Origin of the sequence: Saccharopolyspora sp. NPDC050642, from assembly GCF_040654735.1 — a bacterium.
Classification (GTDB): Bacteria; Actinomycetota; Actinomycetes; order Mycobacteriales; family Pseudonocardiaceae; genus Saccharopolyspora; species Saccharopolyspora elongata.
This window is the reverse complement of sequence record NZ_JBFAIN010000056.1, coordinates 1-43,790: the sequence shown is the minus strand read 5'-3', so window position 1 is coordinate 43,790 and position 43,790 is coordinate 1. Positions and strand designations below refer to the sequence as shown.

40 protein-coding genes, 1 rRNA gene and 1 pseudogene are annotated in these 43,790 nt (G+C 71.6%); 10 read left to right on the top strand and 32 right to left on the bottom strand.

The annotated features are described in order from the left end of the window. The 3 genes from AB0H93_RS41395 to AB0H93_RS41385 form a co-directional block, all read left to right on the top strand. On the top strand, positions 1–1,311 hold a 1,311-nt coding region (locus AB0H93_RS41395), incomplete at its 5' end, for a DUF222 domain-containing protein (protein ID WP_358581743.1). Between the two features lie 211 nt (positions 1,312–1,522). Continuing rightward, positions 1,523–1,996 (top strand): carboxymuconolactone decarboxylase family protein, encoded by a 474-nt coding sequence (locus AB0H93_RS41390; protein ID WP_358581741.1) that lies wholly within the window; start codon positions 1,523–1,525, stop codon positions 1,994–1,996. A 29-nt stretch (positions 1,997–2,025) separates the two neighbouring features. Beyond that, on the top strand, positions 2,026–2,949 hold the full coding sequence (locus tag AB0H93_RS41385) for an RNA polymerase sigma-70 factor (RefSeq protein ID WP_358581739.1): 924 nt from the start codon (positions 2,026–2,028) through the stop codon (positions 2,947–2,949). 49 nt (positions 2,950–2,998) lie between these two features. Here the strand turns inward: AB0H93_RS41385 and AB0H93_RS41380 are convergent, their stop codons facing one another. The 6 genes from AB0H93_RS41380 to AB0H93_RS41355 are packed head-to-tail and all read right to left on the bottom strand — an operon-like array spanning position 2,999 to position 9,200. Then, entirely contained in the window at positions 2,999–3,640 is a 642-nt protein-coding gene (locus tag AB0H93_RS41380; protein ID WP_358581737.1) for a class II aldolase/adducin family protein, read from the bottom strand. A gap of 12 nt (positions 3,641–3,652) precedes the next feature. Next, on the bottom strand, positions 3,653–4,144 hold the full coding sequence (locus AB0H93_RS41375; protein WP_358581735.1) for a ribose-5-phosphate isomerase: 492 nt from the start codon (positions 4,142–4,144) through the stop codon (positions 3,653–3,655). Beyond that, the gene (locus AB0H93_RS41370) at positions 4,141–5,904 is read right to left on the bottom strand and encodes a dihydroxyacetone kinase family protein (RefSeq protein WP_358581732.1); all 1,764 of its coding nucleotides are present in this window, start codon (positions 5,902–5,904) and stop codon (positions 4,141–4,143) included. The genes AB0H93_RS41375 and AB0H93_RS41370 overlap by 4 nt, the downstream gene beginning before the upstream one ends. A gap of 30 nt (positions 5,905–5,934) precedes the next feature. Further along, the gene (locus AB0H93_RS41365) at positions 5,935–7,398 is read right to left on the bottom strand and encodes an FGGY-family carbohydrate kinase (RefSeq protein ID WP_358581730.1); all 1,464 of its coding nucleotides are present in this window, start codon (positions 7,396–7,398) and stop codon (positions 5,935–5,937) included. Further along, positions 7,395–8,453, bottom strand: a complete 1,059-nt coding sequence (locus AB0H93_RS41360; protein WP_358581728.1) for a 2-hydroxyacid dehydrogenase — start codon at positions 8,451–8,453, stop codon at positions 7,395–7,397. The genes AB0H93_RS41365 and AB0H93_RS41360 overlap by 4 nt, the downstream gene beginning before the upstream one ends. Before the next feature lie 48 nt (positions 8,454–8,501). Further along, on the bottom strand, positions 8,502–9,200 hold the full coding sequence (locus tag AB0H93_RS41355; protein ID WP_358581726.1) for an HAD family phosphatase: 699 nt from the start codon (positions 9,198–9,200) through the stop codon (positions 8,502–8,504). A gap of 132 nt (positions 9,201–9,332) precedes the next feature. Between AB0H93_RS41355 and AB0H93_RS41350 the strand changes: the two genes are divergently transcribed. The 3 genes from AB0H93_RS41350 to AB0H93_RS41340 all read left to right on the top strand — a co-directional run bounded on the left by AB0H93_RS41350 (position 9,333) and on the right by AB0H93_RS41340 (position 12,422). Beyond that, entirely contained in the window at positions 9,333–10,121 is a 789-nt protein-coding gene (locus AB0H93_RS41350; RefSeq protein ID WP_358581723.1) for a DeoR/GlpR family DNA-binding transcription regulator, read from the top strand. A 156-nt stretch (positions 10,122–10,277) separates the two neighbouring features. Further along, complete coding sequence (locus AB0H93_RS41345) at positions 10,278–11,642, top strand: MFS transporter (protein WP_358581721.1); 1,365 nt, start codon at positions 10,278–10,280, stop codon at positions 11,640–11,642. 48 nt (positions 11,643–11,690) lie between these two features. After that, a complete protein-coding gene (locus tag AB0H93_RS41340) occupies positions 11,691–12,422 on the top strand; it encodes a hypothetical protein (protein WP_358581718.1) in 732 nt (243 codons plus the stop codon). A gap of 291 nt (positions 12,423–12,713) precedes the next feature. Here AB0H93_RS41340 and AB0H93_RS41335 read toward each other — a convergent pair. From AB0H93_RS41335 to AB0H93_RS41325, 3 genes and pseudogenes are all read right to left on the bottom strand, one after another. Then, positions 12,714–13,373: pseudogene (locus AB0H93_RS41335) on the bottom strand (PIG-L family deacetylase); the annotation flags it as partial. Then, positions 13,370–15,853 carry a GtrA family protein gene (locus AB0H93_RS41330; RefSeq protein ID WP_358581716.1) on the bottom strand — a complete coding sequence of 828 codons (2,484 nt, stop codon included), beginning with the start codon at positions 15,851–15,853 and terminating at the stop codon, positions 13,370–13,372. The pseudogene AB0H93_RS41335 and the gene AB0H93_RS41330, both read right to left, overlap by 4 nt. After that, entirely contained in the window at positions 15,853–16,836 is a 984-nt protein-coding gene (locus AB0H93_RS41325) for a glycosyltransferase family 2 protein (RefSeq protein ID WP_358581714.1), read from the bottom strand. The genes AB0H93_RS41330 and AB0H93_RS41325 overlap by 1 nt, the downstream gene beginning before the upstream one ends. 199 nt (positions 16,837–17,035) lie before the next feature. Between AB0H93_RS41325 and AB0H93_RS41320 the strand changes: the two genes are divergently transcribed. Beyond that, positions 17,036–19,099, top strand: coding sequence for a prolyl oligopeptidase family serine peptidase (locus AB0H93_RS41320; RefSeq protein WP_358581711.1), 2,064 nt, complete (start codon positions 17,036–17,038; stop codon positions 19,097–19,099). On the opposite strand, the gene AB0H93_RS41315 is transcribed toward AB0H93_RS41320, so the two are convergent. The 6 genes from AB0H93_RS41315 to cmk form a co-directional block, all read right to left on the bottom strand. Next, complete coding sequence (locus tag AB0H93_RS41315) at positions 19,096–19,929, bottom strand: aldo/keto reductase (protein ID WP_358581709.1); 834 nt, start codon at positions 19,927–19,929, stop codon at positions 19,096–19,098. The two genes, AB0H93_RS41320 and AB0H93_RS41315, sit on opposite strands and share 4 nt — an antisense overlap. 55 nt (positions 19,930–19,984) lie before the next feature. Further along, entirely contained in the window at positions 19,985–21,073 is a 1,089-nt protein-coding gene (locus tag AB0H93_RS41310; RefSeq protein ID WP_358581706.1) for a histidine kinase, read from the bottom strand. Then, positions 21,070–21,741 carry a response regulator transcription factor gene (locus AB0H93_RS41305; RefSeq protein WP_358581750.1) on the bottom strand — a complete coding sequence of 224 codons (672 nt, stop codon included), beginning with the start codon at positions 21,739–21,741 and terminating at the stop codon, positions 21,070–21,072. Before AB0H93_RS41305 ends, AB0H93_RS41310 begins: the two co-directional genes overlap by 4 nt. An 89-nt stretch (positions 21,742–21,830) precedes the next feature. After that, the gene (der, locus tag AB0H93_RS41300) at positions 21,831–23,261 is read right to left on the bottom strand and encodes a ribosome biogenesis GTPase Der (protein WP_358581703.1); all 1,431 of its coding nucleotides are present in this window, start codon (positions 23,259–23,261) and stop codon (positions 21,831–21,833) included. Continuing rightward, complete coding sequence (locus tag AB0H93_RS41295; RefSeq protein ID WP_358581701.1) at positions 23,258–23,932, bottom strand: lysophospholipid acyltransferase family protein; 675 nt, start codon at positions 23,930–23,932, stop codon at positions 23,258–23,260. The genes der and AB0H93_RS41295 overlap by 4 nt, the downstream gene beginning before the upstream one ends. Further along, the gene (cmk, locus tag AB0H93_RS41290; RefSeq protein ID WP_358581698.1) at positions 23,929–24,660 is read right to left on the bottom strand and encodes a (d)CMP kinase; all 732 of its coding nucleotides are present in this window, start codon (positions 24,658–24,660) and stop codon (positions 23,929–23,931) included. Before cmk ends, AB0H93_RS41295 begins: the two co-directional genes overlap by 4 nt. 146 nt (positions 24,661–24,806) lie before the next feature. Between cmk and AB0H93_RS41285 the strand changes: the two genes are divergently transcribed. Both AB0H93_RS41285 and AB0H93_RS41280 read left to right on the top strand, forming a co-directional pair. Continuing rightward, on the top strand, positions 24,807–25,289 hold the full coding sequence (locus tag AB0H93_RS41285) for a TrkA C-terminal domain-containing protein (protein ID WP_132493366.1): 483 nt from the start codon (positions 24,807–24,809) through the stop codon (positions 25,287–25,289). Between the two features lie 120 nt (positions 25,290–25,409). Further along, positions 25,410–26,585 (top strand): cation:proton antiporter, encoded by a 1,176-nt coding sequence (locus tag AB0H93_RS41280; RefSeq protein WP_132493367.1) that lies wholly within the window; start codon positions 25,410–25,412, stop codon positions 26,583–26,585. Between the two features lie 140 nt (positions 26,586–26,725). Here AB0H93_RS41280 and AB0H93_RS41275 read toward each other — a convergent pair whose 3' ends face one another. From AB0H93_RS41275 to AB0H93_RS41200, 16 genes are all read right to left on the bottom strand, one after another. Further along, positions 26,726–27,490, bottom strand: a complete 765-nt coding sequence (locus AB0H93_RS41275; protein WP_358581694.1) for a pseudouridine synthase — start codon at positions 27,488–27,490, stop codon at positions 26,726–26,728. Then, entirely contained in the window at positions 27,480–28,046 is a 567-nt protein-coding gene (scpB, locus tag AB0H93_RS41270; RefSeq protein ID WP_358581748.1) for an SMC-Scp complex subunit ScpB, read from the bottom strand. The genes AB0H93_RS41275 and scpB overlap by 11 nt, the downstream gene beginning before the upstream one ends. 50 nt (positions 28,047–28,096) lie before the next feature. Next, positions 28,097–28,948: a segregation/condensation protein A gene (locus tag AB0H93_RS41265; RefSeq protein ID WP_358581692.1), complete on the bottom strand. Its 852-nt coding sequence runs from the start codon at positions 28,946–28,948 to the stop codon at positions 28,097–28,099. Continuing rightward, positions 28,945–29,283: a hypothetical protein gene (locus AB0H93_RS41260; protein ID WP_358581690.1), complete on the bottom strand. Its 339-nt coding sequence runs from the start codon at positions 29,281–29,283 to the stop codon at positions 28,945–28,947. The genes AB0H93_RS41265 and AB0H93_RS41260 overlap by 4 nt, the downstream gene beginning before the upstream one ends. Next, positions 29,280–30,221, bottom strand: a complete 942-nt coding sequence (locus tag AB0H93_RS41255) for a ParA family protein (protein ID WP_093277037.1) — start codon at positions 30,219–30,221, stop codon at positions 29,280–29,282. The genes AB0H93_RS41260 and AB0H93_RS41255 overlap by 4 nt, the downstream gene beginning before the upstream one ends. Positions 30,222–30,384: 163 nt before the next feature. After that, positions 30,385–31,332 carry a site-specific tyrosine recombinase XerD gene (locus AB0H93_RS41250; RefSeq protein ID WP_132493371.1) on the bottom strand — a complete coding sequence of 316 codons (948 nt, stop codon included), beginning with the start codon at positions 31,330–31,332 and terminating at the stop codon, positions 30,385–30,387. Continuing rightward, entirely contained in the window at positions 31,329–31,976 is a 648-nt protein-coding gene (locus tag AB0H93_RS41245; RefSeq protein ID WP_358581687.1) for an NUDIX hydrolase, read from the bottom strand. The genes AB0H93_RS41250 and AB0H93_RS41245 overlap by 4 nt, the downstream gene beginning before the upstream one ends. Positions 31,977–32,001: 25 nt before the next feature. Continuing rightward, positions 32,002–33,708 carry a CTP synthase gene (locus AB0H93_RS41240; protein WP_358581684.1) on the bottom strand — a complete coding sequence of 569 codons (1,707 nt, stop codon included), beginning with the start codon at positions 33,706–33,708 and terminating at the stop codon, positions 32,002–32,004. A gap of 229 nt (positions 33,709–33,937) precedes the next feature. Then, positions 33,938–34,876, bottom strand: coding sequence for a copper transporter (locus AB0H93_RS41235; RefSeq protein WP_358581681.1), 939 nt, complete (start codon positions 34,874–34,876; stop codon positions 33,938–33,940). Next, positions 34,873–36,057, bottom strand: coding sequence for a putative cytokinetic ring protein SteA (gene steA / locus AB0H93_RS41230; protein ID WP_358581678.1), 1,185 nt, complete (start codon positions 36,055–36,057; stop codon positions 34,873–34,875). Before steA ends, AB0H93_RS41235 begins: the two co-directional genes overlap by 4 nt. A 67-nt stretch (positions 36,058–36,124) precedes the next feature. Beyond that, positions 36,125–37,936, bottom strand: coding sequence for a DNA repair protein RecN (gene recN / locus AB0H93_RS41225; RefSeq protein WP_358581746.1), 1,812 nt, complete (start codon positions 37,934–37,936; stop codon positions 36,125–36,127). A gap of 107 nt (positions 37,937–38,043) precedes the next feature. Continuing rightward, positions 38,044–38,946: an NAD kinase gene (locus AB0H93_RS41220; RefSeq protein WP_358581675.1), complete on the bottom strand. Its 903-nt coding sequence runs from the start codon at positions 38,944–38,946 to the stop codon at positions 38,044–38,046. Positions 38,947–38,950: 4 nt separating this feature from the next. Further along, positions 38,951–39,790, bottom strand: a complete 840-nt coding sequence (locus AB0H93_RS41215) for a TlyA family RNA methyltransferase (RefSeq protein WP_358581672.1) — start codon at positions 39,788–39,790, stop codon at positions 38,951–38,953. 5 nt (positions 39,791–39,795) lie between these two features. Further along, entirely contained in the window at positions 39,796–40,026 is a 231-nt protein-coding gene (locus tag AB0H93_RS41210) for a hypothetical protein (protein ID WP_207954763.1), read from the bottom strand. Between the two features lie 96 nt (positions 40,027–40,122). After that, complete coding sequence (locus tag AB0H93_RS41205; RefSeq protein ID WP_358581668.1) at positions 40,123–41,133, bottom strand: HAD-IIA family hydrolase; 1,011 nt, start codon at positions 41,131–41,133, stop codon at positions 40,123–40,125. Then, positions 41,130–41,867, bottom strand: a complete 738-nt coding sequence (locus AB0H93_RS41200; protein WP_358581665.1) for a hypothetical protein — start codon at positions 41,865–41,867, stop codon at positions 41,130–41,132. The genes AB0H93_RS41205 and AB0H93_RS41200 overlap by 4 nt, the downstream gene beginning before the upstream one ends. A 93-nt stretch (positions 41,868–41,960) precedes the next feature. Here AB0H93_RS41200 and AB0H93_RS41195 point away from each other — a divergent pair, with 93 nt between their 5' ends. Next, on the top strand, positions 41,961–43,502 hold the full coding sequence (locus AB0H93_RS41195; RefSeq protein ID WP_358581662.1) for a hypothetical protein: 1,542 nt from the start codon (positions 41,961–41,963) through the stop codon (positions 43,500–43,502). A gap of 201 nt (positions 43,503–43,703) precedes the next feature. On the opposite strand, the gene rrf is transcribed toward AB0H93_RS41195, so the two are convergent. Beyond that, positions 43,704–43,790, bottom strand: a 5S ribosomal RNA gene (rrf, locus tag AB0H93_RS41190); the annotation flags it as partial.

Here is a 43,790-nt window from a genome sequence, read left to right as displayed (position 1 = left end):
CTCGTTGGTCCGTGGTCGGCGGTGTCCTGCACCGACACCGAACTCGCCACCCGCATCCAAGAACTGGAGGCCGAGATGCGGGTGCTGATGTGGGAACAGCTGCAATACATCGCCGAAGCCGACCACCGCGCCATCCACACCGACACCACCGCCCGATCACTGCAAGTCTGGCTACAGGGGCTGCTCAACATCGACCCGCGTGACGCGAAAACCCGTGTCACAGTCGCCCGCAATGTCGAGGACCGGCAAACCTTCCACGGTGAGCTCATGCCTCCTGACCTGCCCGACACGGCAGCCGCTTTGGCTGAGGGTGCGATCGGGCTGGACCACGCGCGTGTCATCGTCAACGGAATCCGACGCCTGCCCGACTACGCCCGCTGCCACCAGGTCGCCGAGGTCGAATCAACTCTCGCCGGGTATGCGCGCACGATGCCGCCGAGGGAGTTGGAGAAACTCGCCGAACGCATCCGCTACCTCCTCGACCAAGACGGCGCCTACCGCGACGAAGAAACCCAACACGAAGCACGCGAGTTGTACTACGCGACCACCCGGGACGGGATGACCGTCATCAAAGCGAAGCTGGACCGTGAAACCGGGGCGAAGTTCGCCGCGCTCATGCAACCCCTCGCCGCGCACCGACCCGAGATCGACGGAGAGAAGGACCCGCGCACGGTGGGGCAGCGGAACGCGGACGGGTTCGCCGCATTGCTGGATCTGGCGCTGGACCACGACGGAATGCCGTGCACCGGTGGACAGCGGCCGCAGATGACCATCGCCATCGACTTCGAGGACCTCAAGCGGGGCTTGGAGGTCATCGGCGAGGACGGCATGCCCGGCACACTGAACACCGAACGCGCCATCACCGCCCAGAACGCACGCCGCATCGCCTGCGACGCCGAAATCCTGCCGATCGTCCTCGACGGTGACAGTCTCCCGTTGGATGTGGGCAGGGCTAAGCGAACCGCACCCACGCACATTCGCGCCGCGTTGCTCCGGCGCGATGGAGTGTGCGCGTTCCCGGGATGCGACCGGCCGCCGGGAACTTCCGAAGCGCACCACGTCCAACACTGGGTCGACGGCGGTGCCACCGACCTGGACAACATGGTCATGCTCTGCGCGCACCACCACCGCACACTCCACAACCAACGCTGGGACATCGCCATGCACGACGGGCGGCCCAAGTTCATCCCACCATCCACAGTGGACCCCAGGCGAATACCACGACCAGGCGGCAGAGCGCTACCCGCCCAACACCGCGAGTACCTCCGGGAGCTCATCCCCGCACCACGGGGCCCGGCGGGCGATTCGTGACGCCCGGATGTGGAGCTGCCCTTGTCGGAGTAGTTCGGCCTGCAGTCGCTCCACGTGCAGCACCGAACCAGGTGTCGACCGGACAGGCCGAGGCCTGGGAAGCACACGCGCCAGCAGAGAAGAGACGCAGGTCACATTCGGCGATGTCACAGGGAGTCGAGTCACCTCGTCTCGGGAGGTGTAGCCACTGACGACCACGGAGGAGCACACCATGGACGCGCGACTGAACTACCTCGCCAGCACGACCGCCGCCAAGGCCAGCAAGTACATCATGTCGGCGGGCAAGGCCCTCAAGGAAGCTCCGCTGCCCGCCGCGACGCAGGAGTTGGTGGCGCTGCGCGTGAGCCAGATCAACGGGTGCGCCGCCTGCATCGACATGCACACGAAGGATGCCGCCGTTGCCGGTGAGACCTCGGTGCGCCTGAATCTGGTCGCGGCGTGGCGGGAGGCCACGGTCTTCACCGAGGCCGAGCGCGCTGCTCTGGAGCTGGCTGAGGAGGGCACCCGGGTCGCGGATGCGGCCACCGGCGTCAGCGACGACGTGTGGGCGCGCGCCGCCAAGCACTACGACGAGGAGCAGCTCACCGCCCTGGTGATCATGGTTTCCTTCATGAACATGGTGAACCGGCTGAACATCATCACCCAGCAACCGGCCGGCGACTACGTGCCCGGGCAGTTCCACTGAACGTCAGCTTCAACGGGAGGAGAGTCGGCGTGAGCAAGGTCGAGGAGTTCGAAGAGCTGCGGCCGCTGCTGTTCTCGATCGCCTATCGGATTCTGAGCAGTGTCGGTGAGGCCGAGGACGCGGTGCAGGAGACGTGGCTGCGCTTCGACCGCTCCTCGACCCTGCCCACGTCGACCAAGGCCTTCCTGTCCGCCACGGTGACGCGGATCGCGATCGACGTGCTGCGTTCCGCGCGGGTGCGGCGCGAGGAGTACGTCGGCCCTTGGTTTCCCGAGCCGTTGCTCAGCGATCCCTACCAGGATCCGGGCCGGGCGGCTGAGCTGGCCGACTCGGTGTCGATGGCGGCGCTTCTGCTGTTGGAGCGGCTCAGCCCGCTGGAGCGGGCGGTGTTCGTGCTTCGGGACGTGTTCGCCTTCGGATTCGACGACATCGCTGCGGCGGTGGGGCGCTCGGAGTCGGCGTGCCGGCAGCTGCTGGTGCGGGCGCGACGTCATATGGAGGCCGGGCGGCCACGGTTCGCGGCCGATCGGCAGGAGCGGCAGGAGTTGGCGACGCGGTTCTTCGACGCGTTGAAGGACGGCGATGTGGGCTCGCTGCAGAGCCTGCTGGCCGCCGACGTGCATTTGGTCGGGGACGGCGGCGGGAAGGCCCCGCAGCTGGCCCGGGCCGTTGTCGGTGCCGAGAACGTGGCCCGGGTGCTGGGCACCGTCTTCCCCTGGCTGATCCAGATCGACGTGATGTTCGAGCCGCGCGAGGTCAACGGCCAGCCCGGCGCCATCTTCCGCGACCGGGACGGCAAGATCCTGCACGCCATGGTCCTCGATGTGCTCGACGGGCAGATCCAGGCCATCCGCAGCGTGATCAACCCCGACAAGCTCGGCCACATCGGGCCGGTCGGCGACGCCTGGGCCGTCGACCGCGAGGTGAAGCAGGTCCGTCGGGGCCGGAAATGACGATGTCGCGGGCCGCGCCGGTGCGCGGCCCGCGACATCGAACTCCGTGCTACTTCTGGCCGTAGCCCGCGAACAGTTCCGCGCAGCGCGCGAGTTCCGCGTCGCTGAGCAGGCTCGGTTCGCCCGCTCGGCTCGCGGTCAGCCAGAGTTCGCACAGCCACTCCAGCTGCCGCGCCCTGTTGTAAGCCTGCGACAGGCTCGCACCGATGGTGATCGTTCCGTGGTTCCGGAGGATGCACCCGGCGCGTCCTTCCAGCGCCTTGGACATCGTCTCGGCCAGCTGGTCGCTGCCGAACGTGGCGTACTCCGCCACCTGCACGGTGCCGCCGAAGTCCGCGAGCTGGTAGTGCACCGCCGGAACGTCGTTGCGCAGCAACGACAACGCCGTCGCGTTCAGCGAATGCGTGTGCACCACTGCCCCGGCGTCGTGCCGCTGATATGCCGCGAGGTGCATCGGCAGTTCCGACGTCGGCTTGAGGTCTCCCTCCACCACCTCGCCGGTGAGGTCCACCAGCGGGATGTCGGCCACCGTCAGCTTGTCGTAGTCGACGCCGGACGGTGTCACCGCCACCAGATCGCCGCTGCGGACCGACACGTTCCCGGACGTGCCGACCACCAGCCGGTCCGACGTCATCCGCCGGGCGATCTCGATGACCTCGCGCCGTTGCTCGGCCAAACGCGAACTGCTCACTTCATCCCTCGTTCAGCAGGTGGCGCCGGACGATTCCGACGCCGACTCGTAGCCCTTGATCGCGGCGACCTTCTCCGCCGACGGCGAAGACTCGTCGAACCGGTGCTCCAGCCACTCCGACGCCAGCTTCCGGGCCAGCTCCAAGCCGACCACGCGCTGGCCGAAGCACAGCACCTGGGCATTGTTGCTGAGCACCGACCGCTCCACCGAGTAGCTGTCGTGCGCGGTGACGGCCCGGATGCCCGGCACCTTGTTCGCGCTGATCGCCACGCCGAGCCCGGTGCCGCACACCAGCAGCGCCCGGTCCGCTTCGCCCTCGGCGACCAGCCGTGCCGCGTTGACCGCCACGTGCGGGTAGGCGGTGTGCTCGTCCGAGCCGACGCCCACGTCCACCACGCCGGCCACCCGGGGATCGCTCTCCAGGTCCTTCTTCAGCGCTTCCTTGTACTGCAGCCCCGCGTCGTCGGAGCCGACCACGATGCGCAGCGGCGCCTGCTCAGTCACTTCTCGCCATCCTTCCCGTTCCCGGCGAGCCCAGCACCGCCGGCGAGTACCGTCCCGATCCGGGTGAGCGCGAGCGCCAGCGACGTCGCGCCCGGGTCCGGGGTTCCGACGCTGCGCTCGGCCAGCGGCCTCGCGCGCCCGGTGCGGGGCCGAAGCTCCGCGGTGCTCTCGGCTGCCTTCGTCGCCGCCTTCGCGGCCTGCTGCCACGCCTCGGTGCCGGTCGCACCCGCCTCGACGGCTGCGCGCAGCTCCTCCACGAACGGCACCAGCGCGTCCACCAGCGTCTTGTCGCCGAGCTCCGCCCGGCCCAGGCGCTGCACCGCCGCGAGAGCCGCCGAGGCGCCCGCGGTCAGGTCGTTGGCCATGGCCGCGCGGTGATCCGGCAGCAGGTCGCCGAACGACCGCAGTGCCGCGCCCCACAGCACGCCCGACGTGCCGCCGGCCTTCGCCGCCCACGCGTCGCCCGCCGCAACCAGCGCCGCGGCCGGGCCGACGCCCTTCGCCACGGCCTCGTCCGCGGCCGCCACTGCTGCCGCGCTGCCGCGCGTCATGCCGCGGCCGTGGTCGCCGTCGCCCGCGATCGCGTCGAGGCGGCCGAGCTCTTCTTCCTTGTCGTGCAGCAGGTCCGCCACCTCGTGCAGGGCCTTCGCCACGACCGCCGCCGTCGCCTGGCCCTCCGGCGGAGCCACCACCGTCACCTTCTCCGGTGCCGCCGGCAGCTCTTCGTCCACATCGGACTCTTCTGCTTCGGCGAACGCGACGTTCCCCTTGCGGTAGGCGGGGGTGTCGGCCGGCGCCTGCCACAGCCGCTCCAGCTCCGGGTCCAGCCAGGTCAGGGTCAGCGAGCAACCGGCCATGTCCAGGCTGGTCACCAGCTCGCCCACCTCGGGCGCGACGACCTCCACGCCCGCCTCTGCCAGCAGCCGGGACACGGTGCCCCAGACCACGAACAGTTCCTCGTACTTGGTGGCGCCGAGCCCGTTGAGGATCGCCGTCACCCTCGGCTTCGCCGCACCGGTCTCCGGGGCCTCCGCGAGCAGGCCGTCGACGAGGATCTTCGCCAGCTCCGACGCCGAAGGCAGGTCGCGCTCGGAAACGCCGGGCTCGCCGTGGATGCCGAGCCCGAGCCCCATCCGGCCCTCGGGCACCTCGAACAGCGGCTGGTCCTGGCCCGGCAGCGTGCAGCCGTCGAAGGCCACGCCGAGGCTGCGGGTGCGCGCGTTCGCATGCTCGGCGACCCGCACCACCTCGTCGAAGGAGTAGCCCTCCTCGGCCGCCGCCGAGGCGACCTTGAACACCACGAAGTCGCCGACCACGCCGCGGCGCTTGGTCTGCTCCGACGCCGGGGCGCTGGCCACGTCGTCGGTCACCACCACGTTGTGCGCGCGGATCCCGTCGCGTTCCAGGCGTTCCACCGCCAGCCCGAAGTTCATGTTGTCGCCGGCGTAGTTGCCGAACGAGAACACCACCCCGGCACCGCGGTCGACCGCACGGCCCACCGAGTAGGCGTCGTCGGCCGACGGCGAGGTGAAGATGTTGCCGATGACCGAGCCGTCGGCGAAGCCCGGGCCGACCACCCCGCAGAACGCCGGGTAGTGCCCGGAGCCGCCGCCGGTGACCACGGCGACCTTGCCCTGCCGCGCGCGTTTCGCCCGCACCACGCCACCCGGCACCTGCCGGACGTAATCGGGGTGCGCCGCCACGAAACCGGTCACCATGTCCTCGGTGAACGACGCGGGATCGTCGTACAAGCGCGTCATCTGCTGCTCCTCAGCGCCATGTCTTGCAGGTCAGGAGGTCGCGCCCCACAACGGGCGGGCGCGGTCGATCGATTCCAGGTACTCGCGGTAGCCGCGCTCGTAGAACTCCACGGCGTTCGGGTGCGGCACCACGGTGCGCCGCGCCGCGGCCCACTTAGCCCGGTCCACCGGCTCACCTAGCGAGTCCCACGCGGTCATCGCCGCGCCGCGCGCGCCGACACCTTCCTCGTAGGGCACGTGCAGCGGCCGGCCCAGCACGTCGGCGAAGATCTGGCTCCACGCCGCCGATCGCGCGCCGCCACCGCACGCCGAGACCTCGCCGGTCAGGCCCGCGGTCTCCAGGTTGTGCCGCGCCGCGTAGGCCACCGCCTCGCACATCGCGCGCACCAGGTCGGACTGCGTGGTTTCCAGCGACAGCCCGGTGAACTGGCCGCGGGCGTACGGCTCGACGAACGGGGCGCGTTCGCCGGAGCTGGACAGGAACGACAGCGCCGACACGCCGCCGGCACCGGGTTTGCTGTTGCCCAGCAACGTTTCCAGCTGGTCCACGCCGGCGCCGACCATGCCCAGCACCCAGTCCAGGTTGGCGGTGCCGACCATCGCGGGCATCACCCGCAGGTACCGGTCCGGCAGCGGCGTCGCCAGCCACATGCCCGCGACCTCGCCGTCCGGGTCGATGACGACCTCGTCGCGCAGCACCTGGCAGCCCAGCGTCGTGCCGATCACCAGACTGCCGTCGCCGACATTGCTGACGCCGGAGCCGAACGCGCAGGCGGGCAGGTCGAACGGGCCCGCCGACACCGGCAGCCCGGCGGGCAGCCCCAGGTCCTTGGCGCTCTTGCCGTCCAGCGCGAACAGCTTGTTCGGCGGGGCCGGTTCGGCCAGCAGCCGCCGGTACTCCTCAATGCCGCAGGCCTGCAGCGCTTCCTGCGAGTAGCTGCGGTTCGGCACCTCCAGGAACGGCAGCGACGCGTCGGAGGCGTCCACCGTGATCTCGCCGGTGAAGCGCTGCACGATCGCGTCCACGCAGTAGCCGGCGACCGCGGCGCGCTCCAGCCGCTCCGGGGCGTGTTCGGCCAGGTGCGCCAGCAGCGGACCGGCCGAGCCGGGGAACATCCCCGACCCGGTCAGCCCGTACACCTTCCGCTGCACGCCGGAGGATTCCCAGCGGTCCAGCACGTCCGCGGCGCGGGCGTCCAGCCACGAGATGGCCGGGCCGACCTGCTGCCCCTGGTGGTCGCGCAGCCACAGCCCGTCGCCCTGGCCGGTGATGGCCAGCGCCTCGATCGGCTCGCCGACCTGCTCGGCCGCCGCGGCGACCTCGCGCACCACCTGGACGACCGAGCCGATGACCTCTTCGAGGTCCTGCTCGACCCGGCCACCGGACTGCCGGTGCAGCGTGCTGCGCTTGCTGTGCGTGACCAGCGCCGTGCCGTCGCGGTTGATCAGCGACGCCTTGGTCACCGACGTGCCGACGTCCACCCCGATGATCATGGCCGCAGGCCTTCGAACTTGGCCAGCACGTCCGGGTTGGCGACGAAGCGCGGCCGCTCTCCGCCCAGGAAGCGGGCGACCTCGCCGGCGACGATCTCGGCGGCGCGGTGCGCGGTCTGGCGGGTCGCCCCGGCCAGGTGCGGCGTGGTGATGACGTTCGGCGCGTCGAACAGCGGCCAGTCGCGCGGCGGCGGTTCGATGTCGTAGACGTCCACCGCCAGGGCGCCGAGGCGGCCGGACTTCAGCAGCTCCGGCAGCGGCGCGTAGTCGAGCAGCCCGCCGCGCGCGGAGTTGATCAGCACCGCGCCTTCCGGCAGCAGCTTGAGGTTGTCGGCGTTGAGCAGGTTCTTGGTCTCCGGGGTGAGCCGCGCGTGCAGGCTGACCACGGAGCTGCGCCGCAGCAGCGCCTCCAGCTCGACGAGCTCGACGCCGTCGTTGGCGGCGTCCTCGGCCTTGACGAACGGGTCGGACACCAGCACGTGCGCGCCGAAGGCCTTCAGCACCCGGGCCACGATCTTGCCGATCGCGCCGTAACCGACCAGGCCGACGGTGGAGCCTTCCAACTCGATGCCGGCGTTCTCGTAGGCGTAGTAGTCGCCGCGCCACTTGCCCGCCTTGAGCTCGGCGTCGGAGCCGGGGATGCGGCGCAGCGCGGCGAGGGTCAGGCCGACCGCGAACTCGGCGGCCGCGGCGGCGTTGCGGCCGGGCGCGTAGCTGACGATCACGCCGTTGTCGGTGGCGGCCTGCAGGTCCACGTTCACCGGGCCGCCGCGGCAGACGCCGACGAACTTCAGCTGCGGGCTGTTGGCCAGCACGTCCGCGGTGAACGGCGCCATCTGGGTGGCGACGATCTCCACGCCGCCGAGCGCGTCGAGCAGCTGCTGCTCGGTGCCGCTGGCCTCGTGGACGTTGCCGACCGGGCCGAACGGCTCGATGGGCCACGGCAGCTTCAGGGTGCTGAACTGCAGGTCGTGCGCGCCGGCGCTGTTGCGCAGGGCGTCGACGAACACCTCGGGAGCGACGAAGTGGTCACCTGCGGCCAGAACGCTGGTCATGAGGACTCCTTTGTCTCTTGCTTTCGGTGAGCTCGGCTGCCGCGGTCGTCAGCTGCCGACCGGTTCGGGCAGTCCGCTCACCAGGCGCGCCCGGACGTCGTCCAGGTCGGTGGCGATGTAGCTGGCCCCGGCCAGGGCGTCTTCGGCCGGCGGGTAGTCGGAGTTGGGAATGGCCACCACAGTCATCCCCGCTGCGGCCGCGGCGCGCAACCCGTTGCTGGAGTCCTCGACCGCCAGGCAGTGCCGCGAGTCCTGGCCGAGCTTCTCCGCGGCGGAGAGGTACACGTCGGGGCTGGGCTTGCCCTTGGGCACCTCGGCGCTGGAGACCGTCGCCGTGAAGTGCTTGATCAGGCCGTGGCGGTCCAGGACCGCGTCGATGAGCCGGCGCGGCGCGGACGAGGCGAGCGCGATCGGGGCGCGCGCGGCGACCTCGGTGACCATCTTCTCGGCGCCGGGCAGCAGCTCGATCTCACCGCCGTCGAGCGCGGCGATCATGTCGTCGACGACGATGCGCTCGGTCTCCACCGCGGACTCGGGGGCCGCGCTGAAGTCGGCCAGGAAGGCCGACCACTCGGGGGCGCTCATGCCCTGCACCTGCCGGGTCTGCTCCACCGTCCAGGTCTTGCCGCGAGCGGCGGCGAACTTCGCCCACATCCGCTCCCACAGGTGCTCGCTCTCGACCAGGACGCCGTCCATGTCGAACACGACCGCGCGGTGGGTGCCGTTCGGCCCTTCGGGCTGGGTCATCTTTACCTCCCGCCAAACACTGACACGGTCAAATTAACATGATTGACGTTAAGTGTCACCCTCAGAGTGATACTTCCGCGAGTCCGTGACGTCCGGCGGCACGTGCTCCGCACCACGGGGCAAGATGGCCGCATGTCGTCCGCACCGAAGAAGCAGTCCGCCCGGCTCCTGCGGCAGCAGAAGATCATCGACCACGTGGTCGGGCAGGGGTTCGCCAGCGCCGCGGAACTGTCCGAGCTGACCGGCGTCAGCCTGATGACGGTGCACCGCGACCTCGACGACCTGGTCACCCGGGGCCTGCTGCGCAAGTACCACGGCGGCGTCTCCGCCCAGCCGTCCACGGTGTTCGAGAGCAGCTCGGACTTCCGGCTGCACACCCACACCGTCGAGAAGGAAGCGCTGGCCAAGGACGCGCTGCAGTTCATCACGCCCGGCATGTCGGTGATGCTGGACGACTCGACCACCGCGCTCGCGCTGGCCAGGCTGCTGCCCGAGGTCGGCCCGCTGACCGTGGTCAGCAACTACCGCCAGGTCCAGGAGGCGCTGCGCGACGTGCCGGACATCCGGCTGATCGGCCTGGGCGGCGAGTACTCCCGCACCCACGACTCCTACCTCGGCCTGCCCTGCCAGGAGATGATCAGCACCTTCTCGGTGGACATCGTGTTCCTGTCCACCTCGGCGATGAACGCGCGGCTGACCTACCACCAGGAGCAGGAGATCGTGCTGGTCAAGCGGGCGATGCTGGCCAGCGCGACGACCAAGGTGCTGATGATGGACGCCAGCAAGGTGGCCCGCTCGGCGCTGCACCAGTTCGCGCCGGTGCGCGCCTTCGACCACGTGCTGCTGGCGGGCGAACTGGACTCGGCGCTGGTCGAGGAGATGCGCGAGGAGACCGACGTCCGGCTGTCGCCGGTGGAGTGAGCGGACCAGCGACGCTGTTGATCTTCACACTAGATTGCAAATGAATTAACGTCTTGCGCGTTAAACTGAACAAGGTGCATGATAGCCAGCACCCGTCGACCGGGGGCGCGTCCTAGCCGCGCACCACCGGGAAGTTCCGATTCCTTGGAGACAGTGATGTCCCAACAGACCTCTGCGGATGCCGAGTCGTTGCGGCCGGCCAGCAGACTCGACCGCATCGGTATCCCCAAACAGCTCTTCTGGGGCTTCATCGCCGTGCTGATCTTCATGATCGGCGACGGCGTGGAGACCACCTTCCTGTCGGACTACCTGCAGCAACCCGAGGGCGGCGGACTGCCCGGCGCTACCGCGGCGTTCGCCACGGTCACGCTCTACGGCGTCGCGGCCATGATCGCCGCGTGGTTCTCCGGGACGCTCTCCTCCATCTGGGGCCCGCGCCGGGTCATGTGGCTCGGTGGCGCCTGGTGGGTCGTGTTCGAGGCCCTGTTCCTGTTCGTGGCGCTGCCCTCGCAGAACCCGACGTTCATCGTCGCCACCTACGGCATCCGCGGCTTCGCCTACCCGCTGTTCGCGTTCGCGTTCCTGGTGTGGGCGCAGATCGCCAGCCCCACCAAGATGCGCGGTTCGGTCGCCGGGTGGTTCTGGTTCGCCTTCACCGGTGGTCTGCCGACCCTGGGCGCGGCGGTGGCCGCGGTCTCCATCGGCGTGTTCGGCCTGAGCCAGCACGGCACTCTGGTGCTGTCGCTGGTGGTGGTCCTGATCGGTGTGCTCATCGGTAGCTTCGCGGTCCGCGAGGAGCACGGCCTCAAGCCGATCGCCGACGAGACGGTCGCCAACCCGCGCAGCCTCAAGCGGCTGGGCGAGGGCGTGGACATCCTCTGGCGCGACCGCCGCACCCTGGCCGGTGGCCTGATCCGCATCGTCAACACCGCGCCGCAGTACGGCTTCTTCGCGATGTTCCCGTTCGTGCTCGGCCCGGCCACGCCGGGCGGTGGCTTCCTCACCGCGCCGCAGCTGGCCACGCTCGCGTCGATCAGCTACGGCGCGAACATCGCCGCGAACCTGTTCTTCGGCGTGTTCGGCGACCGCTTCGGCTGGCGCCGCACGATCACCTGGTTCGGCTGCGTGGGCTGCGCCATCGCGACCCCGCTGTGGTACTTCACCGCCGTGTCCACCCAGAGCTTCGCGGTGACCGCCACCTTCGGCGTCGTCTACGGCATCCTGCTGGCCGGGTTCGTCCCGCTGTCGGCGCTGATGCCGTCGATGGTCTCGCCCAAGGACAAGGGTTCGGCCCTGGCGATCCTGAACTTCGGTGCCGGCGGCGCGGCGTTCGTCGGCCCGGTCGTGGTCACGATCCTGTTCCCGCTGGTCGGCGGCGGCGGGGTGGCCATCGCGTTCAGCGTGCTCTACATCCTGGTGGCGTTCCTGAGCCTGAAGGTCAAGGACGGCTGCGACCCCGGCGAGCAGAAGCTGGCGCAGCGAGCTGCGCAGCACGTCGCGACGGCCCGGTCCTCCGCGTAAGGTCCGCCGTCGTCGTCGTGAGCCCGCGTCCCGAGGACGCGGGCTCACGTGCATTCGGCCGTCGTCGCTGAGCGCGACCAGGTGGCGACCGCCCGGGGTGAACGCGAGCGGCCCGGCGATCCGGCCGGGGAGGACGGTCGTGGTGGTGCCGAGCACCGCGATCCGGCCTTCGGCGTCGCGGGCCGCGACGATCGGGATGTCGCCGTCCAGCACGGCGAGCGCGGGATCGGACGTGGCGGCGGCGTCGATCGACGCTACCGGCGACCATCCCGTGTGTTCGCCGAGCACGACCAGCCGCCCGGTCGCGGCCTCGCGGAACGCCGCGAACGACTGGCGGCCGCGCGCAACGGCAACGGACCCGGCCGGTCGGTGCGCTTCCGGCGGCGCGACGAGCCGGCCGCCGGAGCCGTCGAGCCGCCAGTGCAGCAGCCCGGCTCGCGCGGTGGCGAAGACGTGCACCTCCTCGGTTCCGGTCAGCAGCACCGAAACGGTGTCGACGACTCCGGTGCCGCCGAGGTCCGTCCAGGCCGCCTGATCGGCGAACCGCGTGCTCACGCCGCCGCGCGCGTTGCGGACCGCGACCAGGGTCCTGCCCTCCGGGGTTGTGACGGCCGCCGGTGGCCCGGCCGACGGGGCGCCGAGGTCCTTCCAGCGGTTCGGCCCGTTGCGAAGCAGGATCTTGCCGGTGCGGTCCTGGATCACGAACGTATCCGGATCCGCGAACCCCACCGACCCCTCTCGCGGCACGAAACCCGACGTGTCCACAACAGACTCACCTGATTCGTTGCCTTCGAGGAGAATCCCACCTCGCACGTAGGCGTACGAGAGCCCGCCATCCCGGCCGGTCGTGGCCCAGTTCGCGCTCCACGGCCAGCGGGGACGCATGCTTCGCAGCCACGTCGCATAGGGCTCCGCCATGCTCACCTCGGCGTCGTGCTCCGCGTAGCGCGCGAAGATCGCACGCTTGTCGTCGACGATCTCCCCGGGCAGGTTCGGCGGCGCATCCGCGATGTTGTAGTCGCGGTAGTGGACCAGGTGCGCCGATCCGGCGGATCGCATCGCGAGCTCGGCGAATCGCGCGGTCATCACGTGGTCCGGATGATCGTGGTGGCTTCCCCACTGCGGCTGGTACCGGGCGTCCGGCTCGGGATCGTGGGTCCGCACGATGCCGGGAGCGAACCGCCGATGGAGCCGAGCCAGCGCATCGAGCACCGAGGCGCGGTCGTAGAAGCTGGTTCCCGCCAGCACCGAACCTTCCGGTCGCAGCGTCTCGACCCTGGCCGTCGAGTCGTGCCAGAGCCGGGTCAGCGCGTGCTTTCCTCCCGTGGCGTGCGGATCGTTGTCGTCGGGCAGGTTCAAGAACACCAGCCGCACCCGCGGCCGATCGCGCAAGGTCTGCACCTCGGCCTGACGGCCGCCGGGCAGCGTCAGCCCGGCATGGTCCCAGGCGTCGGGAGCTCCGGCCATCGCCGCGAACGCCGCCCGCGCCCCGGCCTGCCGCTGCGCGGCATACCGCGCGGCGGGCCGCACATCGCTCTCCCCCGCCGTCAGGAACACCGTCGTCACGGTCGCGCCGGAGCGGATCGAGATGGCCAGGTCCGGGTTCATGAACAGGATGTCGTCGTCGGGGTGCGCCACCACCTGCAGGTGGGAACGCGCCTGCGCGGCAGCGGCGGGATCGACGAGCAGCGCTATCAGCAGCACCGCGATCGCGGCGGCAAGTCCTCTCATCGCGGCTGCCTCCTCGCGCTCAGCGGGACGACGGTCAGCACCATCGCGAGCAGCGCTCCCGCGCACGCCAGCAGGAGGTGCAGGGCGAATCCGGGTGAGCTCCAGGACAGCGCGAGCGTGCCGCCGGGCAGACCGGGTGGCAGGCGCACCACGAGCAGCCCCGCTTCGGTGCCCTCAACCGGCACGCGGCGTCCGTCCACTGTGGCCTGATATCCGGGCCAGGCCAGGCGCGCGAAGACCAGCTCCGCCCGATCACCGGTGCGGCCGAACCGCACGGTCTCGCTGCGCTGCCCGTGCTGCAGGTCGTCGAGGACCTCCACGCCGCGGCTGGCGCTCAACCGCCCGCGCGGCCAGGGCAGGGCCGATTCCCGTTCCAGCACAACGACATCGCTGTTCCGCCGGGCGATCCGCCAGCCCGCCGGTGCTTCGGTCACCTCGCGGAGGCGGCGCTGCACCACGACGTGCGTCGCCTTGAGCCGGTCGGCCAGCCCATCCCACAACCGGTCGTAGGCCTGCGGGCAGGTGGCCCCGTAGTAGCTCAGGCAGAGCCGGCGGTGCAGGGCGTCGTGGCCGATTCCGGTGTAGGACACCAGGCTCGCGACCCCGGCGGCCGCGTGCATGTTGCCGAACAGCAGGTGCCGCCACGCGCTCCGGGAGGCGACGTCGTCGGGCGGGATCAGGTCGCGGTCGGCGATCTGCACCAGCGTGCCGCTGCGGAATTCCGCGTAGCGGGACCGGAGTTCGGCGACGGAGGTCGGGAAGTTGTAGACGGCGACATCCCGGTTCGCCGGGAACCAGGCCATCTGCAGCGCAAGCGCGCAGACCGTGCCGAGGTGCAGTACCGCGGCGACCAACCGCTTGCGGTGCACCACGACGGCGAGCAGCACGACGATCACGCCCAGCGACACGAGGTGCTTCGGTGCCAGCGAGGGCCACGCCGCGAACGCGAGATAGCCGCCCAGCAGAACAGATCCCGCGGAACACGCCAGCCGCACCTTGAAGTGGTCGGTGCGCAAACCCCGCGACAGCGCCACGGCGAGCAGCACCGCCAACGCCAGGTGCAGCACCGCAACGTGCCGCAGCGGCCACCGGAACAGCCACACGTTGGACGGCCCCAGGCACAGCAGGAAGTAGCAGCCCGCCACCACCACCGCGCACCGGCAGCGGCGCCACAGCGCTCCGGCGGACCGCCAGTCCAGCCAGGCCAGCAGCGGGACGGCGAACCACGCGAAGTAGGTGGCGGGCACCGACATCCGGAAGGTGCCGAAGGACAGGATCTGCGGCACGAACGAGGGCATGCTCGCGGTCAGCAGATCACCGATGCCCGGCACCAGTCGGCCGATGTTGAACAGCTCGTGCCCGGACCGCCACCCCACCGCCGATGCCGCCAGCACCGGCAAGAACACCAGCGGCAGGCTCGCCGCGACGGCCACTCCCACCAGCACCAATCGCCGGACGCGCGGCCGGTCCCGGCCGGTTTCGGCCAGCAGCCCGGCGAAGATCACGCCCAACGCCAGCACACCGTAGGGATCACCGGCGGACACGCACAGGTAGCACAGCAGCCACGCCCCGAAAGCAGGCCTCCGCCGCCGCAACGCCCACCACGCCCACGGCAGCCACGCGAAGCCCATGAGCCCGCCCGCCCAGGTCGCGGCCTGGAAGTACAGCACGAACCCGGACACCGGCAGCGCCACCGCGAGCACCGACGCGATCCCGCGCGTCGCCCCGTAACCGCGGCAGAGCAGGAACGTCCCGACGCCGAGCGTGACGAGGAACTGCGTCTTCACCACCGCCGCACCGACCGCGAGATCGCCGATCCACACCACCAGCAGGAAATCCAGCAGGTGCACCGGATTCCAGATCCCGAACAGCGCCTCAGCGGCCAGGTTCCCGCCCATCCACGAGTCGACGTCCAGCCCCAGCGGCCAGTCCCCGGCCAGCAGCCGCTCGCCCAGCCGGTGCCACATCGGGAGGAACTGCGCCGCGCTGTCGTCCCAGAAGTAGAACGACGGGTTCACCAGCACCGGGACCTGGCCCAGCACCGCGACGGCCGCCCCGACACCGACCGCACCCCGCCAGTCGACACGCCGTTCGCGGCGACGCGGTCCGCTGGTGAGCGCCGCCCTGCTCAGCAGGAACGTCACGGGCACCACGACCAGACCCGCCGCGACCGGAGCGAACCTCGAATCGACGCCGAACACCCCCACCGAAACCACGACAACGGCGGTGCTCAACCCGATCACGGCCAGGTTGGACAGCGGGAACAGCAGCAGGCTCCGCCGGTTCGGCACCACCCCGAAGGTGAACCGGCAGTTGAGCAGGTACGAGCACAGCGTCGCCACCGCCGTCGCGACCAGATGCGCCACCAGGTACGGAACCAGCAGCAACAACGCCAGGTAGGCGGTGCAATGCACGGCCGTGTTCACGCCGCCGACGAGCGCGAACCGCGCGAACTCCGATCTGCTTGCCTCGCGCCACATCACTCCCCCTGCAACGCCAGATCGGCGGCCGGGCGCAACCGGTGCGCACGCGCCCGCGGGTGGAACTCCGGGCTCGACTCCTTGACGAGGTAGTGCGGCCGCCGCTTGGCCTCGAAGTAGCTCTTGCCCAGGTACTCCCCGAGCACCCCGAGGAACAGCAGCTGCAACCCGCCCAGCCCGAGCACACCGGCGAGCAACGTCGCGTAACCGGGCACGTGCACACCGTCCACAATGGTGTTCGCCACGACGAAGAGCACGTAGCCGCCGGCCAGCAGCGCCACCAGCACGCCCAGGTAGATCGACAGCCGGAGCGGCCTGCTGTTGAACGAGGTCAGCCCGTCGATGCCGTAGTTCACCAGCGCGCCGAAGGTCCACCTCGAACCGCCGCCGCCCCGCGGCACGTTCCGGAACGACACGTACGCCGTGTCGAAACCGATCCAGGCGAACAACCCCTTGGAGAACCGGTGGTACTCCGGCAACGACAGCACCGCGTCCACGGCCCGCCGCGACAGCACCCGGAAATCCCCGACACCGTCCTGCAATCGCACGTCCACGAGCCGCCGGCACGCCCAGTAGTACATCTTGGACAGTGCCGACCGGACGCGGTTCTCACCGTCGCGGCCGCGGCGGGCGACGACCTGGTCGTAGCCGGAATCCAGCAGCGCCAGCATCCGCCGCAGCAGCCGCGGCGGATGCTGCAGATCGGCGTCCAGCAGCGCCACCCGGCCGCCCCGCGCATGCCGCAAACCGCACAGCATCGCCGCTTCCTTCCCGAAGTTGCGGCTCAGCGACACGTAGCGGAAGCGCGGGTTCAGCGCCGCCAGCCGGCGCGCTTCGCGCAGCGTCTGGTCGGTGCTGCCGTCGTCGACCAGGATCACCTCGTAATCCCGGACGCGCCCGGACAGCGCCGCGACCAGCGCGTCGTGCAACCGTTGCAGGCCGTGCTCCTCGTTGAAGCACGGCACCACCATCGAGAGGTACATGGCAGGTCTCATCCCAGGTCGATCGACTCCCGCAGGAACCGGGAAGCCGCTGTGGGCCAAACGAATCGGCGCCGACCGTAGGGTCCGGGGCGCGCCGCGCCCCCTACCGACACACCGGCGAATAATCCGCCCGGGGCGGCTTTTCGCCACATGGCCACCCGATCGCGCAATCACGCGCCGGAAATGGCAGGCTGGCCGCATGGCCTCGTTTCCCCGCCGCAGCGCCCGCACCCAGGGCTTCACCCTCGGCGCGCCGCGGAACTTCACCGCCGGTGCCACCGTGCTGTTCCTGCGATCCGCAGGCGGCACCGAACGCAGCAACGCCCTCTGGGCGCTGGACACCAGAACCGGCCGGGAGCGGATGCTCGCCGACCCGGCCGCGCTGCGGGTGGCCGACGAGGTCTCGCCCGAAGAGCAGGCCCGCCGCGAACGAGCGCGCGAACGCGCCCTGGGCATCACCGGCTACGCCACCGACGGCGACGGGAACCTGGCCGCCTTCACCATCTCCGGCCGGCTGTTCGTCGTCGACGTCGCGACCGGCGACGCCCGCGAGCTGCCCGCCCGCCAGCCGGTCGCCGACCCCCGGCCCGACCGCGACGGGCGCCGGATCGCCTACCTCTCCGGCGGTCAGCTGCGGATGATCGATGTGGACGGTTCCGGTGACCGCGCGCTCGCCGAACCCGACGGCGCTGACATCACCTGGGGCGCCGCGGAGTTCATCGCCGCCGAGGAGATGGACCGCCACCGCGGCTACTGGTGGTCGCCCGACGGTTCCCGGCTGCTGGCGGCCCGCGTCGACGAATCCCCGGTCCAGCACCTGTACCTCGGCGACCCGTCCGCCCCGCTGAGCGAGCCGACCGCCATGCGCTACCCGGCGGCCGGCACCGCCAACGCCGACGTGTCGCTGGCCGTCCTCGACCTCGACGGCAACCGGGTGGACGTCGAATGGGACCGCCAGGCCTTCCCGTACCTCGTCACCGCGCACTGGTCCGGGCACGGCGCCCCGCTGATCTCGGTGCAGACCCGCGACCAGCGCACCCAGCTCGTGCTGGCCGTCGACCCGGCCACCGGGTGCACCACCGAGGTGCACCGCGACACCGACCCGCACTGGGTGGACATCAAGCCCGGCTGGCCCGCCTGGACCCCGGACGGCCGGCTGGTGCGCATCAGCCCGGGCGACGGCGCGTACCGCCTGGTGGTCGGCGACCAGCCGTGGACCGCCGCGCCCCTGCAGGTGCGGGGCATCCTCGACGTCGGCGACGACGACGTCCTGATCTCCGCCTCGGAGCAGGACCCGACCCAGGTGCACCTCTACCGCGTCACCGCCGACGGCGCCGAGCGGATCACCGAGCAGCCCGGCGTCCACACCGGAACTCGTTGCGGCGACGTGCTCGTCGTCGCAACGTCCACAATGGACGAACCGCGCACCCGGGTGCGGGTGCACCTCGACGGGCGCGAGATCGCCGAGATCGAGAACCTGGCCGAAGACCCCGCCGTCGACCTCAACGTCACGCTCCTCCGCCTCGGCGATCGCGAGCTGTGCAGCGCCCTGCTGCTGCCCACCGGCTACGACCCGGCCGACGGCCCCCTGCCGGTGCTGCTCGATCCCTACGGCGGCCCGCACGCGCAGCGCGTGCTCTCCCGCCGCCAGGGCTACCTGACCTCGCAGTGGTTCGCCGACCAGGGCTTCGCGGTGCTGGTCACCGACGGCCGGGGCATGGCCGGCCGCGGCCCCGACTGGGACCGCGCGATCGCCGGCGACCTCGCCGGCCCGACCCTGCAGGACCAGGTCGACGCTCTGCACGCGGCCGCCGCGCAGCACCCCGAGCTCGACCTCGACCGGGTCGCCATCCGCGGCTGGTCCTTCGGCGGCTACCTCGCCGCGCTGGCCGTGCTGCGCCGCCCGGACGTCTTCCACGCCGCCGTGGTGGGTGCCGGAGTCGTCGACTGGCGGCTGTACGACACCCACTACACCGAGCGCTACCTGGGCGACCCCAACGAGGTTCCCAAGGCGTACGTGGAGAACTCGCTGCTGGCCGACGCGGGCAACCTCGAACGCCCGATGCTGATCGTGCACGGCACCGTGGACGACAACGTCATCCTGGCCCACGCACTCCGGCTCTCGGCCGCGTTGACCGCGTCGGCCCGCCCGCACAACGTGCTACCGCTGGCGGGCGTCAGCCACATGCCCACCGAGGAGACCACCAGCGAGAACCTGCTGCTGCTCCAGGTGGACTTCCTGCGCAAATCGCTGGCGCGCTAGAGGATTTCCAGCGGAACCGGATGCGGTGGCGCTGGGAAGCCCGCGTCGAGCTCGGCGAGATCGGCCGCCGACAACTCGATGTCCAGCGCCGCCCGGTTCTGCTCCACGTGCGCCACGGTGGCCGCCTTCGGGATCGCGCACACGCCGTCCTGCGCCAGCACCCAGGCGATCGCGATCTGCGCCGGAGTCACCGAATGCCGCTCGGCGACCCGCCGCAACGCCGGCTCGCCCAGCAGCCGCCCCTGCTCGATCGGCGAGTACGCCATCACCGGCAACCCCTGCTCCCGGCACCACGGCAGCAGGTCGAGCTCGATGCCGCGCCGGGTGAGGTTGTAGAGCACCTGGTTCGTGGCGGACCGCCGGCCGAGTTCGCCCTCGAACAGCTCCGACATGTCCCCGGGACCGAAATTGCTCACCCCGAAATGCCGGACCTTGCCGTCGGCGCGCAGCTGCTCGAACGCGTCCAGCGTCTCCGCCAACGGCGTGCTGCCGCGCCAGTGCAGCAGGTACAGATCCAGGTGATCGGTGCCCAGCCGCCGCAGGCTGCGCTCGCACGCGGCGACGGCGTCGCGACGCCCCGCGTTGTGCGGATACACCTTGCTGACCAGGAAAACCTCGTCGCGGCGCCCCGCGATCGCGGCACCGACGACCTCCTCTGCGCCGCCGCTGCCGTACATCTCGGCGGTATCGATCAGCCCCAGGCCGAGGTCCAGGCCGCGCCGCAGCGCAGCCACCTCCGCCGCGCGTTGCGCGCGCCGCTCGCCCATGCCCCAGGTGCCCTGCCCCAGCACCGGCAGCTCCTGCCCGCCGGGCAGTCGTAGGCCTCGCATGCACACTCCGTTCCAGGTGGTGGATCAAAGCCGGGCGTGCGGCCAAGAATACGGATCAGCGCTGCTGCGGCAGCACGGCCACCAGCTCGAAGCCGCCGTCCGCGGACGGCCCGGCGTCCAGCCGCCCACCCGCCATCTGCACCCGCTCCGACAAACCCGCCAGCCCGGACCCGCTGCTACCGGCCTCGACGGCCGGTAGCGCACGATCAGGAGCACCGTTGCTGACGGCGATGTGCAACGAACCCCCGCGGCACAGCAGGCTCACCTTGATCCCGGCGCCCGGCGCGTGCTTGGAGGCATTCGTCAGCGCCTCCTGAACCACCCGGTACGCGGCCCGCTCCACCGCCGCCGGCACCCCGTGCGGCTCGCTGAGCTGGGAAGACAACTCCACGTCCACACCGGCGGCGCGCGCCCGCACCACCAGGTCCGGGATCTTGTCCAACCCGACCTGCTGCCCCGCCGTGCCCAGCCCCAGCGTCGCGCGCATCTCGTCCAGCGCCTGCTTCGCCAACCCGCGCAACCGGCCCGCGGTCTCCTGCGCGGCGGGGTCACCAGTGGTCGCCGCCAACGCGGCCGACTCCACCGCGATCAGGGTGACGTGATGCCCGACCGCGTCGTGGATCTCCCGCGCGATCCGGGCCCGCTCCTCCGCACGCGCCGTCTCGTCCTTCGCCCGCAGCTCCGCCGCAGTAGCCGCCTCCAGACGCCGCAGGCTGTCGGCCAGCTGCTGCCGCAGCGACACCAACATCCCCAACGCGGTCGGCGCACCAGCGGCCGCCAGCACGAAAGCAAAGGTCAGGACGATCGAACCCGCCCCGAGCGACTGCGTGATCAGCACCGGGGTCACCGCGACCACCGTGGCCAGCAGAACCCCCGCGACCAACGTCGACACCCGAGGCCGCGCACGCCCCAACGCGTACAGAGCCACGACCGTCGCCGGCCACCCCAGGCCACCGGCCAACGCGGGCATGCACAACAACACCGAGACCCACGGCGACCACAGCCGCAACGGCAACAACGCGGCAGCCACCAACCCGGACACCACCGCGTACCCGAACGGATCCGGCGCGGCCAGCACCGCAGCCGCCGGAATCCCGACGGCCAAAGCCTCGGCACCGAGCCGCAGCCAGCGCCCCGAACTCACCGGAAGTCGCCCGCCACGCGCTGCGCGATCAACGCGGCCTGCACCCGGTTCTGCGCACCGAGCTTGCTCAACACCGTCGACACGTAGCTCTTCACCGTCGCCTCGGTCAGCCCGAGCCGAACCCCGATGTCGGCGTTCGACCGGCCATCGGCCAACAGCTGGAGCACCTGCCGCTCCCGCCCGGACAACCCCCGCACCAGCTGCATCTCGTGCGCGTTGTCGGTCGCACTGCGGAACCTCGGCAGCAGCCGCGCCGTGATCCGCGGATCCAGCACCGCCCCGCCCGCCGCCAAGTCGTGCACCGCCCGAGCCAGCATCGCCGGCTCGGCGTCCTTGAGCAGGAACCCGCGCGCCCCGAACCGCAGGGCATCGGCCACGTAGTCGTCCAGGTCGAACGTCGTCAACACCGCCGCCGCCGGCGGGTCCGCCAACGCCGTCAACGTCCGCAACGCCGTCAACCCGTCCTTGCCGGGCATCTGCACGTCGATCAGCGCGACGTCCACCCGGTGCGCGCGCACCGCCGCCAGCAACTCATCGCCGTTGCCCGCCTCGGCGACCACCCGGATCGTGCCGTCGGCCTCCAACAACACCCGCAGGCCACGCCGCAGCATGGCCTCGTCATCGGCCAGCACGACGCGGATCGGCCCCCCGCCGTCCTCAGCCCGCACCACTCGGTCACCTCCCCTGCTCCGAGCGCCGCCAGCAGATTATCGGGACAGCGTGAACGCAGCGCGCACGCCACCCGAGCGCACGATGATCAGCGACGACCGCCCTTGGCCTTGCGCTCCCGCACCCGCACCGAGATCCGCACCGGACTGCCCACGAACCCGAACGTCTCGCGGAACTTGCGCTCCAGGAACCGCCGGTACCCGGCCTCCAGGAACCCGGTGGTGAACAGCACGATCGTCGGCGGCCGCGACTGCGCCTGCGTGGCGAACAGGATCTTGGGCTGCCGGCCGCCGCGCACCGGCGGCGGGTTGGCCGCGACCAGCTCCGAAAGCCAGCCGTTCAACCGGCCGGTCGAGATCCGGGTGTCCCACGACTCCAGCGCGGTGCGCAGCGTCGGCGCCAGCTTCGCCACCGCCCGGCCGGTCTTGGCCGACACGTTGACCCGCTCGGCCCACCGCACCCGCACCAGCTCGCGGTCGATCTCCTTCTCCAGCTGGTGGCGGCGGTCCTCGTCGACCAGGTCCCACTTGTTGTAGGCGATCACCAGCGCCCGCCCGGCCTCCACGACCATGGTGAGCACCCGCAGGTCCTGCTCGCTCAACGGCTCCGAAGCATCGATGAGCATGATCGCCACCTCGGCCGCCTCGATGGCCGCCTTGGTGCGCAGCGACGCGTAGTACTCGGTGCCGCTGGCGGTCTTCACGCGCTTGCGCAGCCCCGCGGTGTCGACGAACCGCCACACCTCGCCGTCGAGCTCCACCAGCGAGTCCACCGGGTCCACGGTGGTGCCCGCGACGTCGTGCACCACCGACCGCTCTTCCCCGGTCAGCTTGTTGAGCAGGCTCGACTTGCCCACGTTCGGCTTGCCGACCAACGCGACCCGCCGCGGCCCGCCCGTCGCGCCGTAGATCTCGCGCGGCGTCTCCGGGAACGCGTCCAGCACGGCGTCCAGCAGGTCACCGGAACCGCTCCCGTGCAGCGCGCTGACCGGCCTCGGCTCGCCCAGCCCCAGCGACCACAGCGAATGCACGTCGGAGACGCCGCGCTGGTCGTCGACCTTGTTCGCGGCCAGCAGCACCGGCCGCTTGGACCGGCGCAGCACCCGCGCCACGGCCTCTTCCGTCTCGGTCGCGCCGACCCGGGCATCCACCACCAGCAGCACCGCGTCCGCGGTGTGCATGGCCAGCTCCGCCTGCGCCGCCACCGACGCCTGCAGGCCCTTGGCGTCCGGCTCCCACCCACCGGTGTCGACCAGCGTGAAGCGGCGCCCGTTCCACAGCGCGTCGTAGGCCACCCGGTCCCGGGTCACGCCCGGGACGTCCTGCACGACGGCTTCCCGGCGGCCCAGCAGCCGGTTCACCAGCGTCGACTTGCCCACGTTCGGGCGGCCGACCACGGCCAGCACCGGCTGCGGCTTCGGCGGCGCCTCGCCCTCGGGCGCTTCGACCTCGTCGAACTCAGCCCACTCGGCCTCGTCGGACCACGTGCCGTCCAGGCCTTCCACCGACTCGTCGGTCACGCTCGTTTCCCTCTCGAATAGTCTTGGTCCTGGTCCGCGACCAGCCGATCCAACTCGGCGATCAGCTCGACCAGTTCGGTGCGCACCGCCTCGGTCGCCACGACCAGCCCGGTGCGGCCCTTGCCCGCCGGCAGCGTGATCGGCTCCCCGAACAACACGTCGATCCTGGGTAGCAGCCTACGGCCCGCGCCCTCCGGACGACGCGTGCCCCGGCAGGCCACCGGCAGGACCTGCGCCTCCGACGCCCGCGCCAACCACGCCGCCCCGTGCTGCGCGTTCGCGACGTCGCCATCGCCGCGGGTGCCCTCCGGGAACACCCCGACCAGCCCGCCGGCCCGCAGCACCCGCACCGCCGCCAGCAGCGGCGTGCGGTCGGGTTCGCCGCGGCGCACCCCGATCTGCCCGATGCGGCGCAGGAACCAGCCCAGCGGCCCGCGGAACATCTCCTGCTTGATCAGGAACACCGCGTTGCGCGGGATCATTCCGAACAGCAGCGGCCCGTCCGCCATCGAACTGTGGTTGGCCACCAGCACGACCGGCCCGGTGCGCGGAATCCGCTCCGCACCGTGGATCCGCACCCGGTACGGCAACCGCACGATCCGCCGCGAAATCCACTGGCCGAACCGGTGCAAGCCGCCGGTCGCGCCCTCGGGCAGGGTCTCGTCGCTCATGGTGTCGTCCGCTCCGCCCCGGCCAGCAGGCCGCGGCTCTCCACGTGCTTGTGCAGCTGCTCGAGCACCTCCACCACGCCCAGATCCGTGGTGTCCAGCTCCACCGCGTCGTCGGCCTTCCGCAGCGGCGCGACCTTCCGCCCGGAGTCCAGCGCGTCCCGGCGCTGCACGTCGGCGTGCGTGCGGTCCAGGTCGCCGGCACGCCCCTCGGACACGTCCTGCGCCGTGCGGCGCTGCGCGCGGGCGTGCGCGGAAGCCGTCAGGTAGACCTTCAGACCCGCATCCGGCACCACCACGGTGCCGATGTCCCGGCCCTCCACGACCATGCCGCCCGGCGACTCCAACGCCTCGCCGATCAGCCGCCGCTGCTGGGCGACCAGCTGCTCGCGAACCTCGGCGACCGCCGACACCGCCGACACCGCACCGGTCACCTCCGGGCCGCGGATCTCCTGCCCCACGTCCGCGCCGTCCAGCGACACCGACGGCTGCTCCGGGTCGGTGCCCACGATCAGCGCCGCCGCCCGCACCACCCGCGCCACCTCGGCCGAATCCGACGGCTCGACCTCCGCGCGCAGCACGGCCAGCGTCGCGGCCCGGTACATCGCGCCGGTGTCGAGGTAGGTCGCCCCCAACGCGGACGCCAACTTCCGGGACACCGTCGACTTGCCGGTGCCCGAAGGGCCGTCGAGCGCCACCACACCGCGGAGCCTGGCGTGTGCCACGTGCATGTCCTTCCCGAGCCGGAACCGATCGGCCCGGCACCGGCCGGACCAACCGTCCATTCTGCCTGGTCCGCCGCCGCGCATCCCAATCGCGTCCAGATCCATCCGGACCGCGGGACAAATGCGAAAGATCTCCTAATACAGTCTTGGACGTGGACGTAACAGTGACCCCCTTGCCGGGGCTCGGCACGCAGCAGGACTTCACGACCCGCTCCGGCCACCGCATCGGCGTGATCACCTACCGCGACGGCCGGTTCGAGCTGATCGTCTCCGACCACGAGGACCCGGACAAGGTGGCCGCCTCGGTCGCGCTGACCACCACCGAGACCAGCACGCTGGCCAACCTGCTGGGCGCCCCGCAGCTGGTCGCGCAGCTCAACGAGCAGCAGAGCGAGGTCGCCGGGATCACCACCTGGCAGCTGTCCGTCGCCCAGGGCTCCCCGTACGACGGCCGGACCCTCGGCGACACCGAGATGCGCACCCGCACCTCGGTGTCGATCGTCGCCGTCGTCCGGGACGGCACCGTGCATCCCTCGCCGCGACCGGACTTCGTGTTCGCCGCCGGCGACCTGGTGGTCGTCGTGGGCACCTCGAAGGGGCTGCGCGCAGCCAGCGAAATCCTGGAAAAGGGCTGATCCAGCCCGCTCCGCACACTTTCCCGGCCACCGGACCGGGACACGCGTCACCAACGGCGGTCCAACGCGTGCCGAACCCCTAACAACTCCATACGCAGGGAACACGCGAGAGGAAACACGGTGCACGACACGGCGATCTCCCTAATAGAGCTGGGTGCGGTTTTCTTCGGTCTGGGCATCCTCGGGAGACTCGCATGGAAAATCGGGGTGTCACCGATCCCGCTCTACCTGCTGGGTGGGCTGGCCTTCGGCACAGGCGGCCTCGTCCCGCTTCACGGCATCGAGCCGTTCACCCACCTGGCATCCGAGATCGGCGTGGTCCTGCTGCTGTTGCTGCTGGGCCTGGAGTACTCCGCGGGTGAGCTCGTCACCGGCTTACGCCGCTCCTGGCTGGCCGGCATCGTCGACATCGTGCTGAACGCGGTGCCCGGCGCGCTGGTGGCGCTGCTGCTGGGCTGGGGCCCGCTCGGGGCGCTCACCATGGCCGGTGTCACCTACATCTCCTCCTCCGGCATCGTCGCGAAGGTGCTCGGCGACCTGGGCCGGCTCGGCAACCGGGAAACGCCGGTGATCCTGTCGATCCTGGTCTTCGAAGACCTGGCGATGGCCGTCTACCTGCCGATCCTGACCGCCGTGCTGGCCGGCGTCAGCTTCCTCGGCGGCCTCACCGCGGTCGGGGTCTCGCTGGTCGTGATCACCCTGGTGCTGGTCGTCGCGCTGAAGTTCGGCAAGTACGTCTCGGCCCTGATCGACAGCCCCGATCCGGAGGTCTTCCTGCTGCGCCTGCTGGGTTCGGCGCTGCTGGTCGCGGGCATCGCCTCGGAGCTGCAGGTCTCAGCGGCGGTCGGCTCGTTCCTGCTGGGCATCGCGATCTCCGGGTCCACGGCGGCGAACGCGACCCGGATGCTGGAGCCGCTCCGCGACCTGTTCGCCGCGCTGTTCTTCGTCGTGTTCGGCCTGAACACCGACCCCAGCCAGATCCCGCCGGTGCTGCCGATCGCGCTGCTGCTGGCGGTGGCGACCGTGGCGACGAAGGTGATCACCGGCTGGTTCGCCGCCCGGATGCAGGGCGTGGGCAAGATGGGCCGCTTGCGGGCCGGCGCCGCGCTGGTCGCCCGCGGCGAGTTCTCCATCGTCATCGCCGGCCTGGCGGTCGCCTCCGGCGCGGTGCCGGGCGAGCTCGCGGCGCTGGCCACGGCCTACGTGCTGCTGATGGCGATCCTCGGACCGGTGGCGGCCCGGGTCGTCGAGCCGGTGGCCCGGCTCTTCCTCCCCCGCCAGGTCAAGAAGGCCTGAACGAAGAGCCTTCGGCCGGTCCCGAGCGGGTCGGCCGAAGGCTCTCGTCCGGACGTTTAATTTCATTCAGTACTGAAGTCATTAACGCTGTAGACACGCCGGATCCGGTCCCGCCGACGCGAGACAGGATCCGAGGAACGTCAGAGGCCGACGGCCCGGTACAGCGAGCCGATCTCCTGCCGGTTCAGCGGCCGGATCGCGCCCGGGCGCTCGCTGGTCAGCCGCACGTCGCCGATCCGCGTCCGCACCAGGCGCTGCACCGGGAGGCCGACGTGCTTGAGCAGCCGCCGCACGATCCGGTTCCGGCCCTCGTGCAGCACGATCTCCACCAGGGACCGGTTCTGGTTCGTGTCGACCAGCTTGAACCGGTCCACCTTCACCGGGCCGTCCTCCAGCTCCACGCCGTCGCGCAGCCGCTGCCCCAGGTCCTTCGGGACCGACCCGAGCACCTCGGCCAGGTAGGTCTTGCGCACCTTGTACTTCGGGTGCATCAGCCGGTTCGCCAGCTCCCCGTCGTTGGTGATCAGCAGCAGGCCCTCGGTGTCCTGGTCCAGCCGGCCCACGTGGAACAGCTTGCCCTGGCGTTCCCGCAGGTAGTCACCGATGCACGGGCGCCCCTTGTCGTCCGACATGGTGCACAGGATGCCGGTCGGCTTGTTCAGCAGCAGGTGCGTCAGGTCGTCGTTGACCATCACCCGGTTGCCGTCCACGTGGATCACCGCGGTCGCCGGGTTGACGCGCCGTCCCAGCTCGGTGACGAGCTCGCCGTCGACCTCGATCCGACCCTCGACGATCATCTCCTCGGCCGCGCGCCGCGACGCCACCCCGGCCTGGGACAACACTTTCTGCAGCCGCACGCCTTCGGAATCGGCTTTGCTGGACGGGGAACGGTGCTCAGACGTCATCAATCGAATCCACTTCGGGCAACAAGGGGGCGAGCGGCGGCAACTCCTTCAGCGACGACAGCCCCAGCCGCTCCAGGAACAGCTCGGTCGTGCAGTACAGGATGCCGCCCGTCTCCGGGTCGGTTCCGGCCTCTTCGATAAGGCCGCGCCCCACCAGGGTACGGATGACGCCATCGACGTTCACACCCCGTACTGCCGCGACCCGCGAACGCGTCACGGGCTGCCGGTAGGAGATCACCGCGAGCGTCTCCAGCGCGGCGCGCGTCAGCTTCGAGCGCTGCCCGTCCAGCAGGTACCGCTCCACGTACGGCGCGTACGCATCCCGCGTGTAGAACCGCCAACCGTCCCCGACTCGCCGCAGGTCAATGCCCCGCTCGGCATCGGCGTAACCGTCGGAGAGCCGCCGCAGCGCAACCCGGATCCGGGCCACCGGCTGCTCCAGCGTGTCGGCCAGCAGCTCCTCGCCCGCCGGCACGTCCACCACGAGCAGCAGCGCCTCCAACGCGGCATCCAGCGCGCTGTCGGAGGTCAGGTCCGGCACACCCGCCGTCTCCACCGCCTCGGCCTCTGCCGCGGGCGCCTCGGGGCTCTCGTCGTTCACTGCCGTCACCCGTACTCCTCTTCCTCCTGGCTGGCGCGCTGCGCATCGGCTTCGACCTGCGCCTCCGCCACGCTGCCGCCCACCCAGCGCACGAGCAGCTCGCCCAGCGGGCTCTCCTGCTCGAACTGCAAGACCTTCTCCCGGTAGAGCTCCAGCAGGGCCAGGAACCGGGCCACCACCTCGACGGTGTGCCCGCAGTCCGACACGAGCTCCCCGAACGTCGCACTGCCCTTCTCCGCCAGCCGCACCCGCAGCAGCGCCGCGTGCTCGCGCACCGAAACGCCGTGCTGGTGGATGTGGTCCAGCGAAACGGTCGGCGGCGGCTTCGGCCGGAACACCGCGGCCGCGACCTCGGCGAACCGCTGCGGCGAGACCCCGATCTGCACCTCCGGCAGCAGGTTCGCGAACCGCTCCTCCACCGACACCGAGCGCGGGTAGCGCCGCAACGCCCCGGCCTCCAACTCGCCGAACAACGCGGCGACCTGCTTGTAGGCGCGGTACTGCAGCAGCCGGGCGAAGAGCAGGTCGCGGGCCTCCAGCAGCGCCAGGTCGGCCTCGTCCTCCACCTCCGCGGAGGGCAGCAGCCGCGCCGCCTTCAGGTCCAGCAGGGTCGCGGCGATCACCAGGAATTCGGTGGTCTCGTCCAGGTCCCACTGCTCGCCGAGCGCCTTGGTGTAGGCGATGAACTCGTCGGTGACCTTGTGCAGCGCCACCTCGGTGACGTCCAGCTGGTGCTGCGAGATCAGCTGCAGCAGCAGGTCGAAGGGGCCTTCGAAGTTCTCCAGCCGCACCGTGAACCGGCCGCTCGCGCCGGAGTCCTCGCTGGACCGTTCCTCCGGTACCGCGGGGTCTGTCACTCGCCGGGCTCCTGGAGGCGCCGGACCAGCACCGAGTCCGCGCCGTTGCGGTCGAGGTCGGCGAGCACCACCGCAACCGCCTCCCGCACCACCCGGCCCCGGTCCACGGCGATGCCGTGGTCGGCCCGCAATGCCAGCCGCGCCTGCTCCAAGCCCAGCAACTCCTCGTCGGACACGTACACGGTGATCTTCGAATCGTGCTTGCGCCGACCCGTACCGGACCGCCCAGCCGCGGGCTGCGCTGGCGCCGGCTCCGGCGGCTCCGCCTGATCCGTCCGAGGAACAGTAGTACGGAAGAGTTCGGCCGCGCCGGGCAGGGCGACCCGCCGCGTCATCGGGCGATCACCTCGCGCGCCAGCTCCCGGTACGCCTGCGCGCCGGCCGAGCGGGGCGCCCAACGGGTGATCGGCTCGCCGGCCACGGTGGTCTCCGGGAACCGCACCGTCCGGTTGATCACGGCGTCGAAGACGATGTCGCCGAACGCCTCCACGACGCGCGCCATCACCTCGCGGGAGTGCAGCGTGCGCGGGTCGAACATGGTCGCCAGGATGCCGCTGATCTCCAGCTTCGGGTTCAGCCGCTCCCGGACCTTCTCGATGGTGTCGATCAGCAGCGCCACGCCGCGCAGGCTGAAGAACTCGCACTCCAACGGGATTATCACGCCGTCCGCCGCGGCCAGCGCGTTCACCGTCAGCAGGCCCAGCGACGGCTGGCAGTCCACCAGCACGTAGTCGTACTCCCCCAGCGCCGGCTGCAGCACCCGGTGCAGGGTCTGCTCCCGGCCCACCTCGGCGACCAGCTGCACCTCGGCCGCGGAGAGGTCGATGTTGCTGGGCAGCAGGTCCATGCCCTCGACGCTGGTCTGCCGCACCACGTCCTGGACGGAGACCGGGCGCTCCATGATCACGTTGTAGATGGTCTGGTCGAGCTGGTGCGGCTGGACCCCGAGGCCGACCGAGAGCGCGCCCTGCGGATCGAAATCCACCAGCAGCACCCGGCGCCCGTACTCCGCCAGCGCTGCGCCGAGGTTGATCGTCGACGTGGTCTTCCCGACGCCGCCCTTCTGGTTGCACATCGCGAGCACCGACGCGGGACCGTGCCGGTCCAGCAGCGGCGGCTCCGGGATGTGCCGACGTGGCCGGCCAGTCGGACCGAGACCGCGCGGATTCGGCGCCAGGCCGACGTCCTCCGCACGACCCGTCGTCTCCGGGGCGATGCTCAGGTCGACCGCGCCCCTGGGCCGCCCTTCGGCGGCGGGCTGCGGTAGCGACATGGCGATCTGACTCCTTTGGTGCCGGTGGCGATCAAACGCAGCCTAAGTGGCATTCGTTACCAGCGGCAACGCGCCTCGCCGACGTATCGGAAGTTCCCTGTGATCTCCGTGTGATCAACGTCTACCCCCTGCGCCGCTAGCCCGCATTCGCAGGGTCACCAACTCACTCCGAAGCGTGTGCGCGCGGATGGGCCGTCGCGTAGACCTCCCGCAGCGTGTTGACCGTGATCAAGGTGTAGACCTGCGTCGTCGTGACCGAGGCGTGGCCCAGCAGTTCCTGCACCACGCGGACGTCGGCGCCGCCCTCCACGAGGTGCGTGGCGAAGGAGTGCCGCAGCACGTGCGGCGAAACCGAGCCGCCGATGCCGGCGCGCTGCGCGGCGATCTTCAACGCGTTCCACGCGCTTTGCCGGGACAGCCGGGTTCCGCGCGAATTGAGGAACACCGCGGCGGTTCCGCGCCCGCGCGCCGCCAGGCCGGGCCGGGCGCGCACCAGGTACGCGTCCAGCGCCGCCAGCGCCGGCCGGCCGATGGGCACCAGCCGCTGGCGGCCGCCCTTGCCGTCCAGCAGGACCGTGCGGTTGGTGCCGTCGATGTCGTCGAGGTCCAGCCCGACCGCTTCGGAGATCCGCGCCCCCGTCGAGTACAGCAGCTCCAGCAGCGCCCGGTCCCGCATGCCCCGGGCGTCGTCGCCACCGGCGTGGTCGAGCAGCTTCCCGACGTCGTCGATGGGCAGCGCCTTCGGCAGCCGCTTGGGCAGGCTCGGCGGCGCGACCTCGCGCGCGACGTCGACCGCCAGCTGCCCTTCGGCATGTGCGAACCGGTGCAGCCCGCGGGCGGCGACCAGGGCCCGCGCCGAGGACGAAGGTGCGAGCGCGGGCCGCTGCTCGGTGCCTTCCCGCAGCTCGGCCAGGAATCCGGACAGGTGTTCCGAGCGCACCTCGGCGAGCCCGGAAATCCCCTCCCCGACCAGGAATTCGGCGTACCGGCGCAGATCCCTGGCGTAGGAGTCGAGGGTGCTGCGGGCGGTGCCGCGCTCGACGGCGAGGTGGTCGAGGTATCCGGTGATCGCCCCGCGCAGGTCCGGCGGCAGCTCCTCGAAACCCCTCACCGGGCGGCGAAGCGCTGGGGCCGGTCCGGCCATTCGGCGTCCACCGGGCGCGGCTGCCCCCGGCCGTCGCGGACCGCCTGGGCGGCGAGCAGCCCGGCCACACCGGGACCGTTGACGATCTCCCCGGCCAGCGCCATCCGCACCGCCTCGGCCAGCGGGAAGCGCCGGATCACCAGGTCCGCTTCCTCGTCCCCGACCGCTGCCGGACGATCCACATCGGACAGTCCGGTGGCCAGGAACACCCGGATGCACTCGTCGGTGAAGCCCGGCGAGGTGGCGACGTCGACCAGCACCGACCAGTCCCGCGCCGCGAGCCCCGCCTCCTCGGCGAGCTCCCGCTGCGCCGTGCGCACCGGCTCCTCGCCCGCCACGTCCAGCAGCCCGGCCGGCAGCTCCCAGAGCCGCCGGCCGAGCGGATACCGGTACTGGTGGATCAGCACGACCTGGTCGTGCTCGTCCACCGCCACCACCGCGACCGCCCCGAGGTGCTCGACGACCTCGCGGCGCGCGTGCCCGCCGCCGGGCATCCCGACCTCGTCGGCCCGCAACGCGAGGATCTTCCCCACGTAAACGTCCTCGCTGGCCAGGGTGGTGAATTCGTGCTCGCCGCCGGTGCGCGCGACACCTTGCTCCGTCGTGTCCACGCCGCCACTTTAGAGCGAACGAAGATCACGCACTGGGCGCCGGCTCCTGGACGGGCTCCAGCTCCACCGGCAGCCGTTCCGCGGCGCGGTAGTCCAGGGCCGCCTTCACGAACGCCGCGAACAGCGGGTGCGGGCGGGTGGGACGGCTCTTGAGCTCCGGGTGCGCCTGGGTGCCCACGAAGAACGGGTGCACCTCGCGCGGCAGCTCGACGAACTCCACCAGCCGGTCGTCCGGTGAGGTGCCCGAGAACACCACGCCCGCCTTGCCCAGCCGGTCCCGGTAGGAGTTGTTCACCTCGTAGCGGTGCCGGTGGCGCTCGGCCACCTCGGTGGAGCCGTACGCCTCGGCGACGATCGAGCCCTCCTGCAGCTTCGCCGGGTACGAACCGAGCCGCATGGTGCCGCCCATGTCCCGGTCACCGGAGATCACGTCGTGCTGGTCGGCCATCGTGCTGATGACCGGGTGCTTGGCGGGCTCCTCGAACTCCGTGGAGTTGGCCCGCTCCAGACCGGCCAGCGAACGCGCCGCCTCGATCACCATGCACTGCAGACCCAGGCACAGGCCCAGCAGCGGGATGCCGTTGGTCCGCGCGTAGCGGATCGCGCCGAGCTTGCCCTCGATGCCGCGCACGCCGAAGCCGCCCGGGATCAGCACGCCGTCCATCCCGGACAGCGCCTGCGCCGCACCCGCGTCGGTCTCGCAGGTGTCCGAGCCGACCCAGGAGATCTCCACCTTCGCCCGGTGCGCGAACCCACCGGCGCGCAGCGCCTCGGTGACCGACAGGTAGGCGTCGGGCAGGTCGACGTACTTGCCGACCAGCGCGATCCGCACCCGCTCCGACGGGTTGTGCACCCGGTCCAGCAGGTCGCCCCACACCGACCAGTCGACGTCGCGGAACGGCAGCCCGAGCCGCCGCACCAGGTAGGCGTCCAGGCCCTCGCCGTGCAGCACCCGCGGGATGTCGTAGATCGACGGCGCGTCCGGGCAGGCCACCACGCCGTCCGAGTCCACGTCGCACATCAGCGCGATCTTGCGCTTGAGGTCCTCCGGCAGGTCCCGGTCCGCCCGGCACACCAGCGCGTCGGGCTGGATGCCGATGTTGCGCAGCGCCGCCACCGAGTGCTGCGTCGGCTTGGTCTTCAGCTCGCCCGAGGGCGCCAGGAACGGCACCAGCGACACGTGCAGGAAGAAGCAGTTGTCCCGGCCGACGTCGTGCCGGACCTGCCGGCAGGCCTCCAGGAACGGCAGCGACTCGATGTCGCCGACCGTGCCGCCGACCTCGGTGATCACCACGTCCGGCGTGCGGCCGTCCTCGTCCGGCTCGGCCATCGCCCGGATCCGGGCCTTGATCTGGTCGGTGATGTGCGGGATCACCTGCACCGTGTCGCCCAGGTACTCGCCGCGGCGCTCCTTGGCGATGACCGCCGAGTACACCTGGCCGGTCGTCACGTTGGCGTTGCGGGTCAGGTCGCGGTCCAGGAACCGCTCGTAGTGCCCGATGTCGAGGTCGGTCTCGGCGCCGTCCTCGGTCACGAACACCTCACCGTGCTGGAACGGGTTCATCGTTCCCGGATCGACGTTCAGGTACGGGTCGAGCTTCTGCATGGTCACCCGCAGGCCGCGGGAGGTCAGCAGTTCGCCCAGGCTGGATGCCGTGAGCCCCTTACCCAACGAGGAGGCCACGCCCCCCGTGACGAAAACGTGCTTGATCGTGCGTGCTTGCGGCACCAACAAAAGCTCCCCGTGGTCAAGCCGTCGCCTGGCTGGATTTCTGCACTGGCAGGACGGCTGGATCCGTCGCTCCCACGGAATTCCAGCCTAACGCACGACCACGAGGGCCGTGCACCGAGACCCGCCGCACGGCGTCGAGGCGACCGGCCAGGTCAACCGCCATCCGGCGGCCTACCCGCCGGTCACCGCCCGCATCCGCCGCGGTGGGCCGCCACGGTGAGCATCAACACTAGCCGCGGGTCTCCGGCACCGGACCCTGCGCGCTGCTCGCGACGCCGTAGTGCCCGGCCTGCCGCTCGGCCTGCTCCCGCAACGCCAGCACGATCGCCACCCGCCCCGAGGCGCTGTCCAGGTTGTCCACCGTGGACAACGACGACGCCAGCGCCGGATCCGCGCGCACGACGCCGACCGGCCCGGTCCCGTCCGCCGAGCCCGCGCCACCGGCGAGCACCGCGCCCTGGCCCACGCGGTCGAGCTGCGCCGCGAAGCGGGCCAGCGTCGCGGCCTTGTCGCCCGCCCGGTCGCTCTCGATCCGGCCGCCGGTGAGCACCACGGCGAGCTGCGCGGGCCGCAGGCCCGGCGAGGCGGTCGCGAAGCCGCCGCCGGCCAGGCCCGCGAACGCCGCCGCCCGCTCCTGGTCGCCGGTCTGCGGCTGCCCGCTCTGCGGGTTCAGCAGCGCCAGCGGCCCGATCAGGCCACCGGCCATGGTGCCGGGATCCGCCGCTGTGGGCAGCTGCACCCCGGCGGGCAGCAGCTCGGTGACCACGCGGCGCAACTGGTCCGCCCGACCCGGGTCGGCGAACGACTCGCCCAGCCGCACCTCGCCGGTGACGTCCGCACCCGCCGCGCGCAGCAGCTGCCCGACCGCGTCGCGCTGCTGGTCGTCGGCGTCGTCGGAGGTGATCAGCACGACGCTGCGCTGCGCCAGCTGGCCCTGCACGGCCATCGGCCCGACCGCGGAGCCGAACGTGTCCGCGGCCGCGACCTGCGCCTTGAGCGTCGTCCGCTCGGCGTTGAGGTCGTCGACCTGCGCCTGCAGGGACCGCTGCTCGTCGCCGACGCCCGCCAGCAGCCGGCCGCTGAGGGACGTGGAGCCGACGAGGACGCCCACGGCCAGCGCCAGGAAGACTGCGGCGATCGACACGATGTGGTACCGCAACGAGATCACGAGAAAAGCCCCTTGAGATAAGCGAAGACGGACTCAGCGGTGTCGGCGACCAGCCCCACGAACGCGGTGCCCAGCCCGGAGACCACCAGCGCCACGGCGGCCACCAGCAGCACCGCGAGGACCAGCAGCACGATCGCGCCGACCGGCGTCCGGCTGCGCTGCAGCGTCGCCACCGCGGCCCCGTCGATGACCTTGCTGCCCAACCGGAGCCGGGTGAGGAACGTCGACGGGTTCGAGCCGGAACGCCCGCGGTCGAGGAATTCGCCCAGCGTCGCGTGGAACCCGACCGTGATCACCAGGCTCGCCTTGTGCGCGTCGGCGAGCAGCAGCGCCAGGTCCTCCGGGTTTCCGGACGCCGGGAACGTCACCGCGCCGATCCCCAGGTCCTGTATGCGCTCCAGACCGGGCGCGTGCCCGTCGAGATGCGCCGGGATCACGAGCTCCGCGCCGCACTTGAGGGTGGCGGTGGCGATGGTGTCCGGGTCGCCGACGATGACGTCCGGCTTGTACCCGGCCTTGCGCAGCGTCTCGGCGCCGCCCTCCACCCCGATCAGCACCGGCCGGTACTCGCGGATGTACTTCTTCAGCCGCTGCAGGTCGTCGGCGTGGCCGTAGCCCGGCGCCACCACGAGCACCTGGCGCCCCTCCATCGAGATGCCGAGCTCGGGCACGCCGATGCCGTCGAGGATCAGCGTCCGCTCCTTGCGCAGGAACTCGATGGTGTTCGCCGAGAACGCCTCCAGCTGCGTCGACATCCCGGCCTTCGCCTCGATGAGCAAGTCGGCGACGGAGTTGGCGTCCTGCGAGGTCCCGCGCCCGACCTCCCGCTCCCCGACGAACACGCCGCCCTCGTGCAGCCGGATCTTCGCGCCGTCCTTGATCCGGTGCGCGACCTCCGGGCCGACCCCGTCGACCAGCGCGATGCCTGCCGACAGCAGCACCTCCGGCCCGAGGTTCGGGTAGCGCCCGGAGATCGACGGGGCGGCGTTGACCACCCCGATCACCCCGGCCGAGACCAGCGCTTCGGCCGTGCGCCGGTCCAGGTCCGCGTGGTCGATCACCGCGATGTCGCCGGACCGGACCCGGCGCAGCACATCACCCGGGCGCCGCTCCACCCTGGCGATCCCGACCACACCGGGCAGGCTTTCCTGCTGACGGGCAAGCAGACCGCTGAGTTTCATGCACCGATGGTGACAAATCGATCACCTGTTGTTGGTACGCCACGCCGATGCCGTTGGGCCGAACGGCCTACTTGCCGCTGCGTTCCCGCTTCTTGGGAGCCGCCTTGCCGCGCCGCCGGAAGCGGGCCTGCGCCAGCTTGTAGGCCGTCGCGGTGTCCAGGAGCTCCTCCGCGTGGGCCCGGCCGGTCTCCGTGGAATCCATCCCGGCCAGCATCCGCGCCAGCTCGACGACCCGCCGCTCGTCGGCGACGACCCGCACGTCGCTGCGGGTCAGCCCGCCGTCCGCGGCGCCCTTGTCCACCACCAGGTGGCGGTCGGCGTAGGCGGCGACCTGCGGCAGGTGGGTGACGACCACGACCTGGTGCGTCCGGGCCAGGCGTGCCAGCCGCCGCCCGATCTCCACCGCGGCCCGCCCGCCGACACCGGCGTCGACCTCGTCGAAGACCAGCGTCGGCACCGTGTCCGCGTCGGCGAGCACGACCTCCAGCGCCAGCATCACCCGGGACAGCTCACCGCCCGAGGCTCCCTTGTGGATCGGCAGCGCGGGCGCACCGGAGTGCGCGATCAGCTGCAGCTCGACCTCGTCGACCCCGTCCGGGCCGGCGTGCAGGGTCCGGCCCTGCACGGGCAGCGCGTTCGGGTCGCCGGAATCGGCTTCCTTCGGCTCGACGACGACCTCCAGCCGCGCCTGCGGCATCGCCAGCCCGTCGAGTTCCTCGGAAACCGCCGCGGAGAGTCCCACCGCGGCTTCCTTCCGCGCCTCCGACACCGCGACCGCGTGCTCGGCGAGCTCCACCGCGAGCTCGTCGCGCCGCGCGGCCAGCGCCGCCAGCGCCTCCTCGGAGGTGTCCATCCCGGACAGCCGGCTGCGCGCTTCGTCGGCCCACGCCAGCACGCCGTCGACGTCCGCGGCGTACTTCTTGATCAGCTGCTTCAGCTCGGCCTGCCGGGCCAGCACCTGCTCCAGCCGGGCCGGGTCGGCGTCCAGCCGGTCCAGGTAGCCGCCGAGCTCGCCGCCCACGTCGGCCAGCACCGCGACGGCCTCGGCCACCCGCGGCTCCAGCTCCCGCAGCGCCGGGTCCTCGGCGCCGCCGAGACGCCGCCGAGCCTCGCCGACCAGGCCGATCGCGCCCGGCGCATCCGGGTCGCCGTCGACCGCGCCGGTGAGCGCCAGATGAGCCGCCGTCGCGATCTCCCGGAGCTGGTCGACGTCCGCGAGCCGCCGCGCCTCGTCGACCAGCGCGACGTCCTCGCCGGGTTCCGGCGCGACGGCCTCGATCTCGGCCAGCCCGTGCCGCAGCAGCTCCGCTTCCCTGGCCAGCTCCCGCGAACGTTCGGTGCGCTCGGTCAGCTCCCGCACCGCCTCGGCCCACTCCGCGCGGACCCGCTGGTAGTCGGCGAGCACGTGCAGCACGGGCTCGCCGGCGAACCGGTCCAGCACCGCGCGCTGCTCGCCGGACCGCAGCAGCCGCAGCTGGTCGTTCTGGCCGTGCACGGCCAACACCTGCTCCGCCAGCTCGGAAAGCACGGCGTTGGGCACCGACCGGCCGCCGAGGTGCGCTCGCGACCGGCCGTCGGCCGTCACGGTCCGCACCGCGATCAGGCTGCCGTCGTCGTCGGGTTCGGCCCCGGCATCGGCGGCGACCTTGGCCGCCGGCGAGTCGATCGTCGTCTGGAACCGGCCCTCCACGACGGCACGCTGCGCACCGGACCGGACGCGCGAGGCATCGGCCCGACCACCACCGAGCAGGTGCAGCCCGGTGACCACCATCGTCTTACCGGCGCCGGTCTCACCGGTGACCACGGTCAGGCCGGCATGCAGTGCGAGCGTGGCGTCGTCGATGACGCCCAGTCCCTGGATGCGCATCTCCGCCAACACATCAAGCACCCTATCGGCATCCCCCGAGCAGTGGTGCCCCGCTGGGGTGATCAGCGCATGAATTGAAATTGTGGCCGTGTGCCGCTGTGCAGGCGCGCCGCCGCGGATCAGCGGGCGGTGGCCGGGCCGCGCCAGCCCTGGACCGGGAGCTCGAACTTGCGCACCAGGCGATCGGTGAAGGCCGTGTCGTGCAGCCGCACCAGGCGCAGCGGCGTGCTCCCGGCGACCACCTCGACCCGCGCGCCCGGCGGCAGGTCGAACTGCCGCTGACCGTCGCAGAACAGCACCGCGTGGTGGCCGTGCTGGTCGATCTCCAGCGCCACCAACGACTTCTGCGACACCACCAGCGGGCGGGCGAACAGCGCGTGCGCGTTGCTCGGCACGACCAGCAGCGCCTGCACCTCCGGCCACACGACCGGGCCGCCCGCGGAGAACGCGTACGCCGTGGAACCGGTCGGGGTGGAGCACAGCACGCCGTCGCAGCCGAACGCCGACACCGGGTGGCCGTCGACCTCCACGACCAGGTCCAGGATCCGCTCCCGGCTGCTCTTCTCGACGCTCGCCTCGTTCAGCGCCCAGGTGCGGACCAGGACCTCGCCGTCGAGCTTCGCGGTGACCTCGATGGTCATCCGCTCCTCGACGTAGTAGCGGGACTCGACGACGGCGGCCACCGCCTCGTCGAGCGCGTCGGAATCGGCCCCGGCCAGGAAGCCAACCCGGCCGAGGTTCACCCCGAAGACCGGCACGTCGGCCAGTCGCGCGATTTCCGCTGCGCGCAGGAGCGTCCCGTCACCGCCCAGCACCAGGACGAGTTCCGTGCCCGCGGCCGCCTCCGGGCCGGGCTCGACCACCCGGAGGTAGCAGTCGGAGCTGAGCTCCGGGGCCTCCTCCGCGAGCACCCGCACGCACAGGCCCGCGTCGATGAGCTGACCGGCGACCTTCTCCGCGGTGCGCATGTTGTGCTGCCTGCCGGTGTGCACCACCAGCAGCACCTCTCGGGTCAACTCCACTCCTTCAACGGTGCGAGCTCTTGCCTGAAGTCTGGGGTCCCTGCCGGACCGCGTCCAACACGAGCGCCTCCGCCGCATCCGCATCGGTGCTCGCGCCGGGCCGCAGCCAGGCGAAGTACTCGACGTTGCCCGACGGACCGGGCAACGGGCTTGCCACGACACCGCGCAGGCCGAGGCCCAGATCGGCGGCGAACCGCACGACCTCGAGGACCGCTTCCGCCCGCAGCTCGGGATCGCGTACCACGCCACCCGAGCCTAGCCGCTGCTTGCCCACCTCGAACTGCGGTTTGATCATCGGCACCAGATCGGCTTCCGGCGTGGCGCAGGCGGCCAGCGCGGGCAGCACCAGCTTCAGCGAGATGAACGACAGGTCGGCCACCACCAGGTCCACCTGGCCGCCGATGTCCTCCGGGGTCAGCGACCGCACGTTCGTCCGGTCGTGGATCCGCACCCGCTCATCGGTCTGCAGCTTCCAGACCAGCTGCCCGTAACCGACGTCGACGGCCACCACCTCGCGCGCTTCGCGGCGCAGCAGCACATCGGTGAACCCGCCGGTGGACGCGCCGGCGTCCAGGCAACGGCGGCCCGCGACGGTCAGCCCGGCCGGCTCGAACGCCTCCAGCGCCCCCACCAGCTTGTACGCGCCGCGCGACGCCCAGCCCGGGTCGTCGACGTCCTCGGCGACCACCACCGGGGCATCGATCTCGACCGCGGTCGCGGCCTTGCGGGCCACCATGCCGCGCACGCTCACCCGCCCGGCGGTGACCAGTTCCGCGGCGTGTTCACGGGATCGGGCAAGCCCGCGACGAACCAGTTCGGCATCCAACCGCGCCTTGCGTGGCACTACCGTCAGCTCCTGTGTGCACTCGTTCCGGAGAGGAGGTTGTCCGCCTTCGACAGCGCATCGGTGAGCGCGGCGTGCACCGCCTCGAACCGTTCGACGTGCTCGGCGACCGGCAGTTCCCGCACCTCGTCGAGACGGGCTACCGCCGCCGCGATGGCGTCGACCGCCGGCTGACCGTCGTCGGCCGGGCGCGCCAGCATCGCGGGGTTCGGCGCCTGCTGCCACGGAGAGGTCATCCGCTCCTGCTCCCATCGATCACGCCGCGATGGCTGTAGCGGCGACGCGTCCACGCTAGCGGAACGCCCCGACGACGCCGCCGCGACATGCGCCGGTCAGGCCAAACCCAGTTCCCGCAACGCATCCTGCGCGCGCTCGTCGGCTCCGCGCACGGCGACCGGACCCGACGACGCCGCCCACCACGCGGCGCAGAGCGCGCGGAGCGCCGAGATCGCATCGCCCGGCTGTTCCCCGGCCTGCGCGGCCAGTTCCAGCGAGTCGCTGCCGACGCTGACCTGCCACCCGGGCTGTGCGCCGATCGCGACCTCGTCGGCCGACTGGTTCAGAGCGCGCAGATCCGCGCCGACGTAGCCGGGCCGCATGTCGGCGGTGGCTTCCAGCAGGTCCCGCGCCGTGCTGACGCCGGTCAGCACCATGAGCACAGGCATCGCGGCGTTGACCGCGCCCGCGATGTCGGTGTCGAGCCGGTCGCCGACCATCAGCGGCGCCTCGGCCCCGGCGGAAGCGACGGCGCGGTCCAGCAGCGGCCGCTCGGGCTTGCCCGCCACCAGCGGTTCCTGATCGGTGGCCGCCTGCACGAGCGCGACGAGCGCACCGTTCCCGGGCGCCAGGCCGCGCTCGGTCGGCAGCGTGCGGTCGCCGTTGCAGGAGACCCACAGCGCGCCGGCGCGGATCGCCAGGCACGCCTCGGTGAGGTCGCGGTACCCGATCTCGGTGTACAGCCCCTGCACCACCGCGACCGGCTCGTCGGTGAACTCGCGGACCGGCACCAGCCCCGCCTTGTCCACTTCGGACACCAGCGCGGGCGAACCGACGACCAGCACCTTCGACCCCGGCGGCAGCTTCTCGGCCAGCATCGCGGCACCGGCCTGGGCGCTGGTGCTCACCTCGGTCCGGTCCGCGTCCAGGCCGAGGCCGACGAGGTGGTCGGCCACGGCCTGGTCCGGCTTGGACGCGTTGTTGGTCACGTAGCGGACCGGGACGCCGCGGCGGTGCACTTCCTGGATCGCCTCCAGCGCACCGGGGACGAGTTCACCGCCGCGGAACACCGTGCCGTCGAGGTCGAACAGCACGACATCATGACCGTCGAGAAGCGTGCCGCTCACTGCGCTCGCGCGCCCCCTCCTGCGTTGTCGGCATCGGCGTCCTGCTCGGTCGCCTTGTCATCCGCCGTCTTGTCATCCGCCGCTTCGCCGTCGGCGGCCTTGTCATCGACGGCCGCTTCGGAATCGGCCTCTTCGTCTTCTTCGAGCTTCTCGTCGAGCTCGTCGAAGTCGTCGTCGACCTCGGCAGCGTCGTCGTCGAGGTCATCGTCGTCGCCGATCTCGGCTGCCTCTGCCTCGGTGACGAGCTCCTCGACCACGTCCGGGCCGCCCAGCTTCTCGGCGAGCTCCTCGAGGCGGTCGGGGGCGTCGGTCTCGTCCTCGTCGTCGGCGTTGGCCGCGTGCACGAACCAGGTGAAGGCTTCCCGCTCCCGTCCGGCCGCCGCCAGGTTGTCGGCGTAGGCGTAGAACAGGCGCGCGCTCCACGGCTCCTGGCGCTTCGGGTCCAGCTCCGCGATCTGCAGGCTCACCACCGACGCCTCGATCTCACCGAGGTCCCGGCGCGCACCCGCGGCGACGATGCGCAGCTCGACCGAGTCCTCCTGGTCGAGCTGGGTGGCCTCCTCGCTGCGGCTGAGCTCCACGGCGCGCTCCGGGCGCCCCATCGCGCGCTCGCAGTCGGCCATGATCGCCAGGTGCCCGGGACCGCCGGCCATCCGCCGGGCGGCGCGCAGCTCCGAAAGCGCCTCGTTCCACTCGCCCGTCAGGTAGGCGGCGAGGCCGTTGCCCTCGCGCACCGAAGGAATGCGCGGTGCCCGCTGACGGGCATACCGCGCGTGCTCCAGGGCGCGCTCCGGCTCCGAGTCGATCAACTGGCCGGCGGCGATCAGGTGCAGCGCGACGTTGTCGGCCAGGCCCTTGGGCAGCGTCAGCAGCTCGCGGCGGATCTCGATGTCGAGATCACCGGGCGACAGGCCCTCGGGCAGCTGGGGCTCCGTCGGCCTCGGCGTCGACTCGACGGCGGCCTCGTCGCGGGACTCGGCCCGCGGCGAGTCGTGCCGGTAACCACCCTGGTCCCGACGTCCACCGTCGCGGGGTCCGCCCCGCCGGTCTCCGCCTCGGTGGTCTCCGCCTCGGTGGTCCCCACCACGACGGTCCCGGTCCGGGCGCCCGCCGCGGTCGCGGTCGAACCGGTCTCCCTGCGGACGCGGCCGGTCGTCCCGCCGGCGGTCATCACGACGGTCGTCGCGGCGCGGCCGGTCGTCACGCGGCCGGTCGTCGCGGGGCCGGTCGTCACGCGGGCGGTCGTCACGGCGGCGGTCGTCGAAGCGGGGCTTCCCGGGCCGGTCGTCACGGCGGAAGCCACCGCGGTCGTCGCGACGATCGTCGCGGCGGAAGCCACCCCGATCGTCACGGCGGTCATCCTTGCGGAATCCACCGCGGTCGTCCTTGCGGAACCCACCGCGGTCGTCCTTGCGGAATCCACCGCGGTCATCCTTGCGGAACCCACCGCGGTCGTCCTTGCGGAAATCTCCACGGTCGTCACGGCGTGGGCGGTCGTCTCGGCCCCGGTCGTCGCGGCGGAAGCCGCCACGGTCATCGCGGCCTCGGTCGTCGCGGCGGAAGTTGTCGCGGTCATCGCGGCCTCTGTCGTCGCGGCGGAAGTTGTCGCGACGCGGGCGATCGTCACGGCGGCCGCGGTCGTCCTGTCCGCGGTCGTCCCGGCGGTCGTCGCGCCGGAAGTCGCGGCGGTCGTCACGTCCCCTGTCGTCGCGACGGAAGTCATCACGACGCGGGCGATCGTCACGGCGGAAGCCACCGCGGTCATCACGCCTGTCATCCCGGCGGAAGCCGCCACGGTCGTCGCGACGGTCGTCCCGCCGGAAACCGCCCCTGTCGTCGCGACGGTCATCACGGCGGAAACCGCCGCGGTCATCGCGACGCGGGCGGTCATCACGGCGGTCGAAGCCGCGGTCTCGGCCGTTCTGGTCGTTGAAACGGCGCGGCCGGTCGTCGCGGTCGTCGCGACGGAAACCACCTCGGTCGTCACGGCGCGGACGGTCATCGCGACGGTCGTCGCGGCGGAAGCGGTTGTCGCGGTTGTCGGAGTCACGGCGGAAACCGCCGCGATCGTCGCGGTGGCCGCCGGGGCGCCCGCCCTGACCGTGGGGCCGGTCGCGGTCGCGGCCGGCGCCGAAGTTGTCGCGGCCGCCCCGGTCGTCCCGGTTCCGGTCGTCGCGATCATTGCGGTAACCGCGGTTGTCGCGGTCGCCGAAGCGGCGCGGGCCGCCACCGTCGCGGTCCCGGCGGGGGCCGCCGTGGGAACCGCGCCGATCGAAGTTTCCGCGGCCGCCCTGGCCGCCTCGGCCGGCACCGGCCCCACGGCGAGGACCGCCGCTCCTGTCGTCGGAACCGGACACCGAACCTCCTGAAGCAGAAAATACTGAAGTTCCCACCAGGGTAGTCCCACCTGATGGCGGGTCTCGGCGGGTGGCACCCCTGATGTGAGCGGGGGCAACTCGTGTGAACCGTGCGGCGCCCGAACAGCGCAGCAACGGCTCCCGGACAAAAAAGAAGGGGCCGACCGGAGATCCGTCCCCAAGGACGGGTCCGGTCGGCCCCTTTAAATAATGTGTCGGCGGTGTCTTACTCTCCCACACCCTGTCGAGTGCAGTACCATCAGCGCTGGGGAGCTTAGCTACCGGGTTCGGAATGGGACC

What these genes read in the sequence shown, in the direction of transcription:
- AB0H93_RS41325 (WP_358581714.1), bottom strand. Translation starts at nt 16,836, where the DNA reads ATGTACCTCTCGATGGTGGTGCCGTGCTTCAACGAGGAGCACGGCCTG.
- AB0H93_RS41320 (WP_358581711.1), top strand. Translation starts at nt 17,036, where the DNA reads ATGGCCTCGTTTCCCCGCCGCAGCGCCCGCACCCAGGGCTTCACCCTC.
- AB0H93_RS41295 (WP_358581701.1), bottom strand. Translation starts at nt 23,932, where the DNA reads ATGAGCGACGAGACCCTGCCCGAGGGCGCGACCGGCGGCTTGCACCGG.
- AB0H93_RS41365 (WP_358581730.1), bottom strand. Translation starts at nt 7,398, where the DNA reads ATGATCATCGGGGTGGACGTCGGCACGTCGGTGACCAAGGCGTCGCTG.
- AB0H93_RS41350 (WP_358581723.1), top strand. Translation starts at nt 9,333, where the DNA reads ATGTCGTCCGCACCGAAGAAGCAGTCCGCCCGGCTCCTGCGGCAGCAG.
- AB0H93_RS41360 (WP_358581728.1), bottom strand. Translation starts at nt 8,453, where the DNA reads ATGACCAGCGTTCTGGCCGCAGGTGACCACTTCGTCGCTCCCGAGGTG.
- AB0H93_RS41255 (WP_093277037.1), bottom strand. Translation starts at nt 30,221, where the DNA reads ATGTCGCTACCGCAGCCCGCCGCCGAAGGGCGGCCCAGGGGCGCGGTC.
- steA (WP_358581678.1), bottom strand. Translation starts at nt 36,057, where the DNA reads ATGAAACTCAGCGGTCTGCTTGCCCGTCAGCAGGAAAGCCTGCCCGGT.
- AB0H93_RS41370 (WP_358581732.1), bottom strand. Translation starts at nt 5,904, where the DNA reads ATGACGCGCTTGTACGACGATCCCGCGTCGTTCACCGAGGACATGGTG.
- AB0H93_RS41345 (WP_358581721.1), top strand. Translation starts at nt 10,278, where the DNA reads ATGTCCCAACAGACCTCTGCGGATGCCGAGTCGTTGCGGCCGGCCAGC.
- AB0H93_RS41260 (WP_358581690.1), bottom strand. Translation starts at nt 29,283, where the DNA reads ATGACGCGGCGGGTCGCCCTGCCCGGCGCGGCCGAACTCTTCCGTACT.
- AB0H93_RS41275 (WP_358581694.1), bottom strand. Translation starts at nt 27,490, where the DNA reads ATGACGTCTGAGCACCGTTCCCCGTCCAGCAAAGCCGATTCCGAAGGC.
- cmk (WP_358581698.1), bottom strand. Translation starts at nt 24,660, where the DNA reads ATGCACGTGGCACACGCCAGGCTCCGCGGTGTGGTGGCGCTCGACGGC.
- AB0H93_RS41330 (WP_358581716.1), bottom strand. Translation starts at nt 15,853, where the DNA reads ATGTGGCGCGAGGCAAGCAGATCGGAGTTCGCGCGGTTCGCGCTCGTC.
- AB0H93_RS41315 (WP_358581709.1), bottom strand. Translation starts at nt 19,929, where the DNA reads ATGCGAGGCCTACGACTGCCCGGCGGGCAGGAGCTGCCGGTGCTGGGG.
- AB0H93_RS41390 (WP_358581741.1), top strand. Translation starts at nt 1,523, where the DNA reads ATGGACGCGCGACTGAACTACCTCGCCAGCACGACCGCCGCCAAGGCC.
- AB0H93_RS41355 (WP_358581726.1), bottom strand. Translation starts at nt 9,200, where the DNA reads ATGACCCAGCCCGAAGGGCCGAACGGCACCCACCGCGCGGTCGTGTTC.
- AB0H93_RS41210 (WP_207954763.1), bottom strand. Translation starts at nt 40,026, where the DNA reads ATGACCTCTCCGTGGCAGCAGGCGCCGAACCCCGCGATGCTGGCGCGC.